At 35.8% G+C, this 57671-nt stretch carries 43 protein-coding genes and 1 tRNA gene (1 of these 44 running past the window's edge); 33 read left to right on the top strand and 11 right to left on the bottom strand.

Annotation, left to right across the window (positions count from 1 at the left end):
• The 22 genes from aspS to FLB_RS07445 form a co-directional block, all read left to right on the top strand.
• On the top strand, positions 1–286 hold the end of the coding sequence (gene aspS, locus FLB_RS07550; RefSeq protein ID WP_064715354.1) for an aspartate--tRNA ligase. It extends 1466 nt beyond the left edge of the window; only the last 286 of its 1752 coding nucleotides appear in the window; its start codon lies off the left edge, out of view; the stop codon is at positions 284–286.
• 112 nt (positions 287–398) lie between these two features.
• The gene (locus tag FLB_RS07545) at positions 399–593 is read left to right on the top strand and encodes a cold-shock protein (protein WP_064715353.1); all 195 of its coding nucleotides are present in this window, start codon (positions 399–401) and stop codon (positions 591–593) included.
• A gap of 233 nt (positions 594–826) precedes the next feature.
• Positions 827–1192, top strand: coding sequence for an NADH-quinone oxidoreductase subunit A (locus FLB_RS07540; RefSeq protein ID WP_064715352.1), 366 nt, complete (start codon positions 827–829; stop codon positions 1190–1192).
• 35 nt (positions 1193–1227) lie between these two features.
• Positions 1228–1776, top strand: a complete 549-nt coding sequence (locus tag FLB_RS07535) for an NADH-quinone oxidoreductase subunit B (RefSeq protein WP_064715351.1) — start codon at positions 1228–1230, stop codon at positions 1774–1776.
• A 3-nt stretch (positions 1777–1779) separates the two neighbouring features.
• Positions 1780–2301, top strand: coding sequence for an NADH-quinone oxidoreductase subunit C (locus tag FLB_RS07530; RefSeq protein WP_064715350.1), 522 nt, complete (start codon positions 1780–1782; stop codon positions 2299–2301).
• Positions 2302–2334: 33 nt separating this feature from the next.
• Positions 2335–3573 carry an NADH-quinone oxidoreductase subunit D gene (locus FLB_RS07525; RefSeq protein ID WP_064715349.1) on the top strand — a complete coding sequence of 413 codons (1239 nt, stop codon included), beginning with the start codon at positions 2335–2337 and terminating at the stop codon, positions 3571–3573.
• 79 nt (positions 3574–3652) lie between these two features.
• Positions 3653–4183, top strand: coding sequence for a complex I 24 kDa subunit family protein (nuoE, locus tag FLB_RS07520; protein WP_064715348.1), 531 nt, complete (start codon positions 3653–3655; stop codon positions 4181–4183).
• Position 4184: 1 nt separating this feature from the next.
• A complete protein-coding gene (gene nuoF, locus FLB_RS07515) occupies positions 4185–5552 on the top strand; it encodes an NADH-quinone oxidoreductase subunit NuoF (RefSeq protein ID WP_064715347.1) in 1368 nt (455 codons plus the stop codon).
• A gap of 52 nt (positions 5553–5604) precedes the next feature.
• A complete protein-coding gene (locus tag FLB_RS07510; protein WP_064715346.1) occupies positions 5605–6657 on the top strand; it encodes a 2Fe-2S iron-sulfur cluster-binding protein in 1053 nt (350 codons plus the stop codon).
• Complete coding sequence (gene nuoH / locus FLB_RS07505) at positions 6650–7702, top strand: NADH-quinone oxidoreductase subunit NuoH (protein ID WP_064715345.1); 1053 nt, start codon at positions 6650–6652, stop codon at positions 7700–7702. Before FLB_RS07510 ends, nuoH begins: the two co-directional genes overlap by 8 nt.
• A 110-nt stretch (positions 7703–7812) precedes the next feature.
• The gene (locus FLB_RS07500; RefSeq protein ID WP_064715344.1) at positions 7813–8358 is read left to right on the top strand and encodes a NuoI/complex I 23 kDa subunit family protein; all 546 of its coding nucleotides are present in this window, start codon (positions 7813–7815) and stop codon (positions 8356–8358) included.
• On the top strand, positions 8358–8870 hold the full coding sequence (locus FLB_RS07495) for an NADH-quinone oxidoreductase subunit J (RefSeq protein ID WP_064715343.1): 513 nt from the start codon (positions 8358–8360) through the stop codon (positions 8868–8870). Before FLB_RS07500 ends, FLB_RS07495 begins: the two co-directional genes overlap by 1 nt.
• Before the next feature lies 1 nt (position 8871).
• Positions 8872–9192, top strand: a complete 321-nt coding sequence (gene nuoK / locus FLB_RS07490; protein ID WP_064715342.1) for an NADH-quinone oxidoreductase subunit NuoK — start codon at positions 8872–8874, stop codon at positions 9190–9192.
• A gap of 6 nt (positions 9193–9198) precedes the next feature.
• Positions 9199–11082: an NADH-quinone oxidoreductase subunit L gene (nuoL, locus tag FLB_RS07485; RefSeq protein WP_064715598.1), complete on the top strand. Its 1884-nt coding sequence runs from the start codon at positions 9199–9201 to the stop codon at positions 11080–11082.
• Between the two features lie 12 nt (positions 11083–11094).
• Positions 11095–12534 carry a NuoM family protein gene (locus FLB_RS07480; RefSeq protein WP_064715341.1) on the top strand — a complete coding sequence of 480 codons (1440 nt, stop codon included), beginning with the start codon at positions 11095–11097 and terminating at the stop codon, positions 12532–12534.
• A gap of 34 nt (positions 12535–12568) precedes the next feature.
• Positions 12569–12937 carry a four helix bundle protein gene (locus FLB_RS07475; protein ID WP_064715340.1) on the top strand — a complete coding sequence of 123 codons (369 nt, stop codon included), beginning with the start codon at positions 12569–12571 and terminating at the stop codon, positions 12935–12937.
• A gap of 71 nt (positions 12938–13008) precedes the next feature.
• Positions 13009–14376 (top strand): NADH-quinone oxidoreductase subunit N, encoded by a 1368-nt coding sequence (locus tag FLB_RS07470; protein ID WP_064715339.1) that lies wholly within the window; start codon positions 13009–13011, stop codon positions 14374–14376.
• Positions 14377–14680: 304 nt separating this feature from the next.
• Positions 14681–15388 (top strand): DsbA family protein, encoded by a 708-nt coding sequence (locus FLB_RS07465; RefSeq protein ID WP_064715338.1) that lies wholly within the window; start codon positions 14681–14683, stop codon positions 15386–15388.
• Between the two features lie 6 nt (positions 15389–15394).
• Positions 15395–16381, top strand: a complete 987-nt coding sequence (locus FLB_RS07460; RefSeq protein WP_064715337.1) for a Gfo/Idh/MocA family protein — start codon at positions 15395–15397, stop codon at positions 16379–16381.
• Between the two features lie 61 nt (positions 16382–16442).
• A complete protein-coding gene (locus FLB_RS07455; RefSeq protein WP_064715336.1) occupies positions 16443–17660 on the top strand; it encodes a patatin-like phospholipase family protein in 1218 nt (405 codons plus the stop codon).
• Positions 17661–17746: 86 nt separating this feature from the next.
• Positions 17747–19021 (top strand): Y-family DNA polymerase, encoded by a 1275-nt coding sequence (locus FLB_RS07450; protein ID WP_064715335.1) that lies wholly within the window; start codon positions 17747–17749, stop codon positions 19019–19021.
• Positions 19012–19452 (top strand): LexA family protein, encoded by a 441-nt coding sequence (locus FLB_RS07445; RefSeq protein ID WP_064715334.1) that lies wholly within the window; start codon positions 19012–19014, stop codon positions 19450–19452. Before FLB_RS07450 ends, FLB_RS07445 begins: the two co-directional genes overlap by 10 nt.
• A 105-nt stretch (positions 19453–19557) precedes the next feature.
• On the opposite strand, the gene FLB_RS07440 is transcribed toward FLB_RS07445, so the two are convergent.
• The 6 genes from FLB_RS07440 to FLB_RS07415 form a co-directional block, all read right to left on the bottom strand.
• Positions 19558–21246: a sodium:solute symporter family transporter gene (locus FLB_RS07440; protein ID WP_064715333.1), complete on the bottom strand. Its 1689-nt coding sequence runs from the start codon at positions 21244–21246 to the stop codon at positions 19558–19560.
• Between the two features lie 49 nt (positions 21247–21295).
• Positions 21296–22309, bottom strand: coding sequence for a UDP-glucose 4-epimerase GalE (gene galE, locus FLB_RS07435; protein ID WP_064715332.1), 1014 nt, complete (start codon positions 22307–22309; stop codon positions 21296–21298).
• Between the two features lies 1 nt (position 22310).
• Entirely contained in the window at positions 22311–23360 is a 1050-nt protein-coding gene (locus FLB_RS07430) for a UDP-glucose--hexose-1-phosphate uridylyltransferase (protein WP_064715331.1), read from the bottom strand.
• Between the two features lie 108 nt (positions 23361–23468).
• Positions 23469–24638 carry a galactokinase gene (gene galK, locus FLB_RS07425; protein WP_064715330.1) on the bottom strand — a complete coding sequence of 390 codons (1170 nt, stop codon included), beginning with the start codon at positions 24636–24638 and terminating at the stop codon, positions 23469–23471.
• Between the two features lie 121 nt (positions 24639–24759).
• Entirely contained in the window at positions 24760–26958 is a 2199-nt protein-coding gene (locus FLB_RS07420; protein WP_064715329.1) for an alpha-galactosidase, read from the bottom strand.
• A 38-nt stretch (positions 26959–26996) separates the two neighbouring features.
• Positions 26997–28016, bottom strand: coding sequence for an aldose epimerase family protein (locus FLB_RS07415; RefSeq protein WP_064715328.1), 1020 nt, complete (start codon positions 28014–28016; stop codon positions 26997–26999).
• A 124-nt stretch (positions 28017–28140) separates the two neighbouring features.
• Between FLB_RS07415 and FLB_RS07410 the strand changes: the two genes are divergently transcribed.
• The 4 genes from FLB_RS07410 (at position 28141) to FLB_RS07390 (ending at position 37323) form a co-directional block, all read left to right on the top strand.
• Positions 28141–29139 (top strand): GntR family transcriptional regulator, encoded by a 999-nt coding sequence (locus FLB_RS07410; protein ID WP_064715327.1) that lies wholly within the window; start codon positions 28141–28143, stop codon positions 29137–29139.
• A gap of 873 nt (positions 29140–30012) precedes the next feature.
• Complete coding sequence (locus FLB_RS07400; protein WP_082923240.1) at positions 30013–33252, top strand: SusC/RagA family TonB-linked outer membrane protein; 3240 nt, start codon at positions 30013–30015, stop codon at positions 33250–33252.
• Between the two features lie 25 nt (positions 33253–33277).
• A complete protein-coding gene (locus tag FLB_RS07395) occupies positions 33278–34978 on the top strand; it encodes a RagB/SusD family nutrient uptake outer membrane protein (RefSeq protein WP_157490578.1) in 1701 nt (566 codons plus the stop codon).
• 329 nt (positions 34979–35307) lie between these two features.
• A complete protein-coding gene (locus tag FLB_RS07390; protein ID WP_197488947.1) occupies positions 35308–37323 on the top strand; it encodes a hypothetical protein in 2016 nt (671 codons plus the stop codon).
• A 189-nt stretch (positions 37324–37512) separates the two neighbouring features.
• Here FLB_RS07390 and FLB_RS07385 read toward each other — a convergent pair.
• A tRNA-Leu gene (locus FLB_RS07385) sits at positions 37513–37592 on the bottom strand.
• A 282-nt stretch (positions 37593–37874) separates the two neighbouring features.
• On the opposite strand from FLB_RS07385, the gene FLB_RS07380 reads away from it, so the two are divergent.
• From FLB_RS07380 to pth, 3 genes are all read left to right on the top strand, one after another.
• Entirely contained in the window at positions 37875–38816 is a 942-nt protein-coding gene (locus FLB_RS07380) for a ribose-phosphate pyrophosphokinase (protein ID WP_064715323.1), read from the top strand.
• Positions 38817–38935: 119 nt separating this feature from the next.
• Positions 38936–39547, top strand: coding sequence for a 50S ribosomal protein L25/general stress protein Ctc (locus tag FLB_RS07375; RefSeq protein WP_064715322.1), 612 nt, complete (start codon positions 38936–38938; stop codon positions 39545–39547).
• A gap of 373 nt (positions 39548–39920) precedes the next feature.
• Positions 39921–40490 carry an aminoacyl-tRNA hydrolase gene (pth, locus tag FLB_RS07370; RefSeq protein ID WP_157490577.1) on the top strand — a complete coding sequence of 190 codons (570 nt, stop codon included), beginning with the start codon at positions 39921–39923 and terminating at the stop codon, positions 40488–40490.
• A gap of 58 nt (positions 40491–40548) precedes the next feature.
• Here the strand turns inward: pth and FLB_RS07365 are convergent, their stop codons facing one another.
• Positions 40549–43209: a reprolysin-like metallopeptidase gene (locus FLB_RS07365; protein ID WP_064715320.1), complete on the bottom strand. Its 2661-nt coding sequence runs from the start codon at positions 43207–43209 to the stop codon at positions 40549–40551.
• A gap of 335 nt (positions 43210–43544) precedes the next feature.
• On the opposite strand from FLB_RS07365, the gene FLB_RS07360 reads away from it, so the two are divergent.
• The 4 genes from FLB_RS07360 to FLB_RS07345 all read left to right on the top strand — a co-directional run bounded on the left by FLB_RS07360 (position 43545) and on the right by FLB_RS07345 (position 47145).
• Positions 43545–44492, top strand: coding sequence for a bifunctional riboflavin kinase/FAD synthetase (locus FLB_RS07360; protein WP_064715319.1), 948 nt, complete (start codon positions 43545–43547; stop codon positions 44490–44492).
• Between the two features lie 96 nt (positions 44493–44588).
• Complete coding sequence (locus FLB_RS07355; protein ID WP_064715318.1) at positions 44589–45029, top strand: hypothetical protein; 441 nt, start codon at positions 44589–44591, stop codon at positions 45027–45029.
• 85 nt (positions 45030–45114) lie between these two features.
• Entirely contained in the window at positions 45115–46200 is a 1086-nt protein-coding gene (gene bioB / locus FLB_RS07350) for a biotin synthase BioB (protein ID WP_064715317.1), read from the top strand.
• Between the two features lie 87 nt (positions 46201–46287).
• Positions 46288–47145, top strand: a complete 858-nt coding sequence (locus FLB_RS07345) for a cupin-like domain-containing protein (RefSeq protein ID WP_064715316.1) — start codon at positions 46288–46290, stop codon at positions 47143–47145.
• A 129-nt stretch (positions 47146–47274) separates the two neighbouring features.
• Here the strand turns inward: FLB_RS07345 and FLB_RS07340 are convergent, their stop codons facing one another.
• The 3 genes from FLB_RS07340 to FLB_RS07330 form a co-directional block, all read right to left on the bottom strand.
• Positions 47275–51156 (bottom strand): T9SS sorting signal type C domain-containing protein, encoded by a 3882-nt coding sequence (locus tag FLB_RS07340; RefSeq protein WP_064715315.1) that lies wholly within the window; start codon positions 51154–51156, stop codon positions 47275–47277.
• Between the two features lie 206 nt (positions 51157–51362).
• Positions 51363–56330, bottom strand: coding sequence for a T9SS sorting signal type C domain-containing protein (locus FLB_RS07335; RefSeq protein ID WP_064715314.1), 4968 nt, complete (start codon positions 56328–56330; stop codon positions 51363–51365).
• Positions 56331–56664: 334 nt separating this feature from the next.
• On the bottom strand, positions 56665–57671 hold a 1007-nt coding region (locus FLB_RS07330), incomplete at its 5' end, for a T9SS sorting signal type C domain-containing protein (RefSeq protein ID WP_157490576.1).

The raw sequence follows: 57671 nt of genomic DNA, 5'->3' as shown, positions 1-57671 counted from the left end.
TAAAGCCACACAACAATTAATGTTTAAGTACTTAGGTTTCACTGAAGAAGAAGCCAAGGCACAGTTTGGATTCTTAATGGATGCGTTTCAATTTGGAGCTCCTCCTCACGGTGGTTTGGCCTTTGGATTGGATCGATTGGTAGCTATTTTGGGAGGACAAGAAACTATTCGCGATTTTATTGCTTTCCCAAAAAACAATTCTGGTAGAGACGTAATGATCGACGCGCCATCGACAATTGATGATTCTCAATTAAACGAATTACACATTCAATTAAATTCAAAATAATAGCTGAATAGACTGTATATCAATATTTTTGAAAAAAAAATATGACGGTTATCATTTTTGTATTATATTAAAGATTACATTTGTCGCATTATAAATTATTATTATTATTACAATGCGTACAGGTACAGTTAAATTTTTCAATGAATCTAAAGGTTACGGATTCATCACAGACGAAGAAACAGGAAAAGACATTTTTGTTCATGCATCAGGAATCAAAGCGGAAGAATTACGCGAAGGAGACCGAGTAAGTTATGAAGAAGAAGAAGGAAGAAAAGGTAAAGTTGCCGCTATGGTAACAGTAATTTAAGCTTAAAAATATCACAGTATTTTTTTGCAAAAAAGTAAAGCGTTTCGATTTATTTCGAAGCGCTTTTTTTTGTTCTATTTCAAAAAAATTTAAAAAATCATTTTTTTTATTTATAACCATTAAAAATTAGAACACATTAACAAACCTTTATAACTGAAAAAAAGCATTTCACTTGTGTTTTAATTCCTTGCAACCTATCTTTGTGGCTTGTTTAAGCAAGAAAAAAAACAACTATGCAAACCGAACAAATCAACTTCGTTCCGATCCTTATGCAATTACTTCTAGCCGTAGGATTTGTAACTGCAATCATCATTATTTCTGGTAAATTAGGACCAAAAAGAAATTCTGCCAACAAGGACAAAAACTTCGAGTGTGGTATTGAATCTGTGGGTAATGCAAGAATTCCTTTTTCTGTAAAATACTTTTTAGTAGCCATCCTTTTCGTTTTGTTTGATGTTGAGGTAATCTTTTTATATCCTTGGGCAATCAATTTCAGGGAGTTAGGTATCGAAGGTATGATAAAAATGATTATTTTTATGCTTTTGTTACTAGTTGGTTTTTTCTATATAATCAAGAAAAAAGCCCTTGAGTGGGAATAAATTACAGACAATAGAAATTGAACACTATATCAATTATGACAGATTCTAACACAAATATGGTTGCTCCTCCAGAAGGAGTTGTTGGTGAAGGTTTTTTTGCAACTAAACTAAACGATGTTGTAGGACTAGCAAGAGCCAATTCTTTATGGCCATTACCTTTTGCCACTTCTTGCTGCGGTATCGAATTTATGGCAACCATGGCTTCTCATTACGACTTAGCACGTTTTGGTTCTGAAAGAGTAAGTTTCTCTCCAAGACAAGCAGATATGTTGATGGTTATGGGAACTATTTCAAAAAAAATGGGTCCAATTTTACGTCAAGTATACGAACAAATGTCTGAACCAAGATGGGTTATTGCGGTTGGCGCTTGCGCCTCTTCTGGCGGAATCTTTGACACCTACTCTGTACTTCAAGGAATTGACAAAATAATACCTGTTGATGTTTACGTTCCAGGATGTCCTCCAAGACCAGAACAAATTGTTGATGGCGTAATGCAATTACAAGAACTTGTAAAAAACGAATCGGTTAGAAGACGAAGTTCACCAGAATATCAAGAATTATTAGCTTCTTATAATATCAAATAAAAGATGGCAATAGAAACAACCGAAATACAAGAAAAATTAGTAGCCAATTTTGGCACTGCTGTTTTTCAATTCAATCAAGATAGAGACATTTTTTCATTTGAAGTTTCCGCTGATGTAATCACTGCTGTGATTCTTTTCTTAAAAAATGACCCACAATTACGTTTTCACTTCTTAACCGATTTATGCGGAGTTCATTATCCAGACAATGAAGAAGAAAGACAATTTGCTGTAGTTTATCATATGCACAATTGGTATGAAAACAAACGTATCCGAATCAAAACTTTTTTGAACGGTGCACAACCAGAAGTAAAATCAATCGCTAACATATTTCTTTGTGCCAATTGGATGGAACGTGAAACCTATGATTTCTTTGGAATCAACTTCATTGGTCACCCTCAATTGAAACGAATTTTGAACATGGATGAAATGATTTCTTTTCCTATGCGAAAAGAATTCCCAATGGAAGACAGCGGAAGAACAGATAAAGATGACCGATTCTTTGGAAGAACACCTTCGAATTGCTAAAAAAAAGAACTTATAATTTTTCACATTAGATAAATGTCAGAACTATTATTACCACCAGAGCATCGCTATGCTAAAATAATCAAAGAGCGTCATAATGAAGACGGAAGTGAACTTTCGATTCTGAATTTAGGCCCTACCCACCCAGCTACTCACGGTATTTTTCAAAACATCTTATTGATGGATGGAGAAAAAATATTAGAAGCTGAACCTACCATCGGATACATCCATAGAGCATTCGAAAAAATAGCCGAAAATCGTCCGTTTTATCAAATTACGCCACTTACAGACCGTATGAACTATTGCTCATCACCTATCAACAATTTAGGATGGTGGATGACATTAGAAAAATTATTAGGCGTTGAAGTACCCAAAAGAGCACAATACTTAAGAGTTATTGTAATGGAATTGGCACGTATTGCCGACCACTTAATTTGTAACTCGATTTTAGGAGTTGACACCGGAGCCTATACAGGTTTCTTGTATGTATTTCAATTCCGTGAAAAAATATACGAAATCTACGAAGAAATTTGTGGTGCACGTTTAACTACCAATATGGGAAGAATTGGCGGTTTCGAAAGAGATTGGTCACCAGAAGCTTTCCGTAAATTAGATGTCTTCTTAGAAGAATTTCCAGTTGCTTGGAAAGAATTTGAAAACTTATTCGAAAGAAACAGAATCTTTATTGATAGAACCGTAAATGTAGGCGCTATTACTGCCGAAAATGCTTTAGCTTATGGATTTACTGGTCCAAATTTACGTGCTGCAGGTGTAGATTATGATGTTCGTGTGGCACAACCTTATTCTTCTTACGAAGACTTTGACTTTATTGTACCCGTAGGAAAATCAGGTGATACGTATGACCGTTTTTGTGTACGTAATGCCGAAGTTTGGGAAAGTTTAAGCATCATCAAACAAGCCTTAGCTAAAATGCCAGCTGGTAATGAATACCACGCTGATGTTCCTGAATACTACTTGCCTCCAAAAGAAGATGTATACACCACAATGGAATCTTTAATTTATCATTTCAAGATTGTTATGGGTGAAGTGCCAGTACCTGTTGGAGAAGTCTACCACCCAGTGGAAGGCGCTAATGGTGAAATTGGATTTTATTTAGTTTCAGACGGTAGTAGAACACCTTATCGTTTGCATTTCCGCAGACCTTGTTTCATTTATTATCAAGCCTATCCAGAAATGATCAAAGGCTCGATGTTATCAGACGCGATTGTAATATTATCAAGTTTAAATGTAATCGCCGGAGAATTAGACGCATAAAAAGTAAGATTGCAGAATGCAGATTTTAGATTAAAGATTGAAATATCTAAAATTTAAAATTTAATATCTAAAATTAAAAATGGAAAGAAAACAGTACGAACAAGCAATAAACATGACCGAAGCCTTGATGGAACGCATCAATGAATTGATCAGCCATTATCCTGAAGGCAAACAAAAATCGGCATTACTACCTGTTTTACACGAAGTTCAAGATGCACATGACAATTGGTTAAGCGTGGCTTTGATGGATAAAGTTGCAGAAATTCTGTCGATTAAACCAATTGAAGTCTATGAAGTGGTTTCTTTTTACACCATGTTCAACCAAAGACCAATTGGAAAATACATGTTCGAATTTTGCCAAACTTCGCCTTGTTGCTTGAATGGTATAGAAAATTTAATGGACTACACTTGTGAGAAACTTGGAGTTAAAGTAGGAGAACCTACAGCAGATGGCTTGTTCGAAGTAAGAGGAGTGGAATGCTTAGGAGCTTGTGGATATGCGCCAATGATGCAGTTAGGTGATTTCTACAAAGAACATTTGACTGAAGAGAAAATCGATCAAATCATTACGGATTGCCGAGATAATAAAATAATATTACACGATAAATAAGATGTCACAAAAAATATTATTAGACAAAATCAATATTCCAGGAATAAAAACCTACGAAGTCTATCGTGCAAATGGTGGCTATACTTCTGTTGAAAAAGCTTTAAAAACCTTAACTCCTGATGAAGTTGTAGAGGAAGTAAAAACGTCTGGTTTAAGAGGTCGTGGTGGAGCAGGATTCCCAGCGGGTATGAAGTGGAGTTTTATTGATAAAAAATCAGGAAAACCACGCCATTTAGTTTGTAATGCAGACGAATCTGAGCCAGGAACCTTCAAAGATCGTTTCTTGATGGAATATATTCCTCACTTATTAATTGAAGGAATGATTACCTCTAGTTATGCACTAGGCGCTAATTTATCCTACATCTACATTCGTGGTGAATACATGTGGGTTTACAAAATCTTAGAACGCGCCATTGCTGAAGCTAAAGCTGCTGGATGGTTGGGTAAAAATATACTAGGAACAGGCTATGATTTAGACCTGTATGTACAAATTGGTGGTGGAGCCTATATCTGTGGTGAAGAAACAGCACTTATAGAATCTTTAGAAGGAAAACGTGGTAATCCACGTATCAAACCACCTTTCCCTGCGGTTTCTGGTCTTTGGGCTAATCCAACCGTTGTGAACAATGTGGAAACTATTTCAGCCGTGCCGTGGATTATTAACAATTCTGGTGCTGATTATGCCAAAATAGGTATTGGAAGATCTACAGGAACCAAATTAATCTCCGCTTCTGGACATATCAAAAATCCTGGGGTTTACGAAATCGAACTAGGATTAAGCGTATACGAATTCATGAATTCTGATGAGTATTTAGGAGGAATGAGTTCTGACCGTCCTTTGAAAGCATTTGTGCCAGGAGGAAGTTCTGTGCCAATTTTGCCAGCTAACTTAATTTACAAAACCGCTGCAGGTGAAGACCGATTGATGACTTATGAGTCATTGAGTGATGGTGGTTTTGCTACAGGATCTATGTTAGGTTCTGGTGGATTCATCGTGTATAATGACACTAGTTGTATTGTTAGAAATACTTGGAATTTCTCTCGTTTCTATCACCATGAAAGTTGTGGACAATGTACACCTTGCCGTGAAGGAACTGGTTGGTTAGAAAAAGTATTGCACCGTATCGAAAACGGGCACGGACGCGAAGAAGACATTGATTTGTTGTTGAGTATTCAGAGCAAAATCGAAGGAAATACTATTTGTCCATTAGGTGATGCTGCTTCTTGGCCTGTAGCTGCGGCTATTCGTCATTTTAGAGACGAATTTGAATACCATATTCGTTTCCCAGAAAAAATAAAAAACAGAGATCATTTTGTTGCCGAACCATTCGAACAGGTTAAGCACTTAGTTGGTAAAGTAACCTTATAGTTAAAAGTTAAAAAATCAAAAAAGTATTTTTTTGACATTAAGACCAAAAAAAATGAAAGTAACAATAGACGGTCAGTCCATAGAAGTAGAACCAGGAACAACGATCCTTCAAGCCGCTCGTATGATTGGTGGAGATGTAGTTCCGCCAGCGATGTGTTATTATTCGAAATTAAAAGGGAGCGGTGGTAAATGCCGTTGTTGTTTAGTTGAAGTATCCAAAGGAAGTGAAGCTGACCCAAGGCCAATGCCAAAATTAATGGCCTCTTGTGTAACAGGCTGTATGGACGGAATGGAAGTAAACAGCAAATCTTCTGAAAGAGTTACAGAAGCAAGAAAAGCGGTAACGGAGTTTTTACTCATCAACCACCCATTAGATTGCCCAATATGTGACCAAGCAGGAGAATGTGATTTACAGAACTTAAGCTTTGAACACGGAAAATCTCAAACTCGTTATATTGAAGAAAAAAGAACATTTGAACCTGAAAATATTGGTCCAAATATTCAACTACATATGAATCGTTGCATTTTGTGCCAAAGATGTGTACAAGTTGCCGACCAACTAACAGACAATCGCGTACACGGTGTATTAGACAGAGGAGACCATGCTAATATCTCTACTTGTATTTCTAAAGCGATTGACAATGAATTCTCAGGAAACATGATTGATGTGTGCCCTGTTGGAGCGTTAACTGACAAAACCTTCCGTTTCAAATCGAGAGTTTGGTTTAATAAACCTTATAATGCACATAGAGAATGTACAACTCCTGGATGTTGTGGAAAAACAACCGTTTGGATGTTTGGTGGAGAAATTCAACGTGTGACAGGAAGAAAAGATATATACCACGAAGTAGAAGAGTTCATTTGTAACACTTGTCGTTTTGATAAGAAAGATGTAAATGATTGGGTAATTGAAGGACCAAGAGTTTTTGAAAAAGATTCTGTTATCAACCAAAACAATTACACCAAAACAGAAAAAGTAATCATCAATACAGAAGAAAATATCTTGTTAGGTAGAGCTCAAGACCGTAAAAAAATCAGTATGGCTGAGATTGATTACAATGAAAAAATTGATGGCAACTTAATAGATTCGAACAAAAATGGATAGTACTTTTATAATAGAAAAAAGTGTTGTAATCGTAGTTGTATTTGCAATTACTATGCTTGTGGCTATGTATTCTACATGGGCAGAACGTAAAGTTGCAGCATTTTTACAAGACCGTGTAGGTCCAAACAGAGCTGGATGGGGTGGTTTATTTCAACCTTTGGCAGATGGTTTGAAACTTTTTGCTAAAGAAGAATTTGAGCCTAATACGCCAAACCGCTTTTTGTTTTTTGTAGGTCCTGGTATTGCCATGGGAACTGCTTTAATGACAAGTGCTGTTATTCCTTGGGGCGACCGTTTGCATCTTTTTGGAAAAGACATTTTACTACAAGCTACTGATATTAATATTGGCCTTTTATACTTTTTTGGAGTAGTTTCAATTGGGGTATACGGAATCATGATTGGTGGATGGGCTTCTAATAATAAATTCTCATTGATGGGTGCTGTTCGTGCGGCTTCTCAAATGGTATCATACGAGGTGGCTATGGGATTATCCATGATTGCTTTATTGATGATGACAGGAACTTTGAGTTTAAGAGAAATTTCGGCTCAACAAGCAGGAATGAATTGGAATGTATTTTATCAACCCTTATCGTTCTTAATCTTTTTGATTTGTGCTTTTGCAGAAAGTAACCGTACACCATTTGACTTACCAGAATGTGAAAGTGAATTGATTGGTGGTTACCATACGGAATATTCATCTATGAAAATGGGATTCTACTTGTTTGCTGAATATGCTAATATGTTTATCTCATCGACTATATTGTCTATTTTGTTCTTTGGTGGCTACAATTATCCAGGAATGGCGTATGCTGTTGAAAACTGGGGCGTGAATATTGGTAATATTATCGGAATAGTTGTTTTATTTGCAAAAATATTCGGATTCATCTTTTTCTACATGTGGGTAAGATGGACAATCCCTAGATTTAGATACGACCAATTGATGCACTTAGGTTGGAGAATTTTGATTCCACTTTCGATTATCAATATTATCATAACTGGAATTGTTATTTTGAGAGCAGATATTGCTGCTTATTTAGGATTCTAATTTAATTACGAAGAGCCCTAGCCCTGATAGTAGCGGCATCCTTTTGTTTTTTTCTTTAAAAAACAAAAGATATAGCGGATAGCAGGATTAGCTTTAAATAAAAAGAAAAAATGTCAATAGAAACTATATCATTATCGGGTAGAAAAAAGATGGTTTCCAATAAGGAGATGACCTTTTTGGAGCGTATGTATCTTGTGGCGATTGTAAAGGGTTTAATCATTACAATCCAACACTTCTTTAAAAAGAAAGCCACAATTCATTACCCAGAGCAAGTGCGTACTATGAGTCCAGTTTACAGAGGACAGCACATGTTGAAAAGAGATGAACAAGGCAGAGAAAACTGTACTGCGTGTGGATTATGTGCGTTATCATGTCCTGCTGAAGCCATTACGATGAAAGCAGCAGAGCGTAAGGCAGATGAAAAACACTTGTATCGCGAAGAAAAATATGCCGAAATCTACGAAATCAATATGTTGCGTTGTATTTTCTGTGGTTTGTGCGAAGAGGCTTGTCCTAAAGATGCTATTTATTTAACTATTTCAAAAGAGTTAGTTCCTGCTAATTACGATAGAGAAGACTTTATTTTTGGAAAAGATAAATTGGTAATGCCTTTAGAAATGGCGATTAAAAATACTCAACTTCAAAACGCTAACTAATGTCTACAGTACTCCTCGTTTTTTGCCTGTTAGGCTTTATTACATTGGCCAGTGCCTTTCTAACGGTTTTTAGCCGTAATCCAATACATAGTGCTATTTACTTAGTGATTTGTTTCTTCTCGATTGCAGGTCATTATTTATTATTGAATGCTCAATTTTTAGCCATAGTTCATATCATTGTTTACTCTGGTGCGATAATGATTTTGTTCTTATTTACAATCATGTTAATGAATTTGAATAAGGAAGATGAAGTACATAAACCAAGAATTACACGTTTAGGTGCAATTGTTTCGTTTTGTTTAGTATGCTTGGTATTGATTGCCATTTTTACCAATTCAAAACCAATCGTTGGAGAATATGTAGCTACTGGTGAAGATTACCAATCCATCAATGTTTTGGGTAAAATTCTATTAAACGAATATATGGTTCCGTTTGAATTCGCCTCTATTTTATTATTGACAGCTATGATAGGAACGGTTCTATTGTCTAAAAAAGAAAAATTAGAAAAGTAAGATGAATAATATTTTAAACCAGATTGGTATCGAAAACTACATCTTTTTGAGTGTCATACTTTTTTGTATCGGCATCTTTGGAGTTTTATACAGACGAAATGCCATCATTGTTTTCATGTCGATTGAGATTATGTTGAATGCCGTGAATTTACTTTTTGTAGCTTTCTCCACATATCACCAAGATGCGCAAGGACAAGTTTTTGTGTTTTTCTCAATGGCGGTAGCGGCAGCAGAAGTAGCTGTTGGACTTGCGATTTTAGTTTCTATTTTTAGAAATCTAGGGTCGATTAGTATCGATAATTTAAAAAACTTAAAAGGATAAATGGAAATGAATACCAACATAGCATTAGTCTTAGTTCTAGCTCCTTTAGTAGGCTTTTTAATCAATGTGTTTTTTGGAAAAAATTTAGGAAAAACAGTTTCGGGAGCTCTTGGAACACTTTCAGTATTTGTGTCTTTCATTGGAGCTTGCTACTTTTTTGGCGGTCTCTCAGCTTCAAAAGAAGCAATACAAATTTCATTATTTGATTGGATTCAGATAGGAACATTTAAAATTGATTTAGGTTTTTTAATTGACCAACTTTCAGTATTATGGTTGCTTTTTGTAACAGGTATTGGTTCGTTGATACATTTATATTCTATTAGTTATATGCACGATGATGAAAATATGCACAAGTTTTTTGCCTATTTGAATCTGTTTGTGTTTTTCATGATTACTCTTGTTATTGGAAGTAACTTATTGGTTTTATTCATCGGATGGGAAGGCGTTGGACTTTGCTCCTACTTACTTATTGGTTTTTGGTATAAAAATCAAGACTACAATGATGCTGCCAAAAAAGCTTTCATTATGAACAGAATTGGTGACTTAGGGTTATTGATTGGAATCTTTATTTTAGGAAGACAATTCAATACTTTAGATTACACTTCTTTAAAAACTATTATTTCTGGTGCTTCAGAACTTAACTTATACGCTGTTGCAGTAGCTGCTTTTGCTCTATTTATTGGAGCTTGTGGTAAATCGGCACAAATTCCGTTGTACACTTGGTTACCTGATGCGATGGCTGGACCAACACCAGTTTCAGCTTTGATTCACGCTGCAACAATGGTAACTGCGGGTATCTTTATGATTACTCGTTTGAATTTTATCTTTGATTTAGCTCCAGACGTTCAAAACATCATTGCAATTGTGGGTGCTATAACTTCTCTTGTAGCAGCAACTATTGGATTAGCACAAAATGATATCAAAAAAGTATTGGCGTATTCTACCGTTTCTCAATTGGGATTAATGTTCTTGGCTTTGGGATTAGGTGCTTATGAAGTAGCCGTTTTCCATGTTATCACTCATGCTTTTTTCAAAGCTTGTTTGTTCTTAGGTTCTGGTTCTGTAATTCATGCTTTACACGGGGAACAAGACATGCGCAATATGGGTGGTTTACGTAAAGTTATGCCAGTAACTTTCATCACTATGTTGGTGTCTTCTCTAGCAATTTCAGGTGTTCCTTTGTTTTCAGGATTTTTCTCTAAAGATGAGATTTTGTTAACTGCTTTTCACCACAACATTCCTTTATGGGTAATTGGTTCTGTGGCGTCTATTATGACTGCTTTTTATATGTTCCGTTTGCTTTTCTTAACTTTCTTCAAGGAGTTTAGAGGAACCGAAGAACAAAAACATCACTTACACGAAAGTCCAGCCTTGATTACTGTGCCTTTGATTATTTTAGCCATTTTGGCCACTTTTGGTGGATTGATAAGCTTACCTGGAAATAGCTGGTTGAACCATTATTTAATTCCGATACTACCTAAATTAGCAACTGCTGAACATCATTTAGGTACAACAGAATATGCATTAATGGCTATTGCAGTGATTGGAGGAATTGTAGGTATTGCAATTGCTTACTTCAAATACATCAAAAATGATACAGTACCGCCAGCGGATGCTGAAATCACTGGATTTACAAAAGTCGTATACAACAAATATTATGTTGATGAGTTGTATGATACGCTTTTTGTAAAAACAACTAATGCTTTGTCTCACTTCTTTAGAGATTATGTTGAAACAGGTATCTCTAGCTTTGTTTTTGGTCTTGGAAAAGTAACTAACGAATTAGGATTTTATGGAAGAAAAGTACAAAATGGAAGTGTAGGTTTATATCTTTTCGCTTTTGTTTTGGGGCTTTGCGCGATTATTTCCTTTTTATTTTTAGCACAATAATACACACATACTATGAACGTATCTCTTATATTACTATTACTTTTAATTGGCGCTTTAGTCACTTATTTGGCTGGTGACAAACTCGCTTCAAAGGTAGCCTTGTTGTTTGGACTAGGTACATTTGGAGCCTCTATTGTGCTTTTGAATCAGTATAATGCAGGTGAAAACATTAGTTTAATAGCGAACTGGATTAATCAACCTAAAGTGGTTTTTGCTCTAAAGGCAGATGGATTATCATTAGCAATGCTATTATTAACTACAGCATTAACTCCTATAATTATTTATTCTTCTTTTGGAAATGACCTAAAAAATGCCAAGTCATTTTATGCCTTAGTTTTGTTTATGGCTTTTGCAATGGTAGGTACGTTTTTAGCTTCAGACGGACTATTGTACTACATCTTTTGGGAATTAGCTTTATTACCTATTTACTTTATTGCTTTAGTATGGGGTAATGGTGATGCTGAGGAACGCAAAAAAGCAGTAGTTAAATTCTTTATCTATACCCTTGCAGGTTCCTTGTTTATGTTGGTTGCCTTTGTTTATATGTACCAACAAGCGGGAAGCTTTTTACTAGAAGATTTATATAAATTAAACTTAACTGCTTCTGAACAAAAATGGATTTTCCTAGCTTTCTTCGGAGCTTATGCTATCAAAATACCATTAATTCCTTTTCATACTTGGCAAGCTAATGTGTACCAAAAAGCACCAACTGTTGGTACCATGTTACTTTCAGGTATTATGCTAAAAATGGGATTATACAGCGTTCTGCGTTGGCAATTGCCTCTATCTAGAATTGCAGCTAAAGAATATATGCCAATTTTTATCGCTATCGGTATTGCTGGTGTTGTTTATGGCTCAATTGTAGCGCTAAGACAAAAGGATTTAAAAAAATTATTGGCTTATTCTTCCTTAGCTCACGTTGGGTTAATCGCTGCTGGAGCTTACACTTTAACCATCGATGGATTTAGAGGTGCTGTTTTGCAAATGATTGCTCACGGATTTGTAGTGGTAGGTCTTTTCTTTGCTACTGAAATCATTTACAGAAGATATGAAACAAGAGCCATTTCAGAAATGGGAGGCATTCGTGCATTAGCACCAAAATTTACCTCTTTGTTTTTAATTTTAGTTTTGGCCTCTGTTGCTTTACCAACTACTTTCAACTTTGTTGGGGAATTTACAGTTTTGTATAGCTTATCTCAAATCAACATTTGGTTTGCCATCTTGGGTGGTACAACCATTATTTTTGGAGCTTATTATATGCTTAAAATGTTCCAATATGTTATGCTTGGTGAAACAAATACCAAAACGTTTTATCCTCTTTCATTAAGCGAAACCATAACGTTACTAAGTATAGTTGCTGTACTGTTCTTTTTTGGATTGTATCCAAAACCAATTACAGACTTAATCACACCAAGTCTAGAAGAAATTTTAAATCAAATCAATAAGATTTAGGAATTTAATAATTAGGAATTAGGATTTTTTAAAAATGACAAAAGAGGAACTTAAAAATAGAACCAAACAATTTGCTTTGGATGTTTTTAAATTTTTAATGACTCTTGAGAAAACAAAAGCAAATGATGTAGTCTCTTTTCAACTTTTTAAATCATCATCATCAGTTGCAGCAAATTATAGAGCTGTTTGTAGAGGAAAATCAGATGCTGATTTTTTAAACAAACTAAAAATTGTAGATGAAGAAGCAGATGAAAGTTTGTTTTGGTTAGAATTTATAAAGGGTTTAGAAGTACCTTGTGATAAAACAGTATTAGATTCACTAATAAAAGAAGCAAATGAATTAGTATCAATTTTTTCAGCTGCCATAAAAACAATAAAAGAAAAAAATAACAGTAAAAAATAGGGCTTTTGAGATGGTGAATTAAGTGTTACATTTAAATCCTAAATCAAAAATCCTGAATCAAAAAATCAAAAATGAATACATTAATAGCTATAATAGGATTAGGTGTTTTATGCCTTTTATTTGAAATTCTTGATTTCAGAAAAGCAATTATTCCTGTAACCATCATTGGATTATTAGGTGTACTTGGCTTAACCGTTGCCGATTACAATGCACCTGCTTCTTATTACAACAATATGATTTCGGTCAATAATTTCTCTGTTACTTTTTCGAGTTTATTTATTGTGCTTACCATATTTCTAGTGGCATTAAGCCATAATTTTTACGAAAATCATCAGTCAAAATTATCTGATTTTATTGCCATAAAAATATTCTTATTATCAGGGGCTGTTGCTATGGTTTCTTTTGGAAACTTAGCTATGTTCTTCTTAGGCATTGAAGTTTTATCTATTTCATTATACATTCTTGCTGCAAGTAATCGTATGAACTTGAAAAGTAATGAAGCTGGTATGAAATACTTTTTGATGGGTTCTTTTGCTTCTGGAATTATTCTTTTTGGTATTTGCCTTGTTTACGGCGCTATGGGAAGCTTTGATGTTTCAGAAATAAGTCAAATGTCTCAATCTGCTGAATTACCTATATGGTTCCCAATTGGTATCATTTTATTGAGCATTGGTATGTTATTTAAAATTGCAGCTGTACCATTCCATTTTTGGGCACCAGATGTTTATGAAGGTTCTCCATCAATGACTACCGCGACGATGAGTACGTTGGCAAAAGTTGTGGCAATGGCTACATTTTTCAAATTACTAACGGCTTTGAATGCCGATTTAAATTATAACTTCCAATTGGTGATTGTTATTATTTCTATTGCTTCAATGACAGTAGGTAACATAATGGCTTTAAAACAAAGCAATGTAAAACGTATGTTGGCCTTTTCAGGTATATCACACGCTGGTTTTATGATTATGACTTTGTTAAGTGTAGGAACTTCTGCTGGAAGTTTATTGTACTATGCTACTGCTTATTCTTTGGCTGGTATTGGTGCTTTTAGCGTGCTATTTTACGTATGCAAAAACCAAAACAACGAAGACATTACCAATTTCCAAGGTTTAGGTAAAACCAATCCGCTATTGGCAGCTGTTTTAACAGGTTCATTATTGTCTATGGCAGGAATTCCTATTTTTTCTGGTTTCTTCGCTAAATTGGCTTTATTCAACCAAACAATTGATGCTGGTTACTTAGTTGTCGTAATTGTTGCCGTAATCAACTCTATCATAAGTGTGGGGTATTACTTCAAATTAATTTTGGCGATGTACAGCAAAGAGCCAAACGAAACTAGAACTGGAAAACCATTCTTGATTTATGCTGTGGCCATTCTTTCATTGTTATTGAACATAGCGTTAGGACTTTTCCCTTCCCTAGTAATGGATTTGATTTAAAACCCAATTCAATATAAATTGCAACCGTCTCCAATGTACTTTTGAGACGGTTTTTTTTATAATAAATAGTTTAACCTAGATTCCGCATTAGAAATCTACTACAACTAAATTCTTCTTCAAAACCAAGAACTTACTCCCATTTTTAAATTCAAAATACAAAAGTATTACATCTTCAAAAATAGTCCGTGAGCTCTTGCTTTTATTGAATAATTCAGTTTCGCTACGAAATCTAATGCAGATTCTAGATTTAAAAACGAAGCTTTGCTTTGAAATCAGTTATTTTTGTATCACTAAATAAAATAAAATGTCATCAATAATAAACATACAAATTTGGTCTGATATTATGTGTCCGTTTTGCTACATCGGAAAACGAAGACTAGAATCAGCCATTGCACAATTCGAATTTAAAAATGCCGTAACTATCGAGTGGAAAAGTTTTCAATTAGACGCTAACTTCGTTGCCACGAAAGAAGATAGTTTGGTTGAACATTTAGCAGAAAAATACAGAAAAGATACCGATTGGGCACAACAAATGCTCGATGATATGACACAGAATGCTAAAAACGCTGGTCTGGATTTTCACTTTGAAAAAGCTAAAATGGCAAATTCCTATAATGCACATCGTTTATTGCATTTGGCCAAAGAAAAAGAAGTCGCCGATTCGTTAAAAGAGTTGTTATTCAAAGCCTATCTTACCGACGGATTGGACATCAACAACATTGCCGTACTAACTGCTTTAGGCAAAGAAGTTGGATTGGAAGAAGAAAGTATCAACTCAGTCCTCTCCTCAGATAAGTTCGGTGATGCCGTTAGAAAAGACCAACAAGAAGCACAAGCTATAGGCGTACAAGGAGTTCCCTTTTTTGTTTTGAATAATAAATATGCCATTTCTGGAGCGCAATATCCAGAAACTTTTCTGAATGCCTTGAAACAAATTTGGGAAGAAGTAGAAAATACCAGCATCAACACAGAAGCAGATAACTCTTGTTGTGGCATAGACGGATGTAATTAAAAGATAATGGATATAAAAGATAAAACAATCCGCTGGGGAATCATTGGTTGCGGTAATGTAACCGAAATCAAAAGTAGTCCCGCCTATCAAAAAATAGAAGGATTTACCATCGGAGCCGTGATGCGTCGTGATGAAGAAAAAGCGGCTGATTATGCCAAAAGACACGGCATAGCCAAATACTACACCGATGCTGATGCCCTAATCAACGACCCTGAAATAGATGCGGTTTATATTGCAACGCCACCAGATGTTCACAAATATTATGGTCTAAAAGTAGCCGAAGCCGGAAAACCCTGTTGCATAGAAAAACCATTGGCACCCAACTATAAAGATTGTGTCACTATCACCGAAGCATTTGCCTCTAAAAACATTCCTCTATTTGTTGCCTATTACAGACGAACTTTGCCAAGATTTGAGCAAATAAGAGAATGGATTAACACAAATAAAATTGGCACGATTAGGCACCTTCATTGGCATTTGAGCAAACCTACCTCAGCACAAGACCTTTCTGGAGATTACAATTGGAGAACCGATAGTAAAATTGCTACAGGAGGCTATTTTGATGATTTGGCCAGTCACGGATTGGATTTGTTTGTGCACTATTTTGGAACCATAACTAATGTTTCGGGAATTAGTCTCAACCAACAAGGATTATACACCGCAAAAGATGCCGCAACCGCTTGTTGGCTGCACGAATCAGGAATCACTGGAAGTGGTTGTTGGAATTTTGGCACCTTAGAACGGGAAGACAAAGTAGAAATTTTTGGAAGCGAGGGCAAAATTGTTTTTTCGGTTTTTGAAAACGAACCTATTCTACTCACAACAACAGAAGGCACAACAGCACATGAAATAGCACACCCAGAAAACATTCAATTGTATCACGTGCAACAAATGAGAGATCACTTGTTAGGTCACTCGCAACATCCATCAACCGGAACAACAGCCACACATACCAACTGGGTCATGGATCAAATTATTGGAAATGAAATATAAAAAATATTTTTTGAGTGTTTTTATATCGCTCTAATCCTATCTATTAACCAAATCAACCATTATGGCAAAACAAAACGGATCCAAAATGTCGGCCTCTAGAAAAAAGGCTTTTGAAAAACTCAATATCAACCCCAACAAAAGAGTCATTTTATGCTTAGATGGTGGCGGGATGAGAGGAATTTTAACCCTTCAACTGCTTAAAAAATTAGAAGCAACCGCTGGCATTCCTTGTTTTGAATTGTTTGATATGGTTTCAGGAACTTCTACCGGAGGCATCATCTCGGGACTCATAGCTTCTGGCTATACCGCTACGATGATAGAAGAGAAATACAGTACACTAATCGAAGAAGTATTTGACAAAAAACCCTTGGGCGACCGTTTTGTAAATCCGCCAAAATACCTAAAAGGCAATTACCGAAAGTTACTTTTTAAAGAAATTCAAAACACTACATTAGCCGAAAGTTGTGCCAAAACCGATATTGATTTGATGATTACGGCGCACGATATGACCGCTTCAGAAGAAACTTTTTTTAGTTGTTTCAAACAAAAAGACGGTAGCTTTTATGGCACCTACAAAGACGTATTACTCCGTGCCGTACTCGAAGCCACGATGAGTGCTCCTACTTATTTCAATCCACTTGAACGTTTTGTAGATGGTGGAACGACTACCTACAACAATCCTGTACTTGCTGGATTTATGGAAGCTATTTCCTATAGCTTTCCCAAAGGAAAAGAAGAAGATTCCGCTTATGATATCACCAAATTATGCATTTTCAGTTTTGGTACCGGAATCTCCAGACAATTTGTACAACCCGATGCTACGCTCAAAATTAAAGGTTTGGATATTAAATTTTGGTTGGAATGGCTGATGACACAAATGGGTCAAGATTCTAGCGCTATGCAAGTAAACACCTTACGCTCTCCGATGATTAATAAAATTATTGATTTTCGCCGATTCCAAATTTCATTAGACCCTCTCTCTATCAAAAAAATACCGAATACCGACGGATTAGACCCCAAAAAATATCCTTCAAAATGGTTGCACGATGTAGATCATTCCATCTTGAACTCAATTGATATGGCCGATATTAATCGTTTTGATTTGATGCAAGTCATTGGTCAACAAATGGCCGAATACATCATTCAAAAAGGCGGCGCTTATAAGAAAGATTTGGTCGACAGCAACAACAACGACGCTTTGGTGACTACATTTGGCGACATCGAAAGGATTCAAAAACAAATGAGCGACCCCAATTGGTTGGATAATTTTCACCCCTAAAAGGAGTGGTTGTAACTTATCAACAGCTACAAAAAATTAACTATCGTTAGCTACTTACGGCAGTTCGAATGCTGTAAATTTGTGCTATGTATGCTTTAGTCGATTGTAATAATTTCTATGCTTCTTGTGAACGTGTTTTTCAGCCGAAATTCAACGGAAAACCGGTTGCGATATTATCCAACAACGATGGTTGTGTGATTTCTAGAAGTAATGAAGCCAAAGCGGTTGGCATTCCTATGGGTGCACCTGCCTTCCAAATTAAAGACCTAATTAAAGAGAAAGAGGTCGCTGTCTTTTCCTCCAATTATCCTTTGTACGGTGATTTGAGTAATCGAGTGATGAACATATTGAATCAGTTCACACCGAATATAGAAATTTACAGTATAGACGAAGCCTTCCTGAATTTTGATGGCCTTTCGATTGAGGACTACCACAGCTACGGCCTTCAGATGAAAACCCGAGTACAAAAATGGGTGGGAATTCCGGTCAGCATTGGCTTTGCCAAAACCAAAGCACTCTCTAAAGTCGCTAATAAAATTGCTAAAAAATTTCAAGATCGCACCCAAGGCGCCTATGTTATTGACTCCGAAGAAAAACGCATCAAAGCCCTAAAATGGACCAAAATTGAAGACGTTTGGGGCATTGGGTATCGTACCACCAAAAAAGCCAAACTGCGCAACATACAAACCGCATTGGATTTTATACAACCGCAACACGAAGCTTGGATTAAGAAAGAAATGGGCGTTATTGGCCTTAGATTAAAACAGGAATTAGAAGGCAAATCCGTATTAGATTTAGAACCTGTTGTGCTTCAAAAAAAGAGCATTGCCACTACTAGAAGCTTTCCAAAACAAATCGCGGAATTTGATTTACTTAGAGAACGTATCGCAACTTTTGCCGCAGTTTGTGCCGAAAAATTACGCAAACAACATTCCTGTTGCCATAGCATTATCGTAATGTTGGTCATTGACAAGCACTCGGTCAACGCCTCAAAATACTATTTCAACAAAGCCATAACATTACCCTACGCAAGCAATTCTACACTAACAATTTCAAACGCGGCCATCGCATTGCTGAAAGAATTGCACCGAGGTAACGAAGGCATTAAGTTCAAAAAAGCGGGAGTAATTGTCACCGAACTGATTGACGAAAACAAAAAACAACTGCATTTATTCGAAGAAGAAAACCCAAAACATTTGGCTCTGATGCAAACCATCGACCAACTGAATCGTAAAATTGGAATGACCAAGGTCAAATTGGCTACCCAAAATTTGAGTCTGACCTGGAACATGAATCAAAATCATTTGTCACCAAAATACACCACAAAGTTTAAAGAAATACTCGAAATACAATGTCTGTAAACAAAGAACAAAAGCTCACTTTCTTCCGTCCAGACTTCGAAAGTGAACTTCGAATACCGTATATCAATGAGGGCGTTTCGGCAGGATTTCCTTCGCCGGCGGCAGATTTTATGGAAACCAACATTGATTTGAACAAAGAATTGAGCGAAAATCCATTGGCTACATTTTACATTAAAGTCAAAGGCAATTCTATGATTGATGCTGGTATCAATGACAAAGATGTATTGGTCGTTGACCGAAGTTTGGAACCCAAAAACAATAAAATTGCAATTTGTTGCATTGACGGCGAATTTACCGTAAAACGCATTCAAGTCGAGAAGGATTGTATGTATTTGCTGCCCGAAAATCCCAGCTATAAACCCATTCTAGTTACCGAAGAAAACCAATTGATCATTTGGGGTATGGTAACTTATGTGATTAAAAAAGTATAGGCTACAAACCCATTTTAAAAATTACAATGTAATGCTGTTACCAAATAAAAAAGGTGAAACCGTACATATGGCTTCACCTTTTTAAAAAACTAACTACATTTATTTTTACCAGAAAATAGTATACAGCGCCACTAATAAACCAACAATTATAAGCGTACCAACTGCAAAACTATTAGAGACTTTAAACATTTTAGTGTCAACTTCTAACCCTTTAGACACGATACCTCGTTTTTCGTCCCACAAACTAATTACAACCATTAATAAAACACACAGTATAAACACAAATCCCATTCTATCTATGAATGGAATTTCAAATGCCATGGTTTTGTCTTTTTGTTCCACCAAAGTAGCGAAACCGTAGTCACTTAAAAATCCTAAATTGACCAACTGAGGTAAAAATTTGAATACAACAGACAATACAAAACCGCCAATCGTTGCAAACAAAGCTGCATTAGAACTTGTTTTTTTCCAAAAGAAACCTAAGATAAACATGGCAAAAATACCCGGACTCACAAAACCTGTGTATTCTTGAATGAACTCAAAGCCTCCTTTTTTATCAATACCTAAAAAGGGAGCGATTACTGCGGCTACAAGCATCGCTACAACAACCGTGATTTTCCCCACACGAACCAATTGCTTTTCAGAAGCCTCCGTGTTTATTTTTTTCTTAAAAATATCTAAGGTAAAAATGGTAGCAATACTATTTACTTTTCCTGCCAATGATGCAACAACAGCAGCAGTCAAAGCCGCAAAGGACAATCCCTTAAGACCTACAGGCAATAAATTCAACAATACAGGATATGATTTGTCTGGATTCAAAATACCGTCCGCATCGAGCATCTCGGTTTGTAATCCGCCTTTCATGTGAATAACATAAGCTGCTATACCAGGAAGCACTACGATAATAGGCATCAATAATTTTAAGAAACCCGCAAATAAAATTCCGCTTCGAGCGGTTTGCAAATCTGCCCCCAAAGCACGTTGGGTAATATATTGGTTACAACCCCAATAATTCAAATTTACAATCCACATTCCTCCCAAAAGGACGGTTAAACCTGGTAAGCTAGGATAATTGGGATTATTACGATCAAATATCATATGAAAGTGATCTCCAGATTGGTTGAACATATAATTAAAACCTTCGACCATACCGGTTTGTCCGTTGAGTTCTGCAACTTTATTCAAAGCTAAATAAGTAGTTACTAATCCTCCAAAAATCAAAAAAACTACTTGAATAACATCGGTATACCCAATAACTTTCATTCCTCCTAAAGCAATAACGATTGCGAAAAAAGCCAAACCATACATACACAAATCCAATTGAATACCTGAGATTCCATTAATAGCCAAAGCTCCTAGATATAAAATAGATGTTAAATTCACAATCACATACAACAACAACCAAAAAACAGCCATAATCATGGCCACATTACCATTATAACGTTGACTCAAAAATTGGGGCATCGTATAAATTTTATTCTTGAGATACACAGGAATAAAGAAAACTGCAACAATAATCAAGGTCAAAGCAGCCATCCATTCATAAGTAGCAATGGCTAAACCCATTTTGAAACCATTACCAGACATAGCAATGAATTGTTCCGAAGAAATATTAGAAGCAATTAAAGAAGTACCAATTGCCCACCAGGTAAGAGAGCCTTCTGCTAAAAAATAATCGTGCGATGCTGATACTGACTGAACCTGCTTACGTTTGTAAACATAGTAGCCATAGCCAGCAACAATCAAAAAATAGAATAGAAAAACGAGATAATCATATAGTTGTAATGCATTCATTGGGTAATTTTTATTTGGTTATTATTTTAATTTTGGCAGTTGTAAAAGATTATTTTCTACTATTCTGTTCCCATTTCCAAGCGCTTTCGATAGCTTCTTCTAGGGTTGCTGCTGTTTTCCAGCCTAGTATTTTATTGGCCTTTTCTGTATTAGCATAGGCTTCGGTGACATCGCCTTCTCGTCTTGGTACGATGGTATACGGTAGCTTTTGTTTGCTCACATTTTCAAAAGCTGTAATCACTTCGAGTACAGAACTTCCTTTACCCGTTCCTAAATTGAAGACCTCTAAAGAAGTTTCATTTTTCTTATCCAACAAGCGTTGCAAAGCCACTACATGCGCCTTGGCCAAATCTACTACGTGGATGTAATCTCGCACACAAGTACCGTCAACAGTAGGATAATCATTGCCATAGACGGACAGCTCTTTGCGTAAACCCATTCCGGTTTGTGTAATAAAAGGGACTAAATTTTGAGGAACTCCAATTGGTAACTCTCCAATTTCGGTAGAAGGATGCGCGCCAATTGGGTTAAAATAACGCAGCAAAATAGCATTGAGTCCACTTACTTTGGTCACATCGGCAATGATTTCTTCCCCTATTTGTTTGGTATTCCCATAAGGAGACATCGCAGCTTGAATCGGCGTAGTTTCTGCAATAGGCATCACTTCGGCTTGACCATAAACCGTGCAAGAGGAACTAAAAATGAAATGAGCTTCTGGCTTTTTTTGCAATTCTTGCAAAAGATAAACCAAAGAAGCAATGTTGTTCTCGTAATACAATAAAGGATTTTGAACACTCTCGCCCACCGCCTTGGAGGCAGCGAAATGAATCACTCCTGTAACCTCAGTATATTTGGCAAAAAAAGCTTGTACTGCCGCTTTTTCTCTTAAATCAATCTGTTCAAAAATTGGCTGTTTTCCTGTGATTCTTTCAATTCCGCCCAAAACATCAATAGACGAATTCGATAAATTATCAATCACGATTACCTCATAGCCTTCATTTTGTAGTTCAACCACCGTATGCGAACCTATAAAACCTAAACCTCCTGTGACTACTATTTGCATCTTATTTGTTTTTATAATGAACTACTGACAATCCTCTCAAAACCTCAGCACTTTTCTCTGGAGTAATATCACGCTGTGACTCGCCCAACATTTCGTAACCTACCATAAATTTCTTTACCGAAGCTGAGCGGAGCAACGGCGGATAAAAATGCATATGAAAATGCCATTCTGGATGTTTTTGACCATCTGTAGGCGCCTGATGAATCCCCGAAGAATAAGGAAATGAAGTTTCAAAAAGGTTATCGTATTTAATAGTTAATTGCTTAAGCATTGTAGCAAATGCATAGGTTTCGGAGGAAGAAAAATCCGTTATTTTAAGGATATGGCGTTTACTGACAATCAAAGTCTCAAAAGGCCAAACAGCCCAAAAAGGAACCAAAGCCACAAAATGGTCATTCTCTAAGACTATTCTTTCGTTTAATTTTAATTCTTCTTGTAAATAATCTTGGATAAGATTTCTTCCTTGTAAATCATAGTAGGCCTTTAGATTATGCTGTGTTTTTTCTACTGAAGTAGGCAAAGACGATTGTGCCCAAATTTGCCCGTGCGGATGCGGATTACTGCACCCCATGATACTCCCCTTATTTTCAAAAATCTGAACATGATTAATATACTCTATTTTACCTAAAGACGTATACTCCATTTGCCAAGTATGAATAATGTTTTCAATAGCCTTGACACTCATCTCAGGTAGGGTCAAATTGTGTTTTGGTGAAAAACACACGACTTTTGAAATACCTCGTTCTGGTTTTGCTTTAAAAAAAGTAGGCGCATTGTTTTCTTCAAAAGCAATGGGTTCTTGTTTCAGCGCAGCAAAATCATTTTCAAAGACAAAACAATCTTCATATTTAGGATTAACCATTCCGTTAGCTCGAACATTACCAGCACACAAGTAACATTCTGAGTCGCATTCTGGTAATGTTTCAGAAGTAACAACTTCGTTTTGTCCCTGCCAAGGGCGTTTTGCACGGTGGGGAGAAACCAAAACCCATTCGTTGATTAAGGGATTAAAACGTCTATGTGGGTCTTCGTTGATATCAAAATTTTTCATGCTATTCATTTTATGTTTTTTGACACAGATTTCACGAATTATCACAGATTAATTTTGTGCTTAAAAATTTGTGCAAATCTGTAGAATCAGCGTTAAGTTTTTTATTAGTTATGAAGGCTTATATAAGGATGTACCGTTTCCGATTTTAACATCGTAGGTTTTTAACTCAATGTTCCATTTTTCTTGGTACAATTGAGCAAATTTTTGTTTAACGGCTTCTTCTTTTCCTTTTTTAATCAAGTTGATGGTGCAGCCACCAAAACCACCGCCCATCAATCGGGAACCTATTACGACATCATCGGCTAAGGCCAATTCGACCAAATAATCCAACTCGGGGCAGCTCACTTCGTATTCTCTAGACAAACCATCGTGTGTTTCAAAAAGCAATTGCCCCAAAAGCTCCATATTTCCAGCATCCAAAGCTTCGCAGGCTTTAGACACACGAGCAATTTCTTTTACTACATAATGCACGCGTGTAAAAACAACAGCATCCATTTTGTCTTTCAAAGTCAACAGTTGTGCTTCGGAACAATTTCTGAAACTTTTGATTTCAGGAAAACTAGCTTTGATAACCGCTAAACCTTCCTCACATTGTTCCCTCCTTTTGTTATACGCCGACGTAAACAAGGAATGCTTCACGTTGCTGTCAAATAACACCAAAGCATAGTCTTTAAAATCAGCATTGTGGTACTCAAATTCCAAGGTATTGCAATCCAGTTTAATGACCTTATTTTCTAATCCATGCACACTAGCAAATTGGTCCATAATACCACAATTGATTCCCACCCAATGTTCTGCCTTTTGGCTCATCAATGCGCGATTTTGTTGGCTAATGTCTAGATTGAAAAGTGATTGCATTCCGAAAAGGAAACCACATTCTAAAGCAGCCGAAGACGACAATCCAGAGCCTACCGGAATGTTGCTACTAAATACACAATTGACTCCACTAAAATCAAATCCATTGTCTTGTAGCTGCTTCAAAACCCCTAAAATGTAATTGTGCCAAACGGTTGAACTGAGTTGAATCGATTTCGACAAATCGATTTCAAATTCTTGATTCAAATCGATAGCCACGATTCGAGAAGTAGTGGTATTACTTTTTTCGAAAGCAAAGCAAATAATCTTATCTATAGCAGCAGGTAAGACAAAACCATCGTTGTAATCGATATGCTCTCCAATAATATTAATTCTTCCTGGAGAAAGCACTATTTTTTCGGGTACCTTACCAAATGTTTCCTGAAAAAAAGCCGTCGTTTTTTGTATTAATGCGTCCTTCATTTATTTTAATTTAATCAAAAGCTCAAGCAAAACTTTCTTTATTTTCTTTCCTTTGAGAAATGATGTTTTGGTATATTAATGATTAGCTAGTATTAAGAAAAAAATAGATTTCGGTGATTCTTTATATTTCAGTAATTTCAAGAACTACACTCGATTCTACCTTTGATGAAGAAACGCTCAAACCAACATTCATTAGAAAATCTCCAGTAAAGGATTCTCCCGATTCTTCGAGATATTTTTTCCCGTCAGGCATTACATTTATTTCTTCCACTTTGTAGGTTTTATTTGGATCTAAACCTTGAAAACGAACAGAATTGTATTGCGGATCATAAAGCGGATGAAGTGTATAAGAGAATAAAACAGCTTTACTTTTCGCCTCGTTAACATACATCAATACAGCACGGCTTTCGTCGTAAGGAGAAATAAGTCGATACAAATTGCCATACCAAATTACTGGGCTCAAACGTTTATAGTTGACAACAGCTTCCTTGGCGTATACTAATTCTTTTTCTTTAAGTTCCCTCACATTAATATCAAATCCGAGTTTACCCATCATGGCAACATCGGTTTTGAATTTAATGGATTGATTTCCCCAAGATGTTACGTGATTGCAAATCGAAAAGGCTGGAAAAAACTGTGAATACCCCCATTGTATGAATACTCGATTAAATGGATCGGTATTGTCGCTGGCCCAAAACTCGGTAAAATATTTGAGGAATGCATAATCCGTTCTTCCACCACCACCTGAGCAAAGCATCATAGGTAGATTGGGGTATTTTGTTTTAATTCGTTCTAAAACTTTATAGAGCCCGTTGGTATATTCAATAAATAAATGCGATTGTTGATTTTTTAGATAAGTAGAATATGCATTGGTCATCATTCGGTTGCAATCCCATTTAAAAAAAGCTACACCTGAATTAGTTTGCATAATGTCATCTACAGTTTTGAATACAAAATCTTGCACTTTCGGATTGCATAAATCCAAAACCAATTGGGTGCGATAATAATTTTCTGGTCTATTGGGTAATTTCAATATCCAATCTGGATGTTTTTCATATAATTCACTTTTAGGATTTACCATCTCAGGTTCTATCCAAATTCCAAATTTGACTCCTGTTTTCTCTGCTTCTTTCATCAAGAAACCGAGACCATTTGGTAGTTTTGTTTTGGTGGCTTGCCAATCACCAAGACCAGATTTGTCGCCACTTCGAGGGTATTTGTTTCCAAACCAACCGTCATCCAATAAGAACATATCAACACCAAGCGTTTTTGAATCCACAAACATGTCTGACAATTTCTTTTCATCAAAATTAAAAAAAGTGGTTTCCCAATTATTTAGTAGAGTTAATCGAGGTTTTTCTCCATCTTTTATTCCATACTTTCTAGCCCATGCATGTAAGTTGCGACTCGCCTGCCCTTTTCCTTTATTGGAAAAAATATAAATAAATGATGGCGTAATGAATGTTTTTTCAGGCTGAAGACTGTATTCTGAAGCAAATGGATTGATTCCAGAAGTTACTCGGAGTGCATTCTTATGATCTAATTCGAAAGAAAGCTTAAAGTTTCCAGACCAAGCAATTGTTCCTGCCACAAGCTCTCCCGAATTTTCGTCGGCTTTAGAATTCAAAGCCAAGAAAAAAACTGGTGTTTGGTACATATTATTACGAACTCCTAATTTTGAGTCGATTACTTTTGTACCACTGGTCAATTTACTTTCCTGCATACGAACTTCTTTGGCCCAATCTCCATGAAATTGAGTTAACCAATAATGATCTGCATCAAAATGCAACATTGAAGAAGCATAGTTATATAGCATCACTGGTTTCTTTTCGTGATGCTTAATTTCGGTCCATTGTTCAATTACGTTTTCATTAAAATAGGCTTTATAATGTAGTGTTACTTCTACGGGATATGCCAAATCTTGTAGTTGAATAATGGTTTCAGTAGTATTGCCATCTATTTTTGCTGTACGATGGCTTACATACACTAATTCTAGTGATGGATTCCCGTCATTATGTGTCATTCGAATCGCCGACTCAAATAAATTGTCTGTTCCAAATGTTGGATAGGCTTGATGTCTTAAATTGACCAATGGATTCCCGTCATTTACTACAAATGATTTCGTACTTTCCTTAGAAAGTAGGATATATCCCGAATTACCATTTAGTTTTGTACCTAAATAGGATTGATAAAGCAAACCGTTCTTACCTGCCTTTAGAATCAAAGCTGTACTTTGAGTTTCAATCTGAATTTGGCGATCCTGAGCATTAGCATTACAAAAAAATGTTGTAAGGGCTACTAATAGTATTATTTTTTTCATTGAAATTGTATAGCGATAATGTATGTAGTTACTTGTATTTAAAGAATTTCAAATTTATAGATGGTTTTGTGTTTGTAACTCTCATTCTTTTTGAGGACAGCACTCGGAAAATGTTTATGATTAGGAGCATCAGGAAAATTTTGGGTTTCAAAACAAATTCCACTTAAAGAATGATAAAGCACATTCTCTTTTCCTTTTATTGCTTCGCAGTTTCCCCCAACATAAACATGTACCGCTGGTTGATCTGTATAAACAGCCATTTTTAGCTTGTTTTTTGGGCTAATTAAGCAAGCCGCCAATTCTTGTTCTTTGTTTAAAACAAATGTTGTGTCGATTTGGGTAGGACATTCTTTGAAGGAAGAAAAATCATAAGTAGAATTAGTTAAATTTAAATAATTCCCAGTTGGAATATTCTCATTTGTTGCTTCCAAAATTTGATTAGAATTAATATATAGTTCCTGATTGGAAACATCCGAATGATGTCCGTTCAAATTAAAATAACTATGATGGGTTAAGTTCACAATGGTATCTTCAGTGGATGTAGCATTATATTCAATAACTAACTCATTCTCCTCAGACAATGTATAGGTTAGTTCTACTGTTAAATCTCCTGGATAATTTTCATAATTGTTTTGGCAGTTGAACCTTAAAGTTATCGAGGGATTTTCTCCATGACTTCTATTTTTAATAGCCCAAACTGCATTACTAAAGCCTAAATTGCCTCCGTGAAGTGAATGATTATTGTTATTTTTATTCAAATGAAATAGTTTACCATTCAATTCAAAAATTCCGTTGTTGATTCGACCCGCATATTGACCAACTGTTGCTCCTAAGTAAGGGGCGCTTTTTAAATTAAAAGACTCCAAATAGGCCTTAAGATTGTCAAATCCTAAAACAACATCAACACTTTTATTTTTCCCTATTGGTATTTTTAATGAGGTAATCGTTGCTCCATAATTGATTACGCTTAAACACATTCCATTTTTATTGATCAATTCAAAAGTATCTATGGCAATGCCATCAGACATGATTCCAAATAATTTTGCAGAAGACCCCATAATACTGTTCTGAATATTTTTTTATTGCTTATTACGAAAAATGAAATTCAAAAATAGAACATTAAGATATTGTCACATACCGGTACCTACTAGTTTTTTTATATCTTGCAAAAAAAATATTTTTATGAACATAATTTCCATTCAAAACAACCTAGGAATACCTAAATACAGACAGATTGTTTATTCTATTGAAAAGGCAATCGAAGAAAAAAAATTAAAAAAAGACGAGAAATTACCTTCGATAAATAAAATTTGTATTGCCTTTACCTTATCACGAGATACCGTTTTACAGGCCTATGAAGAGCTAAAAAAAAGAGGTATTATTTATGCCATCCCAGGAAAAGGCTATTATGTAAAAAGCCTTGAGGTTACTATAAAACAAAGGATTTTTTTATTATTTGATGAGTTAAATATCTTTAAAGAAGACATCTACAATTCATTTATGGAAAGTATTGGAAAAAACGTTCAGGTCGATATTTTTTTTCATCATTTTAACTACCAAATGTTTCGCAAGTTAATCACTGAAAGCAATGGTAATTATACAAAGTATATCATAATGCCAACCAATTTGCCTAATACAGCAGAAATCATAAAAACCCTACCGGTGAATGAAGTATTTATATTGGATCAAACCAACTTAGCATTAGAATCCTTCCCCGCCGTATTTCAAAATCACCAAAAAGATATTTACGATGCCTTACAAAAAGGAAAATCTCATTTAAACAAGTATAAAAAACTAATTTTAATATTTCCTGGCTTCAGAGAACCCGAAGGAATGAAAAAAGGTTTTGAAAATTTTTGCGCTGATTATTCTTTTGAGTACGAAATTATTCCACAGTTTAAAGGGAGAGATATTAATACTGGGGAAACCTATATAATTCCAAATGATAGAGATCTGGTTGATGTTATTGAAAAATCTAAACTACAAAACTTAAAATTGAGCGAAGATTTTGGAATTATCTCATACAATGAAACGGCTCTAAAAAAAATAGTTGGAAACGGCATCACCACAATTTCTACCGATTTTGAGGCTATGGGTAGGATTCTAGCCGAGATGGTTTTAAAAGGTAAAAAAGGGCAAATAGAAAACAAATGCACCTTAATCCTTAGAAATTCATTATAGTATAAAATTCAAACTGTTTTCGAATGGACTATAGCTCACCAACAAAATAGCCATTTGTACAATAACACATCCAAGAGGTGTGTTTTTTTTGTACTATTAACCCGTTGGGTGAAATTGTTTTTTTGAATTTCACCCAACGGGTACTAGTATTAACTTGTAATATTCCCAAACCAATAGTAAAGGACAAAGCAAAAGTAAGCAAGCAAAACTTAGTTCTAACTTCTTACTATAATTCTCTCACTGGTATGCTTTCAAAAACAAAATATTTCTACTCATAAACTTGTTTAAAAAATAATACTTTTTGGTACTATATTATCCACTTGAAACTATTTAGTAAAAGTTGATTTTTCATAAATAAAAAAATATACCCACTTGTAAATTTCTATTCAAGATTTTAAGACAGATTATTGATCATAAATATCAATCCAAAAAAATTTAAAAAATAGAACAATGTCTATATTCAACTGTAATTTAAACATTTTTTAATCCGCATAAAACCCTTGTAAGAGGAATAGTAAAAAAACCCTTTTGATTCTCTTTTTAAACATAAAAACTTGACTGTTACAGTACAAAAAAATAAAAGAAACACGTTCTAGTAAAGTTTCTTCTTAAGTAATTTTTATTCATATATTATCCGTTTTTAATACTATATTCTCTTAAATGTTATTGTTTTTTTAAACATATCACAAATAAACTGGTAGGTACTAGTGTGTATAAAAACAAAAGGTTTATACTTTTGGAACTCACATTTGTCTTTTCTCCGATACGATTTACAACTGCTAAATGCATTTTTAATTCTTCCTCTAAACGAATGCCGAAAAGATAAATAGAACACATTAGGAGTACATTACTAACCAAAACCATTATTGAATCATGAAATTTTTAATTAAAAACAAGCCAAAAAACGAACGGCTTACTTCTGAAATCAGGAAAGTTACCAAGCTAACATCTGGAATCCTGCTAGCCATGACATTACAAGTTTCGGCAGCAACAGAAACAAATGGCAGCAACTTCATCTTGAGGTTAAATAATACTCCAACTTTGGCAAATAATACCATAAGCACAAATTCATTTTTTTTCGAGTGGATAAAAACTAAAGAAGCAAATTTTTCATCTTTACAACAAACACCCATTAAAGGTAAAATAACAAACGGAAAAGGAGAGCCACTTCCCGGTGCTAATATCCATGTGAAGGGAACAAAAATTTCTGCCAGAACTGACTTAGATGGTAATTTTACCATTGAAACACCTGATGCAAATAGCATTCTAATTGTATCATTTACGGGCTATTTATCTAGAGAAATTCCTGCTTCTGAAGCGACAAATATTGAGTTGCAGGAACAAAACCAAACCTTAAACGAGGTCGTTGTTGTAGGATATGGTACACAGAAAAAAGCTGCATCAACAGGCGCAATTGGAACGGTAAAAGGGGCAATCTTAACCCAAAATGCCTCGGCAAACGTTTCAAACGGTATAGCTGGACGAGTGTCAGGCGTAATTGCCAATAATCGTTCTGGAAGACCCGGTGACGATAGTTCAAGTTTATTAATTAGAGGTTTCAATTCTTTTGGCGGAGGTACTAGCCCGCTTGTAGTTGTAGATGGCATCCCTGACCGAGATTTAAATAGGATAAATCCCGATGATATAGAATCAGTTACCATTTTAAAAGATGCGTCGGCAGCAATTTATGGGGTTCGTTCTGCAAATGGAGTAATCTTGATTACCACTAAAAGAGGAAAAATTAGTGCGCCAACCATCAAATTTGAAGGATCACATAGCATCCAACAATTAACAAGAATGGACGAAAGAGTTAACGCTTGGCAATACATGACTTACTATAACGAACTCAATGCGAACAGAGGGACGACACTTCCTTATGCACAATCAGAGATAGACAAATATAAAGCTGGCAATGATCCGAATTACACAAGTACAAATTGGCTAAAACAAACCTATAGAAAAGATGCTCCTCAATCTAATATTTCTCTTTCGGTAAACGGAGGTACCGAACAAGTTAAGTATTTCTTTTCTGGACAATATCTAAACCAAGAAAGTAATCTTAGAGAAAGCGATGAAAGATACAGACAGTTCAATTTAAGATCAAATATCGACGTAAACATATCATCCAACTTGAAAGTAAACTTAGATATTGCAACTCGAAAAGAAGACAGAACCTATCCCGCAATAGGCATTGGAAGTATAATGCATGAAACCGTTAGTATGTACCCTTTTATACCAGCATACTGGAAAAATGGTTATCCATCTTCAGGAATCGCAAACGGAAAAAATCCAATTTTAATGTCATCATCGGCAGCAGGCTATGATAAAATTATGGATCTTGTTGTGAATCCCAAAATAGGATTTGACCTAAAATTACCAAAAATAACCGAAGGTTTATCCTTAAATGGATATGCCGCATTTGATTACAATGTTCGTAGTGAAAAAAGATTTACTAAACCATGGGATGCCTATTCTTACGACAAAACAAATGACAGCTACATCAACGTAAAAAACAGCACTAACATTACAAGTGTTATGCAAGATGAGATAATTGTTAATCAGAATACTTATTTCATCAAATTAGCATACGATCGTAAATTTGACAAACACGGATTTAATGCTTTTGTGGGATACGAACAGACTACAACAAACAAAACAGAAACGTATGCCTATAGAAGAGACTTATTGAGCGATCAACTCGATCAAATTTTCACTGGAAGCACAAAAGGTCAAAATGCAACAGGTAGCGCATATCAAGACGGAAGAGAAAGTTACCTAGGAAGAGTAGCCTATAACTACAATAATAAATATTTTGCTGAAGTTAGTTCCCGCTATAATGGGTCCTTTAATTTCCCATCTTCTACCCGTTGGGGCTTGTTTCCAGCAATATCTGCTGGTTGGAAAATATCCGAGGAACCTTTTTTTAAAAACAATATAAAAGCAATTGAACAACTTAAAATAAGAGCTTCTTGGGGAAAAATGGGGAATGACGACATGAGAAGTAACGGTCAATCAAACCAATACTTATTCCTAACAAGATACCAAATGGTTAGCAATCAACAACTTTACACCTATTTTGGATCAGATTACACCTTAAACAATGGTATCTATCTTTCAGCTTCGCCAAATCCAAACATTACTTGGGAAGTACAAGATTCTAAAAACATCGGATTAGACTTTGGGTTTTTAAACAACCGATTGACGGCCACTTTTGACTTTTTCAACAACAAAAGATCTGATATTTTAACAGCAAGAAATGCATCTGTTCCCTTGTACACAGGTTTAGCTCTTCCAAAAGAAAATATTGGGAAAACTGTTAACAGAGGTTTTGATTGGTCTATCAACTATGCTGAAACAAAATCTGAATTCAAATACAGTATTGGCTTCAATCTCACTTATGCACAAAGTGAAGTACTCTTTCGTGATGAGGCAGCAAATATTCCAGAATGGCAAAAATCAACTGGAAAAGCAATTGATTCATGGTTAGTTTACCAAACCAACGGAATTTATCGCTCACAAGACGAAGTGGACAACTCACCTCATCTTCAAGGTGCAAAACCAGGTGATATTTGGGTAAAAGATACGGATAATGACGGTAACATCACCTCAAACGATAAAGTTAGAATTCCACAATCAGCTACGCCAAAAATAGCCTACGGAATCCCTATGAGAGCTGAATACAAAAGAGTATCAATAGATGTACTATGGACAGGGCAATCAAAAGCCAAACAAATGATACTCCCGCAAGCACAAGGATCTATTGTTGCGCCCCCAACCTGGTTATACAACGGAAGATACACAGCAGACAATCCTAATGCTCCCTATCCGGTAGCATTCAATGATACAGATACAAGAAATAATATTGATGCCGATTTTTGGCTCAGAGACGCTTCTTTCTTTCGCTTAAAATCTTTAGAAATATCTTACGTTTTACCAGAAAAAATTCTTGCAAAATACGGAATATCACATACTAGATTTTATGCTGGTGGAACAAATTTGTTTTCTATTGACAATATGAAAAAATATAATATAGATCCTGAAACCAATAATAGAACAGGAGTGAATTACCCTCAAACCCGTATTTTTAGAATAGGCCTAAGTATTGAATTATAATAAAGCAACAAAACAACAATATATTATGAAAAATTTTAAACCCAATAAGCTAATAAATACAAAAAATAAGGCATTCATTGTTGCTTTTGTTTTTATAGCAATTACAACTCTCATCTCTTGTAATGAAGACCCCTTAGACAAGGTTCCATTAGATTCATACACAGATGTAACAGTATGGAATGATTTAAAACTAGCAGAAGCCTTTGCGAATAATCTTTATAATGTGTTACCAACAACACAGCACAATTGGAACGATAGAACAAATCGCAGTTGGGCTTTATCAGCTTCTTGTGATGAAGCGTATAATAAATTTGATGACTATAATTCATCGACAATTAATGCTGGAGCTCTCACTGCTGACAATGCTTATGATTTTGACATTTGGAAACCTACCTATTCTATTATTCAAAATTGCAATATTTTTCTATCCAAAATTGATAATGTCCCTGGAGATGAAGCTTGGAGAAATCGATTAAAAGGAGAAGTACTTTTTTTAAGAGCTTACGCCTATTTTAAATTGACATGCGACTATGGTGGAGTTCCAATAATTACCGAACCCTTTAACTTAAATAGTAATTTTAAAGTTGACCGTAGTACATACGACCAATCAATCGATTTTATAGCTACAGAACTAGACAAAGCTACTGCTCTATTACCATTAACAACTTCTAGCCTTGGTAGAATCACAAAAGGGGCAGCACTTGCTATAAAATCAAGAGCACTACTTTATGCTGCCAGCCCACAATGGAATACGTCTAATGACATCAACAAATGGAAAAAAGCATCAGATGCTGCAAAAGCTGTAATTGATTTAAATATTTATCAATTATATGACAAAAACTATCCAGATATTTTTACAACTAATAATTCAGAAATTATTTCCTCTCGTTTATCTAGTAAAGACCCACAATGGAGTGCTTATAATGGAGTAGAAACCTTCTTGTCACCAAGTGGATTTCATGGCTGGGCTTCTTTTGCACCAAGCCAAGGCTTAATAGACGCATTTGGAACCGCTGACGGTAAAGATATTACAGACCCTACATCAGGGTATGACCCTCAAAACCCTTACTCAAACAGAGACCCTCGTTTTTACAAAAATATTGTTTACGATGGTCGTGCTTATGGCAAACCAGAATTTTTTCAAGATCGTTATGATGCTGGCCATTCAAACAAAGCAGAATTTTACGAAGGAGGTCTCGATTCTCCCCAAGGATGGGACACTTGGAACAATAGTGAAACACGTTATGCTTTTCGCAAATATTGCGATACTACCTATAACTATAATACGGAAACACAAACAAACAAAGCTTGGATTATTTCTCGTTTAGGCGAAATTTACCTTAATTATGCTGAAGCACAATTCAAAATTGGTAACGAAAGCACCGCTATTCAGTACTTAAATTTAATCAGAAGACGTGCAGGAATAACAACACCATTAGCAGGACTAACCGGCACATCTTTAGAAAATAAAATCCGCAATGAAAGACAAGTAGAATTATGCTTAGAAGGGCACCGATATTACGATGTTCGTCGTTGGAAAATCGCCCAAATAACTGAGAACAAACCTTTGATGGGAGTGATTATTACTAAAAGTAGTAACGGAACAAGAACATACACTTATAAAAAAGTTCAGGACAGAATTTTTAAACCTGAACACTATTTATTACCTATTCCAAGAGACGAAATAAACAGAACTGGTCTTGTTCAAAATCCAGGTTATAATTAATAAAATCATTTTACCCCAAACTCTCATTGGTAATAAAGAACTAACTTTATAAACTGATGATTACTCAAACCCACCATATAAATTGTGTGGGTTTGTTTATTAAAATTTGCCATAATACACAAGTAAAACATAACGCAAAGAAGGGTACTATTCAATGATCAACTATGATTTTAAAGTAGATTAAAACTAAATGCCTTAACTTTTATAACTAAGCATTGGCATGGAAAAACTTGGATTAAATAATAAAAAAAAAAATCTTTGTCTTGGCTAAAACAACAAATCAAGCAAACACCTTATAATTAATAAAAACACACTAACAAAATAAATTAATGAACCAATCTCTCAAGACAAAACGAAACTATTTTTTACTTGCCATGGTTACTTTTTGTTTCATAATGAATCAATCTTTTGCGCAAGAAGACCGTCGATGGCAAATCGAACAAGACGGTTCAATTTCTTGGCAAATCAACAATAACTCCATCCCTCATGACGATCATATAGAAATGAGTGGGGAAAAAATTTCCTGTGTCCTGCGGTACGGTGTTGCAGCCGATGGTTCTTTTCATGCTACGCGTAGCTTAGTTTGGCCTATGCTTAGAACAATCCCTAATAACACCCACGCAAGTCTTACACGACAATTTTCTCAAGATGCTTTCGATTTGGTAACCGTAAATTACAAACCAATTACGTCCGAAAAAGTAATTGCATTAACGCTTAATGGCACATTGCTAGTTAAGAGTATAGCCGGCAATACACTTGAACTAACCCGACAATTTTTTCCATCAACAACCTTGGCGGGCTATTGCGAAATTTATTCTATAAAAAACATATCGAAAAAAACCTGCGCCATAGAAATCCCAAAATCTAATATGGTTTATACCTCCGATCCTACAAAAGGAACAGAAGGCAGTTACAACTTGTATGTAGATCTTTATAATAACGGCAATTTTAATCTTAAATCAAATGAAGTCATTTCTTTTTCTGTTTTTTACGCTGGAGCTAAAGCAAATGAACAGCCGCCGAAAGTAAATGTAGAGATTGAAAAAAACAAACGCCTTGCATTAGTCCGTGAACTTTCAAATAAATTGGTTTTAGAAACACCCGATCCAGTATTAAATACAGAATTTAACTTTGCCAAATTACGAGCCTCAGAAAGCATTTTCGAAACCAAAGGAGGACCCATGCATGGACCAGGAGGTGAATCTTATTATGCGGCAATTTGGGCCAATGACCAAGCCGAATACATCGGACCTTTTTTTCCTTATCTTGGATATGACTATGGAAACAAAGCTTCATCAAATGCGTATGCTCAATTTGCAAAATATATAAATAAAGAATACAAGCCCATTCCTAGCTCTATCATTGCCGAAGGAACAGATATATGGGATGGAGCTGGTGACCGTGGTGATGCCGCTATGATCGCATATGGCGCTTCACGCTTTGCACTATCCAAAGGAAACAAAGAGGAAGCTAAACAATTATGGCCATTAATTGAATGGTGTTTAGAATATTGTCATAAAAAAATGAACGCCGAGGGTGTTGTAACTTCCGATTCTGATGAATTAGAAGGGCGTCTTCCCGCCGGAACAGCTAATCTCAATACATCTTCATTATACTATGATGCACTTAATTCAGCTATATATCTCGGAAAAGCCTTGAGCAAACCTGAAACTCAACTTAAAAAATACAAAGCTGAGGCTAAGAAACTAAAAATAGCAATTGAAAAATATTTCGGATCTAATGTAGAAGGATTCGCAACCTATAAATATTACAAAGAGAATGATATTCTTAGAGCATGGATATGTACTCCACTTGCCATGGATATTTATGATAGAAAAGAAGGCACTATTGCCGCTTTATTTTCTCCAAGATTATGGACGAAAGATGGTCTTGCGAGCCTTGCTGGAGATAAAATATTTTGGGATCGATCAACTTTATATGCATTAAGGGGAGTTTTGGCTGCAGGAGAAACGGACAAAGCACTAGATTTTTTACATTACTATTCTAATCGCCGATTATTGGGTGAGCATGTTCCATATCCTGTAGAAGCTTACCCTGAAGGTGATCAACGACATCTTTCGGCAGAGAGCGGATTATATTGTAGAATTTTTACCGAAGGATTGTTTGGCATCCGACCTACAGGTTTTCAAAGTTTCAACTTCACTCCACGTCTTCCAAAATCTTGGCCCTTTATGAAACTCCTACATATTCATGCATTCGAACGAGATTTTGATATCACCGTTGAAAGAATAGATAAAAAGCTTAAGATCACAATATCTGATGGTCAAAAAATAATAATCAATACATTGATTAAAGAGGGAGATAAGATTAATGTCAATCTATAATAGAAAACCAACTATCCATTAAAAAAAGAAAAAAAACGGATAAGCCCCAAACTTTTGAACATAATATGAGGTCTTCTTATTCAGATTATCCAATCTTTTTGCTTGATCCCCAACTTTTGAACTTGATCCCATTTAGTCCTCAGAAAAAATAAAAAAACCTCCTAATCAATCGATTAGGAGGTTTTTAAGTACCCGGAGCCGGAGTCGAACCGGCACGGTTTCCCACAGGTGTTTGAGACCAGCGCGTCTACCAATTCCGCCATCCGGGCTTAGCAGACTGAAATAACAACAGTTATTTCTCGCAATAAAGAGATATTTAGTGGTAGCTAAGTATCTTTTTCTTTAACACGGTGCAAATGTAAAAAATAAAATTAAATCTTCAACAAAAAATACTTAATTTTTTCCTTTCAGTGTTGAATAAATTTTATAAATTTGCACCTCGTTAAAACGACACACACTAACTAACTACTCCCGAGGCAAATACAGCGAGAACGCTTTAATTGATTATTAAAGCACCATTGTAAGCGCAGCGGAATAAAACAACAAATTACATGTCACACCTAGAACCAGAAGCTAAAATTTTTGCGTGTTCACAAAGTGTATATCTTGCAGAGCAAATTGCAAAAAATTACGGAATTCCTTTAGGAAAAGTTACCTTAGCTAAATACAGCGACGGAGAATTTCAACCTTCCTACGAAGAATCAATTAGAGGATTACGTGTTTTTATCGTTTGTTCTACATTCCCAACGGCAGACAATTTGATGGAATTATTAATGATGATTGATGCAGCCAAAAGAGCTTCAGCAAGACACATTACAGCAGTAATTCCTTATTTTGGTTGGGCAAGACAAGACCGAAAAGACAAACCAAGAGTTCCAATTGGAGCCAAATTAGTAGCTAATTTATTAGATGCTGCAGGGGCAACCCGAATCATGACCATGGATTTGCACGCGGATCAAATTCAAGGTTTCTTTGAAAAACCGGTAGATCATTTATTCGCTTCTACAATCTTTTTGCCTTATGTAAAAAGCCTAGGATTAGAAAACTTGACTATCGCCTCACCAGACATGGGAGGTTCAAAAAGAGCTTATGCGTATTCTAAATTCCTAGAATCAGACGTTGTTATTTGTTACAAACAAAGAAAAATGGCTAACGTAATTGATACCATGGAATTGATTGGTGAAGTTAAAGGAAGAAATGTAATCTTAGTAGACGATATGATCGATACTGGAGGAACATTAGCAAAAGCAGCCGATTTGATGATTGAAAAAGGTGCATTGAGCGTAAGAGCCATTTGTACACACGCAATTTTGTCTGGTAGCGCTTACGAAAAAATAGAAAATTCAAAATTAAGCGAGTTAATCGTTTCGGATTCTATTCCATTAAGAAAAGAATCTAATAAAATAAAAGTATTGAGTTGTGCACCACTTTTTGCAGAAGTAATGCACATGGTACACCACAACAATTCCATTAGTGGGAAATTTATAATGTAGCATTAGTGAATAGCACTTAGTCATTAGTCATTAGCAAAAAAAACAAGGCTAATCACTAATAACCAATTACTAATCACTACAAAAGAAGAGTTTAATTAATAACTATATAAATATTTACAATGAAATCGATTACAATTAAAGGATCAGAAAGAGAAAGCGTGGGCAAAGTGTCAACTAAAGCCTTACGTAATGCTGGAGCGGTTCCTTGCGTGTTATACGGAGGAAATCAAGCGGTGCATTTCTCAGCAGAAGAAAAAGCTTTCAAAAACTTGGTTTACACTCCAAACGCACACACAGTTGTGATTGAACTTGGAAACGGTAAATCTTTCAATGCTGTGTTACAAGACATCCAAGTACACCCAGTATCTGACAAAATTTTACACATTGACTTTTTCCAAATCCACGAGGATAAAGAAATTACAATGGAAGTACCTGTAAAAGTTATTGGTAACTCTAAAGGTGTTATGGCTGGTGGTGATTTACGTATGAACAACCGTAAATTAAAAGTAAAAGCATTACCAAAAAATCTTCCTGATTTTGTTGAAGCTGACATTACTCCACTTGAAATGGGTAACAAATTGTACGTTACTAAAGTACCTACACCAAACTTCAAAATCATGCACCCAGACAACACAGTAATTTGTCAAGTGAAGATCTCTCGTGCGGCTATGAAAGCAGCTCAAGAAGCAGCAAAAGCAGCAAAAGCTCCTGCAAAAGGAAAGAAAAAATAATTTTTTTTCAATCATTATATCAAAGCGTCAGTTACTCAACTGGCGCTTTTTTTTTAATCTGAACTTGTTTCAGGTTCTATAATTCATAATTTTAATTAGAAGCACACATCACTTCTATTAATCACGAATCCTCCTGCTGTCCGCTATATCTTTACTGCCGAACCCCGTCAGCAAAGGATGCCGCTCCCATCAGGGCTATGCTACACGACTCCTTTCCATAACAATTATAGACTTTCAATTTAACTTCTGCACTAAATACACTATTTTTGCAGCATTATAAAAGGAACCAAATTTTGTTTTCATCACGAAAAAGCAGGAATACAAAGTAAAATGAAACTAGCGGTTCACGGACACCAAAAACAAAATTAAGAAAGTGAGTAAAAAGTTTTTAATAGTAGGATTAGGCAACATTGGCGCCGAATATGTCAATACCCGTCACAACATCGGTTTCAAAGTGCTGGATTTTTTGGCTAAAAAAGAAAGTCTAGATTTTCAAACGGTAAAGCTTGGAGCTTTAGCCGAATACAAGTTCAAAGGCCGAACGTTCTTGCTTTTAAAACCCAACACCTATATGAACTTGAGCGGAAAAGCAGTAAAATACTGGATGGACCAAGAAAACATTCCGCTTGAAAACATCCTGGTCATTACAGACGACCTCAATCTTTCCTTTGGAACAATACGCATCAAAGGCAAAGGAAGCGATGGCGGCCACAACGGATTAAAAAACATCAACCTTATCCTAAATACACAAAATTATACGCGCTTTCGTTTTGGCATAAGTGACCAATTCAAAAAAGGTCAACAAGTAGATTATGTCTTAGGCGAATGGGACGAACAAGAAAAAGCAGCACTTCCGGAACGATTAGAAATAAGCACAGAAATTATCAAATCATTCGGCACCGCCGGACTCAACAATACGATGAATAGCTTCAACGGAAAATAAAAAAAGGGAAACATGATTAATTTGTTTCCCTTTTTTTATTTTAAAACCTACCACGCCATTATTGAATGACTATTTTCTTCACTTCTTTTCTATCACCATCTTCGACAGTTACGATATATACTCCTGCCATTATCTTCTTTAAATCGATGGTCTCACTAAAGTTGGTCGTTTTTCCATATTGTTTTTGATATACTTTTCGCCCTAACAAATCCACTACTGAGACCTCGACAGGCAAATTAGAAACACTAAGAAATTCAACTTTAAAACTACCGTTAGAAGGATTAGGAAATAATTTGAGATCAGCAATACCTAACGATTTAGTACTCAAGGTCGCCTTTAGAGTACAAATTCTCACCGAAGCCGAAGTAATAGTACCACCATCGTTTTTATAAGCATCTCTCACTCGTAAAAGCCATGTCCCCGCAGAATTTTGACCATTAAAACCACTTAATACATCATTAGGCTTGATTATTTGCAAAGCGCTATTGGCACAATCTAGAGCTTCTCCACTATCAACAATTTTTAATATTAATGGGGTTTTAGAATCGCCACAAACCCTTTGCAACAATCGAACCGTAGTATTTTGGGGACTTACAATTTCTAACTCTACATCGGACATGAAAGAATGAGAAAGCGCAACCTCAACCTCAACATTAGTAATTATTCCTAAATCAGCTGGGACTTCAATTTGCCTTGTGGTATAAGTGTTTACCCCATCTGGAATAGTAACTGGAGTTGCAAAAGGATATGTATTACAAGCCGAAACAGTAGTATAGCCAATAGCAAAAGAAATTGGATTTATTGAATAAAAAATAGAATTTGTAGGCTCTACCAAAACCCTACACTTTAAAGCACTTACTTCAGGCACAACAATCGACTGCGACCCGTCATTGGGTGTATTAGAAATCAAAGTGATTGGAAAAGTGAGTCCATCATCCGTAGACAATTTGATATTTACATTGGATGCCCCAGGCAAAGCATTGGCGCCATTTACATTCCAAGTAATGGCTTGAGTAGCCCCTTGAATCCAGCTCAAATCCGCAGTAGCTTGAGAAGTCACCTCAAAAGGACCTGCTGTGTTACTCACGTTTACCAACATTTGATCAGAAGCGGTTTGTCCCGAACCCAAAGCAGCATTATCTCGTGCGGTAAAAACAAAACTCATTGTCCTACCAATGCTGCTTAATGACTCCCAAGAACTGATAAATTTATTGATTAAAACTTTTTCATAAGAAGGAAAATAGCGACTCAATGAAGCTGTTGGTTGAAAAGAACGAAACAAAGGACCATCTGCCTTATCTGCAATGGCTAAACTATTTGCCCTAGATGTAGTAATCGCCGTATCATTTTGTTCCCAAACATAAGTAAAAGCACTTGTGGTAGTTCCGCTAGTAGTTCCCTTCAACACAAATGGAGTGCTTTTAGGAATGGTATAATCAGGCCCAGCATTTACCCCAAATATTGCAGTAGTTATAGCTGTTGGAACAGGACATGTTTTGGTAGCTAGATTTTCTTGAATTTGATTAATACTCGCAAAAGCAAAATAATCATCAGAATTGGATTGAATATCATAATCGGTAATTCCAGCATATCCCATGATGGTCGAACCACTTCCAGGCTCTACATTCGTTCCGGTATCTTCAATATCATGCGAAAAAGTATGGGTTGCACCTAACTGATGGCCAAATTCATGCGCCACAAAATCAATATCAAATGTATCTCCTTCAGGTTTATTATTTGAAGGGGAAGTAAAGGCACTACCTTTACCAGAATCACACACACAACCAATACAACCTGCATCTCCACCACCTCCTGAAGCTCCGAATAAATGACCAATGTCATAATTTGATTCACCAATAACATTCGTTAAAGTTGTTTGTAGTTCTTGATTCCATACAGTTGGCGCTTTTCCTCCAGTAACTGCTGTATAAGGATCGGTTGATGCATTCGTATAAATAACCTTACTATTATCGGCAATGATAACCAATTTTAAAGCCAAATCCCTATTAAAAACCCCATTGACTCTTGTCATGGTAGCATTCATAGCAGCCAAAGCGCCTTGAACAGTTCCTTTGTGATAAGCCGTATATTCACCAGTACAAGACAAGGCCAAACGCATCGTACGAAAAACACGATCACTCGCCATAGTAATCGTTGACTTAGACATTAAGGTAGAAGCCAAAACTTTTTCTTCTGTAGTACAACTAAAAGGCAATTCTCCTTTGGCCTTTTTATCAGATTGATACAACACATACTTATGAGTTTCTCCTTTTATGGGTTCCATAAACTCAACTGGTTGACCATTATTACGCAAAACCATAGTTTGAATTCCGTAGTCTGAAACACTAAAATAAACTGTTGCATTGGGATCCGTAATACCTTTTCCACTAAATGATTGAATATTGGGAAATTGCGCCTGTAAAATCGGATCAAAATTAGAAGATTCCCAGACTAAAAAACGTTCTATTTTTCCAAAAATATTCGGCAAACTTATTTCCTCTGTCGCTTGATCATAGGTTTTCACTTTAACCGAAGCTAAAGTAGATTTAAAAAACTGAGCATTTAACTCGTACAGCCCTTCATTTTCTCTTTCCTCTTGTTGAGAAAGACTTCGACTAGCAATTGAAGCTTTCGAAATAGGCTTCCAAAACACTCTATTTTGGGCTTGTGCAAAAACAGCAACGCAAAATAAAACTAAAAAAAGTATCTTTTTTTTCATTAAATGGTGATTTTGAGAACTTAAAGTTACTACATTTATCTTGATGGCCTCACGGTTTTTTTCTAAAAAAGAAAAAATTGTTATATTTTATTTCAAAAAAAATAAACAAAAATAACAAAACATAAGTCATACTCAAGTATTTTTCAGCACCATTGAGACAAAAAACAAGAAATTCAATGCTGTAAACTTTACGGGTTCTTGCAATAGAAGACAGGAAATAGTATCCCACTAATGACTTAATCTAAAATCTGCTATGGATATTTTGAAAATGATACTTTAGATCTTGTTTCTTTTAAAATAGATAGTATAAATTTGCAACTTTTAAATTAGTCATTTTGAAGATTTTTCACTCCATAAGCGAATTTGTTGCTACTAAAAAAACGATACTAACTTTAGGTACTTTTGACGGGGTACATTTTGGACACAAAACCATATTAAATAAAGTAACTCAAAGCACCTTGAACGGAGCTTATGAAAGTGTAGTCCTTACTTTTTTTCCACACCCAAGAATGGTGCTTCAAGAAAAATCGGATATAAAATTACTCAATACGATTGCTGAAAAAATTGAATTATTAGAGCAATTGGGAATAGAAAATTTAGTCATACATCCTTTTGACACTACTTTTTCTAAATTAACTGCCGAAGAATTTGTTCGAGATATTTTGGTGCATCGCTTTAATATTCAAAAAATAATTATTGGTTACGACCACCGCTTTGGAAGAAACAGAACCGCCGATATTAATGACTTAATAATGTACGGCAAATCCTATGGATTTGAGGTAGAACAAATTACAGCCCAAGAAATCAACGCTATTTCGGTAAGCTCTACCAAAATAAGAAATGCCATTATGGAAGGCGAAATAACTTTAGCCAACACCTATTTGGGCTATCCATATCCCATTTCCGGAAAAGTAATTAGAGGAAAACAATTAGGAAGAACCATTGGATTCCCTACTGCCAACATTGACATTGCTGAAGATTTTAAACTGATACCAAAAAACGGAGTATATGTAGTAAAAAGCCTCATCGATAACCAAACTGTTTATGGCATGATGAATATTGGTTTTAATCCTACTGTAGGTGGAGAAAAACAAAGTATAGAAGTTCATTTCTTAGATTTTGACAAAGATGTATACCACCAAGAACTTAAAATTTCTATCCTACACCGCTTGCGTTGGGAACATAAATTTCAGAATATTGACTTTCTGAAAGCCCAATTAGCACAAGACGAAAGCAATTCAAGAGACTTTATAGCGGCTTATAATTTGCACAGTAAAAGTTAATCTTACGTAAAATAAATTTTCAATTCATTTTTTTAGTAATTTTAGTGGTAATTAGTTCATTTTCAACACCATAAATAACCCTTAAAAAACTAAATTATGAAACTTTCAAGAGAATTTCAAAACGGCTTTCTCATATTTGTTGGGATAGCTATCTATTTTTTGGTCATGAATAGTATCGGTTTGTCAGATGTATTTTACTTGCGTTTATTCAACACATTTTTTGTTTTATACGGAGTAAATCGCAGCATAATGATGAATGTTCATGATGGAGAGGTCTTACTTGCCAACAATGCAAAATCAGCTATGAAGACTTCAATAATTGGCGTTTTTTTGAGCATCATCGGATTAATTATTTATAGTTATCTCCAAGGCGGAGACGAATACGTACAATCATTATCCAAAACCTTCCTTTTTGGAGGCAACCCATCCGTTATGACATACAGCATTTGCTTGTTGTTTGAAGGAATTGCTTCTTCTGTAGTGGTAACAATGCTCCTACTATTATATTGGAATAACCGTATGGTAACCGATTCCTAGTCGGTCAAATAAAAAATGCTTTTAGTGTACTCAAATTGCTACTTCAAAACAATTTGATTACTTTTGTCGCACTAAAAATGCACCTATGAGCAGTACAAAACACAATTGGACCAAAGAAGAAATCATTGCCATATATAATAAACCCTTAATGGATTTGCTTTATGAAGCAGCTTCTATTCATAGAACCAATCACGATCCAAATGTGGTTCAAGTTTCGACTTTGTTATCTATAAAAACCGGTGGATGTCCTGAAGATTGTGGGTATTGCCCGCAAGCCGCAAGATACCACACCGAAATAGAAGGCAATGATTTGATGTCTGTAAGTCAAGTGAAAGCACAAGCGTTGAGAGCTAAATCTGGAGGTTCCTCAAGAGTTTGCATGGGAGCGGCTTGGCGAAATGTAAAAGACGGACCAGAATTTGATCAAGTATTGGAAATGGTTCGTACCATCAATAAATTAGACATGGAAGTATGTTGCACTTTAGGGATGCTTACAGAAAATCAAGCCAAACGTTTAGCGGAAGCTGGTTTATATGCGTACAATCACAATTTAGACACCTCAGAAGAATATTACAAAGAAGTCATTTCAACTCGTGGTTTTGAAGACCGTTTACAAACTATAGAAAATGTTCGCAAAACAAATGTTACCGTTTGTAGTGGTGGAATTATTGGAATGGGAGAAAGCATCGAAGACAGAGCTGGAATGTTGGTAGCACTTTCTACCTTGAATCCACAACCGGAATCTGTGCCAATTAATGCGCTTGTTGCCGTTGAAGGAACCCCTTTAGAAGAAGAAAAACCAGTTGAAATTTGGGAAATGATTCGAATGGTAGCCACCACTAGAATTGTAATGCCAGAAACTCAAGTGCGTTTGTCTGCCGGTAGAATGAACATGAGTAGAGAAGGACAAGCTTTGTGTTTCTTTGCGGGAGCCAATTCTATCTTTGCAGGAGACAAATTGCTAACCACCCCAAATCCTGATGTAAATGAAGATATGAAAATGTTTGAAATGCTTGGGTTAACTCCACAAAAACCATTCATAAAAATCATGCAGCCCGAAACCGTTGAAGCAGAAAACTCACAATTTACTGCTCTTGGTGAAAAACCAAAATGGTCTAGACCTGGTCACACTATCGAAAAAAACATAGAAGCTTCTCTTAAGAATAAGTGAAAATATTTTACCATAAATTAAAGCTTTATTAACTTTGCTCTTAGCCTAAAAACTAAGAGCTTTTTTTTTAATTTTTAATTTCCATCTATGAAACTGAATCTTACTGAAATTGAACGTGTTGAAACCATTTCGAAAGAGGATTTTTATAATCAATATATTAAAAAACAAAAGCCCGTAGTTATCCAAAAATTGACCCAAGATTGGCCTGCCTACGAAAAGTGGAATCTCAATTATATAAAAACGATCGCAGGTGACAAAATCGTTCCCTTATACGATGATCGCCCAGTATCGCATAAAGATGGATTCAATGCGGCTCACGCTAGCATGAAAATGACCGAATACATTGATCTTTTGCAATCAAAACCCACAAATTATCGTATTTTTTTATACGAATTAATGAAAGAAGTACCCATACTTCAAAATGATTTTAAATGGCCTAATATTGGACTTCGCTTGGTCAAACAATTACCTATGTTGTTTTTTGGAGGCGAAAACTCTAAAGTTTTTATGCATTATGATATTGACTATTCCAATATTCTACATTTCCATTTTCATGGTAAAAAACAATGCATGCTATTTGCCCCCGATCAAACCCCATTTTTATATAAAGTGCCTCATGCTTTAATCGCAAGAGAAGATATTGATTTTGATAATCCAGATTTTGAAAAATTCCCAGCCTTAAAAAAAGCGCAAGGACTCATCACTACATTAAATCACGGAGAAATGCTTTATATGCCTGAAGGCTACTGGCACTACATGAAGTATCTTACTCCAGGTTTTTCTATGAGTTTACGAGCTTTTCCAAGAAGAATTTCTAATTTGTCCAAAGCCGTTTACAATGTATTTATCATGCGCTATTTTGATACTGCCATGCGAAAAATCAAAGGGCAAGCATGGATTGATTATAAAAATGAAAAAGCCATAAAAGACACCCAGAAAAATTAAACATTTAACCCCTAAGTTCCCAAAGATTTTCGCAAAGGCACAATGTTCAATAGTACTACTTTGTGCAGTTTGGTGACTTCTTCGTGTTTCTTTGTGGTAAAAGATTTTGAAGAAAAGATCTGTTTTTTTTTAATAAATTAACTTTTTGTTACTAATGGCTCCGTTGGCTAACGTACTTTTTACAATGAAAGTTTGTTCACTTGAAGGCAAAGTCGAAATCGACCATTCTTTTGCATTAATTTTCGATTTATCGTAAACTTTCCGGCCTAACAAATCGAACACCTGTACTTGTACTATCGCTTCTTTCGAGGAGGTAAGATTGATTTTTCTATTTTTCACACTTATAACTAATGCCTTATTCACTAATTCATTATCATGGGTGTCTAATGTTTTATTAGTATACCTCAATATAAATCGGTCATTTTCCACCCCATTTATGGCGGTAAAGGTGTACTTCCCTTTGGTCAACTCATGAAGGGTGTTGTTTTTTTTATCCTCCAACCAAATCTCTTGTCTCGCCAAAGCCCCGTCTCTGTTGTCGATACTAATATTGAAAGTTCCTGCAATAGTACTGCGGTACCCCAAAGGCACCATATCTGTCGCTTCAAAGGGCAAGGCGCGTCCTTGAATGCTCAGGTTTTTCCCTTGGTTGATGCTATAAAAATCCACAAATTCATGCCCATCAAAACTTGGTCCGTCATACAAATTATCCCAATCATTGGTTGCGCCTGTAATATAGCCTACTAACAATTGTTTGAAGGCGCCACCACTATTGGTCATGTTCAACCAAATGCGGTTTTTTTCGATAGCTGCTGTTTTTTTGACCGTTGCTTGTTTGAAAAATTGAGTGTTTTGATCAATTACTCGCATACTATTTTTAAATTCAAACTTACTATTAATTGGAATACTTGACATTGTCCCCACAAAAAAGGATTGACCAGATGCAATCTTACCCGATGGAATTGGACCTCCTGATACGGCGGCATCTTTTACCGCACCTGTACCTCCTGTACGGTTATAAGTTGCGTAATCATCAGCCACATAAATATAATTTGAACCACTTTGTTGAATAGGCGTATTATGAGTCCAAAAATACAAAGCACCATAAATAATCCTTGCATTATTCTCATCAGTCATAAACAAATCAGCATCAATAGCTGAAGGATATGGATTTCCTAACAAATTATATTGATCACTTCCCACCGGAAAACGATATACCCCATTATTGGGAATTCCTATAAAAACAGCTTGATAAACTGAAGGTATCGTGGTAGAAAAATCTTGAGGCCCTCTAATAATATAGCCTCTTCCGATGGTCATTACAGCAGAAGGCAATTCGTTTTTCCAGTCGTTAGTTGCCCCATCAAAAGAGAAAAATTTATCAGAAAGTGTCAATGGTGAGACATCGATTAGTTTCTGATTTTGCACAGGACTCGACCAATAGGTATAATCCATTTTCCGAATAGGTGTTGTATTTCTTTTCAATTGCAATATTCCAGAATTGCTACTCTGATCATCTAATTGATGCAAACTTGCCTCATTTTCTAATATCAAAAGTCCGGTCCCGTCATATTGGTATCTTAAGGCTAATGTAATTCCAGCATTGACTTTTACTTCAAAACCTGACGCAATCGAACAATTGCAAGCATAGGTAGTGTTGACAATGGTAAAATGATCCTCAAAAAGCAATTCTTTCCCTGGAGTTGGCTCACCATTGGTCCAAACTCCAGCCATTCTTTTGGTTTGGTCTATACACAAGATAAGTCTAGCAATTCGATGTTTGGTAATTCCAGAAACTGAATTGAAGGTGCCACCAATCAACACTTTTTCATCTGAAGTTAAAGCCATGGTAGAAAGTGTACCATTCAAATTGACCAAAAAACTTCCGTCAACCGTGCCATTCGCTTGTAAGCGCAGCATCCTTTTGACTGCCCCTCCATTATAAGTTCCAGAAAATGTCCCTCCAAGTAGCATTCTACCATTGGGTTGTACCAAAATATCTCGAACGGTTCCGTTACTGAATCCTGATCCTATACTGAAACTAGTATCTAAACTACCATCAGGATTTAGGCGAACAATTCTTCGTCTTGTATTACCATTAAAAGTAGCAAAAGAACCTCCGACTACAATTTTGTCATCGGGTTGAACCGCTAAGCTATAAACCGCTGCATCAAATCCTGTTCCAGTCGAAAAACTAGTATCCCTGCTTCCATTGGCATTCAATCGGATGATTCTACGAGATGAAATTCCGTTAACTATCGTAAAGTGACCTCCTAATAGTATTTTACCATCGGACTGCAATGCAATAGTTTCTATAATTCCGTCTTCGGCACCTGAACCTGTAATAAAACCAGCGTCTAAAGTACCATCGGGTAATAAACGAGCAATTTTTACAGCAGGAATTCCATTGTAAGTAGAAAAATTACCCACGATGATAATTTTTCCATCGGACTGAATCGCTACTCCATATACTTGTCCGTTGCACCCTAATCCAATATTGAACGAAGCATCAACACTTCCATTAGCTAATAATCGCGTAATTCGATTAACTGCGGTTCCATTAAACGAAGTAAAATTACCAACAATGATTATTTTTCCATCGGATTGTACCGCTGCATTTCGAATAGTAGCATTAGCGCCCTGACTCAAACCGTTAAATGTGAGATCCATTTCGCCTGCTTCGTTGAGTTTCGCGATTCTAGGAGCGACTCCGCCATTAAATTGTGTAAAATTTCCAACAACTATTACACTTTTGTCTGATAGTGGCAGTAGTTTTGAAACACTGTTGTTCAGCCCCACTCCCGATGTTAAATATCCAATATCCAAAGCGCCTTGCGTATCAATCTTGGCTAATTTGCCTTGATTTTGATCATCAAAAATGGAGAACGAACCTCCGATAAACCAAGAAGTATCCATTAAATTTCCTAAGGCAAAAACACTGGCGGAAGCTGGGCCATTACCAATATCAAATGCCGTATTGATCACCCCATCAGGACGGAAGAGTTGTACTCTATTTACTGGCGTTCCGTTATAGGTTCCGAAAAAAGAACCTCCTATCAAAAGATCTCCACTAGAATTAATCAAAATAGTCTCAACTGCACCCGAACTAAATCCTATGCCAGAAGCAAAAGAGCTATCTATGGCTCCATTTGTATTTAATCGTAAAATTCGATTGGCTACATTTCCATTATACGAGGTAAAAGAACCTCCCAAAACAATTTTACCATCCGTTTGAATGCCTATAGCATTGACGTTATTGTTAAAGCCAAGCCCACTCGTAAAACTAGTATCCAAACTACCATCGGCATTCAATCGAGCAATTTTACCAACACTAACACCGTTGAATAGATCAAAATCTCCTCCAATAATAATTTTTCCATCGGATTGAATTTTAACTTTTTCAATCAAACCCGAAGCTCCTGTTCCAATCGCAAAAGTAATATCGACTGTTCCATTTCCTAAAACTTTCACCATTCTATTGGTAGTAGTGCCATTAAAATTCGTAAAACTTCCCACCAAAAAAACACTCCCATCGGGATGTAACGCCATATCGTATATGATATTATTGGTGGCACCAAGCGAAGACGAAAATGAAGCATCACGAGTTCCATCTGAATTCAAGCGGACTAAACGTCCCACTGTTGCACCATTGAATTGGGTAAAAGATCCAGCTACCACGATTTTACCATCAGGCTGAAGTAAACAAGCATAAATTTTATTATTAAAACCTGTACCTAAAGTAAAAGACACATCCTTGGATCCATCAGGCATTAACCGGCATAAATAAGGTGTTGCAATCCCATTAAAATTTAGAAACTCACCACCAACAATCAACTTACCATCGGGTTGAACGACTAAAGTTCTTACGGTATCATCAAAACCATCCCCCAAAAGACCATCGTCGTAGGTGTTAAAGGTAGGATCAACTTTTCCTTGTTGACCAAAAACTGGAATAGAACCAAAACTAAGAACTAAAAACAAGAGCAACGTATTCTTTATTTTCAAAGGCATAAAATTAAAATTAGAGTACTACTAGTATTTTTATAAATTAACAGTATTTATTGTAATAAAAATATTAAGTCACATTCAAATAGACAATACCAAGATTTAGTGATATTTAAGAAAAATATTTTATGTTAAAACTAAACGCATTCAAAGTAAAAAACCCTTTCAAAGTCAAGTACTCTGAAAGGGTTTACAATTAAACAGTTATTTTTTTAATAAATAATCTTCTTATTGCTGATGGCGCCGTTGGGCAAAGTAGTTTTTACAATCAAGATTTGATTACTCAAAGACAAATTCGAAATGGTCCATTCTTGGGTGTTAATTTTCGACTTATCGTACACTTTTCTTCCTAACAAATCAAAAACCTGTACTTGCGTTATCGCTTCTGCCGAGGACGTAACGGTGATTTTTTTATTTTTAACACTTACAATTAAAACTTTATCCGCCAGTTCATTATCATCTGTTCCTAAAGTTTTGTTGGTGTATTTCAACACAAAGCGGTCGTTCTCTACTCCATCTATTGCTATAAAAGTATATTTACCTTTGGTTAAATCATGCATGGTACTGGTCTTTTTGTCTTCCAACCAAATGGCTTGACCTGCCAAAGCGCCATCTCTGTTGTCGATACTAATATTGAAAGTTCCTGCAATAGTACTGCGGTACCCCAAAGGCACTTCATCTTTTTCAGAAAAGGGCAAAGCACGCCCTTGAACGGTCAGATTTTTTCCATGGTTAACACTGTAAAAATCCACAAACTCTTGCCCATCAAAAGTTAGTCCATCATATAAATTATCCCAATCGTTCGTGGCTCCCGTAATATAACCCACTAGCAATTGCTTAAACGCTCCACCGCTATTGGTTAAGTTCAACCAAATACGGTTTTTCTCGATAGTGTTTGTTTTTTTGGTATTGGTTACTTGTTTAAAAAACTGCGAATTGTTACCCGCCACACGCATATTGTTATTAAAAACAAATTGAGTAGCAGTAGGTATGGCTTTCGATTCTACAAAAAAAGATTGACCGGCAGCAATCTTACCCAATGGTTTATTGGAAACCATTTCTTCATTTGGATCCATAACTCCATTACCATTGGCATCTACAAAATTTCCAACTCCAGTTCCGGTTCCACCAGTTAAGGTATAACTCGCATAATCATCAGCGGTATAAACATAGTCAGACCCACTCTGTGCGATTGCTGTATTGTGCGTCCAAAAATACAATGCTCCATTAATAATATTAACATTATCAACAATAAACTTATCCGCATCAATTGCTGATGGGTAAGGATTCCCAAGTAAGTGCATTTGATTAGCACCCGCAATAAAAGAATAATTCCCATTGTTTGGAACCCCCTTGAAAGCTACCGGCTGCTTATAAGGCATGACAACTGTTTCTGGATAAGGTGCCCCATAAATCCCAGGTTTGGGCGTGCGGATAATGAATCCAACTCCAGGTTTCATTTCGCCGTCATCAAAAACCCAATCATTAGCCGAACCATTAAACCTAAAATACTTATCCCATAAAGTATTTGGTGACAACAATTTTGCCGTTTGCCCACTTACTGGCGAAGCCCAATACGTAAAATCAAAATTTTTCATCGGGGATGATTTACGACGGTATTCTATAGCTCCGGTATTCATGGCATTAGTAATTTGGACTAAGCTGGCGTTGTTTTCGAAAATTAACTGCCCGTTGGTCGTAACGGCATTCGTGATGGTCAAAGTAACTCCAGTGGGAACTGTTGCGATAACCCCGGAACTTATAGTCAATGCACAAGCCGTTAAATTCGAAATAAAAGGAGAATTGGGTACTACTGTTGAGACTATAGCATTTTTTGTGGCATCTGGGATACCATTACTCCAAGAAGAACCATTCCATGTAGTACTTGAAGAATTTATAATAGGAACATTTATTGTTGGCGATGAAGTGCATCCTCTTGTTACAGTAAACGTATAATTACCTGCGGTCAATCCTGTAACCGTATAACTCGTTCCAGAACCTGAATACGTTGCAGTAGATGTACCTATTTGATTGATTGTCCAAGACCCTGAAGGCAAATTATTCAACACAACACTACCTGCTGATGAACAAGTAACATTTGTTATGGTGCCAACTGCTGGAGTACCAGGACTATCAAGAACAACCGTTTGATAACCTAGAGGCGTATTGACATTTGCACTTGTACTTCCATTACATCCAACGGCTCTTACTCGATAATAATAGGTGCCAATACCTAAGCCTGTAACATTAAATGAAGTGACAAATCCAACATTTAAATTACTGTATCCTGAAACAAATGAGGTAAAACCACTTCCAGTTGAAACATCCAATCTATAAGTTGTCGCCGAAGATACAGTATTCCAATTTGCCCTAAAACTAGAACAAGTAACTTCTGTCCCTGGAGTATATGTTGGCGCTATTGGGGTACCAGTTGTGCCGGTAATTATGGTCACAACATTGGAGCTATACACACAGCCAGAAGAATTCACGGTAGTACCCTTTAAGTTTCTTCTATAATAAATTTGAGTAGCTGCCACCGGATTAGTACCAGGAACGGTATAATCTCTACCTGTTGCGCTAGCAATATCTGTCCAATTAACATTGTCTGTTGAGGATTGCCATTGAAAGCTTACTGGTGGTATTTTATTATTGCTATTATCCTGCGTTGCTACATCAGATCCAGTTAAAAGAGTGTTTGTATTGACACATCTAATAGTCGTCCCCGCAGGAGTGATCGTATTTATAGTGCTTAACGTTGCAGCATCAACTGGAAAAATAGTAAAATCAGATACGTTTTCTCCACCCTTTTCATAAAAATCAAACTCTAATAAGCTATTTCCTGTCAAAGAAACCAAAACATTCTTAAAATTACTCGGCCCTTGTTGCTCCCATGCATTAAAGACTAGAACTCCATCTATATATAATCGAACTCCATCGTCTCCTCTAACATTCACGAAATAACATCCTGCTGGATAGATCGCTGATGTAGTTTGCATTTTATATCGAACTGCAAAAGTATCTGTACGAACAGTTTGTAAGGTACCCCCAGCCGTAAATGGAAAACAAGTATCAGTACCTCCATAACCTTGAACAAATGACCTTGTAGTACCTGAAACCGTATTTGCTTGTGTAAAATTCCCTAAATAATTAGCAAAAGCATTAGCATCTGATGGGGGTACTCCTACAGCATTTGAAAAATCATACACATGCCCTACCCATGAATTGGTTCCTGCTGCATTAGGATTGTCAATAGTATTATTACCACCGATAAATGTTGCCGTTAAAGTATCAGTATTGGCACTACTTTGGCAAATTGTGGGTGTAAATTCAATCCTCAAAACACCTGTAAACGAAGCTGTCCAATCCAAAGAGGCACTGGTAGAAGTACTAGATGCTGAGAAACTGTTTAACAAAACCGTTGGAATAGCATTATTATAAAGGGCTATTTTTTTTATTAAACCAATAGCATTAGAACTAGTTGCTATTCTATATTGTAAACCCTGAATAACATTGAGCGTTACATATCGATTAAAAGGAACTGATGAAAAAGTAACGCCTCCAATATTTGGACTAGCTACCTCACGATTATAACAGATACTCTGTGTGGTACCAAATGAAGTCGTAGGTGGCAATGTGCAAGTAAATTCATCTGCTCCCATATAAGGCTTTACACGATTCTCCCCATCAATATCTGTGACAACAGCTGCCAATGCAATACCTTGTAGTGATTCATTATTCAAAGTTTGCTCCAATCGTAAAGTTGTATTTGATACAAAATCTGGAGTTATATTTTGAGCATTAGCTTCTTTGGATGTAGCAGATTTCCAATTCGCTAGGGTTGCTTTTAAATTTGAAGGAGTATAATAATCACCCCAAGAACCAATATGTTGCCTAGAAACATAGTTATTATAATCTAAATTCAGAAACTTACTAGTATCCATTCCTGCTGAATAGAAAGCAACTCTGGTACTTCCACTTGTTTGAGCGTTTACAAAAATATTATTCCGTATATCTAATGCATTACAACTTGTTTCCACATAAATGGCTGCGGATATCCCTGAAGCTTGATTCACTCCCAAACGAACGCTATTATGATATATCTTGGCATTATCTCCTCCTGCTACTATGATTCCAAAACCATTTTGTGTAGATGTTCCTCCGCCTCCAATCGAGGCGACATTTGAAACAACATTATTGGCTAAGGTAATATTATTCCCGATAATATAAATTCCAAAAGCCGTTTCAGCAACAGTGCTAATCACATTATTTATTTGATTATTTGAAATGATCCCATTGTTCGCGGTAACCGCAATTCCTCCTGCAAAAGGAAAATCACCATAGGCAAGATTAGTCTCAGATAAATTAGACAAGATGTTATTCCCGATAGTAAAATTTGAAGTTTTAGTTAAAACTACACCTGTAAAGGGTTTATTGAAAACACTTGTCGCAGAATTTGAAGAGTTAAGAACAGTCCAGTTAGCATTTCCCGTTTCATCTGTTCCATTAACATACAACAAATGCTTCACATCAATAAAATTTACATTATTCACTGTTGTATTGGGATTATTAGCATCACTAGTTGTGCTAATTGAAGAGCCTCCTGCATAAAGACCTAAAGAAAAATCACTTACAGCTGAAAAATTCTGTTGTATGTTAAGATTTTTAACTTGATTGAACGAAGCCGTATTTCGTAACCAAAAAACAGTTTTTGGAGAAGTGTGTACTGTTGAGTTATTATAAACCGTCATTGCTTTGTTTACCGATCCATTATTCCCATCAAAAACAACATAATCCGCACCATTCAAATCAATAACACTTGTTACTTGTGTTGCACCAGAATTGTTAGCTCGAATCAAAACTGTTTTACCTGTATTAGGTTTTATGGTTAACGTATTAACAGCACTAGCACCTGCAAAAGCATTGATAACAATGGGAAAAGACTCTGAAGCTGCATAAGTAGCATCGTCTAACAAAAAAGTAACCGGCCCCGAAACACCAGAGCTGTTAATTCTAGCTATAGCATTGGTAATCGTATTAAAGGGGGCAGGCTGTGAAGCACCAATAATGTAATTGCCCGATAAGGCTTGACCTAGTCCAAAAAATGGTAGTAACAGTAAAACAAACCATAAATTCCTATAACATACTTCATTTATCTTTGCAAAAAATCCTAATTCAAACATGTAACCTTTTCTTAAATTTTATTTATCTACTTTTTTAATCTTTTGAAAATCAATATCAAGTTAAAAAATTAAAACCGTAATCTTCATTATTTTAAAAGGCTGCAAAATTATGGATAACAACTCAAAACCAAATGGGATTTATAAAAATATTAAGTTTTTAAACATAGACAAGTATTTAAAAAAATTACACAACTACTTGACTTACATTGATTTATGATTTAAAAGTAGCAACAATAAAGCAAAATAAAAATAACCCAAAAAAAGGGTATAAGTAAGAAAAAACCCTTTCAAAGTACTTGACTATGAAAGGGTTTACAATTTAACAGCTATTTTTTTAGTAAATAATCTTCTTATTGCTAATGGCTCCGTTGGCCAAAGTAGTTTTTACAATTAAAGCTTGTTCATTCAAAGATAAATTCGAAATGGTCCATTCTTGGGTGTTAATTTTCGACTTATCGTACACTTTTCTTCCTAACAAATCAAAAACCTGTACTTGTGTTATCGCTTCTGCCGAGGACGTAACGGTGATTTTTTTGTTTTTAACACTTACAATTAAAGCTTTATCCGTCAGTTCATTATCATCGGTGCCTAAAGTTTTGTTGGTATATTTCAACACAAAGCGGTCGTTCTCTACTCCGTCTATTGCTATAAAAGTATATTTACCTTTGGTTAAATCATGCATGGTATTGGTCTTTTTGTCTTCCAACCAAATGGCTTGACCTGCCAAAGCGCCGTCTCTGTTGTCGATACCAATATTGAAAGTTCCTGCAATAGTACTACGGTACCCCAAAGGCACTTCATCTTTTTCAGAAAAAGGCAAAGCACGCCCTTGAACGGTCAGATTTTTTCCTTGGTTGACACTGTAAAAATCCACAAACTCTTGCCCATCAAAAGTCAGTCCATCATATAAATTATCCCAATCGTTCGTGGCTCCAGTAATGTAACCCACTAGCAATTGCTTAAACGCTCCACCGCTATTGGTTAAGTTCAACCAAATACGGTTTTTCTCGATAGTGTTTGTTTTTTTGGTATTGGTTACTTGTTTAAAAAACTGCGAATTGTTGCCCGCCACACGCATATTGTTATTAAAAACAAATTGAGTAGCAGTAGGTATGGCTTTCGATTCTACAAAAAAGGATTGACCGGCAGCAATCTTACCCAATGGCTTATTGAAAACCACTTCTTCATTTGGATCCATAACTCCATTACCATTGGCATCTACAAAATTTCCACTTGTTCCTGTTCCACCAGTTAAGGTATAACTTGCATAATCATCGGCGGTATACACATAATCCGAACCACTTGGTGCAATAGCGGTATTATGTGTCCAGAAATACAATG

This window comes from Flavobacterium succinicans, assembly GCF_001662485.1.
Lineage (GTDB): Bacteria > Bacteroidota > Bacteroidia > Flavobacteriales > Flavobacteriaceae > Flavobacterium > Flavobacterium succinicans_A.
Note: the sequence above shows the minus strand (reverse complement) of the source record. Positions and strands in the feature narration are given on the sequence as shown.

Coding starts and splice junctions, on each gene's coding strand:
- FLB_RS07545 (WP_064715353.1), top strand. CDS start 399: ATGCGTACAGGTACAGTTAAATTTTTCAATGAATCTAAAGGTTACGGA.
- FLB_RS07540 (WP_064715352.1), top strand. CDS start 827: ATGCAAACCGAACAAATCAACTTCGTTCCGATCCTTATGCAATTACTT.
- FLB_RS07535 (WP_064715351.1), top strand. CDS start 1,228: ATGACAGATTCTAACACAAATATGGTTGCTCCTCCAGAAGGAGTTGTT.
- FLB_RS07530 (WP_064715350.1), top strand. CDS start 1,780: ATGGCAATAGAAACAACCGAAATACAAGAAAAATTAGTAGCCAATTTT.
- FLB_RS07525 (WP_064715349.1), top strand. CDS start 2,335: ATGTCAGAACTATTATTACCACCAGAGCATCGCTATGCTAAAATAATC.
- nuoE (WP_064715348.1), top strand. CDS start 3,653: ATGGAAAGAAAACAGTACGAACAAGCAATAAACATGACCGAAGCCTTG.
- nuoF (WP_064715347.1), top strand. CDS start 4,185: ATGTCACAAAAAATATTATTAGACAAAATCAATATTCCAGGAATAAAA.
- FLB_RS07510 (WP_064715346.1), top strand. CDS start 5,605: ATGAAAGTAACAATAGACGGTCAGTCCATAGAAGTAGAACCAGGAACA.
- nuoH (WP_064715345.1), top strand. CDS start 6,650: ATGGATAGTACTTTTATAATAGAAAAAAGTGTTGTAATCGTAGTTGTA.
- FLB_RS07500 (WP_064715344.1), top strand. CDS start 7,813: ATGTCAATAGAAACTATATCATTATCGGGTAGAAAAAAGATGGTTTCC.
- FLB_RS07495 (WP_064715343.1), top strand. CDS start 8,358: ATGTCTACAGTACTCCTCGTTTTTTGCCTGTTAGGCTTTATTACATTG.
- nuoK (WP_064715342.1), top strand. CDS start 8,872: ATGAATAATATTTTAAACCAGATTGGTATCGAAAACTACATCTTTTTG.
- nuoL (WP_064715598.1), top strand. CDS start 9,199: ATGAATACCAACATAGCATTAGTCTTAGTTCTAGCTCCTTTAGTAGGC.
- FLB_RS07480 (WP_064715341.1), top strand. CDS start 11,095: ATGAACGTATCTCTTATATTACTATTACTTTTAATTGGCGCTTTAGTC.
- FLB_RS07475 (WP_064715340.1), top strand. CDS start 12,569: ATGACAAAAGAGGAACTTAAAAATAGAACCAAACAATTTGCTTTGGAT.
- FLB_RS07470 (WP_064715339.1), top strand. CDS start 13,009: ATGAATACATTAATAGCTATAATAGGATTAGGTGTTTTATGCCTTTTA.
- FLB_RS07465 (WP_064715338.1), top strand. CDS start 14,681: ATGTCATCAATAATAAACATACAAATTTGGTCTGATATTATGTGTCCG.
- FLB_RS07460 (WP_064715337.1), top strand. CDS start 15,395: ATGGATATAAAAGATAAAACAATCCGCTGGGGAATCATTGGTTGCGGT.
- FLB_RS07455 (WP_064715336.1), top strand. CDS start 16,443: ATGGCAAAACAAAACGGATCCAAAATGTCGGCCTCTAGAAAAAAGGCT.
- FLB_RS07450 (WP_064715335.1), top strand. CDS start 17,747: ATGTATGCTTTAGTCGATTGTAATAATTTCTATGCTTCTTGTGAACGT.
- FLB_RS07445 (WP_064715334.1), top strand. CDS start 19,012: ATGTCTGTAAACAAAGAACAAAAGCTCACTTTCTTCCGTCCAGACTTC.
- FLB_RS07440 (WP_064715333.1), bottom strand. CDS start 21,246: ATGAATGCATTACAACTATATGATTATCTCGTTTTTCTATTCTATTTT.
- galE (WP_064715332.1), bottom strand. CDS start 22,309: ATGCAAATAGTAGTCACAGGAGGTTTAGGTTTTATAGGTTCGCATACG.
- FLB_RS07430 (WP_064715331.1), bottom strand. CDS start 23,360: ATGAAAAATTTTGATATCAACGAAGACCCACATAGACGTTTTAATCCC.
- galK (WP_064715330.1), bottom strand. CDS start 24,638: ATGAAGGACGCATTAATACAAAAAACGACGGCTTTTTTTCAGGAAACA.
- FLB_RS07420 (WP_064715329.1), bottom strand. CDS start 26,958: ATGAAAAAAATAATACTATTAGTAGCCCTTACAACATTTTTTTGTAAT.
- FLB_RS07415 (WP_064715328.1), bottom strand. CDS start 28,016: ATGGGGTCTTCTGCAAAATTATTTGGAATCATGTCTGATGGCATTGCC.
- FLB_RS07410 (WP_064715327.1), top strand. CDS start 28,141: ATGAACATAATTTCCATTCAAAACAACCTAGGAATACCTAAATACAGA.
- FLB_RS07400 (WP_082923240.1), top strand. CDS start 30,013: ATGAAATTTTTAATTAAAAACAAGCCAAAAAACGAACGGCTTACTTCT.
- FLB_RS07395 (WP_157490578.1), top strand. CDS start 33,278: ATGAAAAATTTTAAACCCAATAAGCTAATAAATACAAAAAATAAGGCA.
- FLB_RS07390 (WP_197488947.1), top strand. CDS start 35,308: ATGAACCAATCTCTCAAGACAAAACGAAACTATTTTTTACTTGCCATG.
- FLB_RS07380 (WP_064715323.1), top strand. CDS start 37,875: ATGTCACACCTAGAACCAGAAGCTAAAATTTTTGCGTGTTCACAAAGT.
- FLB_RS07375 (WP_064715322.1), top strand. CDS start 38,936: ATGAAATCGATTACAATTAAAGGATCAGAAAGAGAAAGCGTGGGCAAA.
- FLB_RS07365 (WP_064715320.1), bottom strand. CDS start 43,209: ATGAAAAAAAAGATACTTTTTTTAGTTTTATTTTGCGTTGCTGTTTTT.
- FLB_RS07355 (WP_064715318.1), top strand. CDS start 44,589: ATGAAACTTTCAAGAGAATTTCAAAACGGCTTTCTCATATTTGTTGGG.
- bioB (WP_064715317.1), top strand. CDS start 45,115: ATGAGCAGTACAAAACACAATTGGACCAAAGAAGAAATCATTGCCATA.
- FLB_RS07345 (WP_064715316.1), top strand. CDS start 46,288: ATGAAACTGAATCTTACTGAAATTGAACGTGTTGAAACCATTTCGAAA.
- FLB_RS07340 (WP_064715315.1), bottom strand. CDS start 51,156: ATGCCTTTGAAAATAAAGAATACGTTGCTCTTGTTTTTAGTTCTTAGT.
- FLB_RS07335 (WP_064715314.1), bottom strand. CDS start 56,330: ATGTTTGAATTAGGATTTTTTGCAAAGATAAATGAAGTATGTTATAGG.